At 37.6% G+C, this 57,671-nt stretch carries 38 protein-coding genes (1 of these 38 running past the window's edge); 20 read left to right on the forward strand and 18 right to left on the reverse strand.

Features of this window, described 5'->3' with window-relative positions; genetic code table 11:
• Positions 1-994: 994 nt before the first annotated feature.
• On the forward strand, positions 995-1,822 hold the full coding sequence (locus F6K23_RS28650) for a class I SAM-dependent methyltransferase (protein WP_293162089.1): 828 nt from the start codon (positions 995-997) through the stop codon (positions 1,820-1,822).
• Positions 1,823-2,924: 1,102 nt separating this feature from the next.
• On the opposite strand, the gene ppc is transcribed toward F6K23_RS28650, so the two are convergent.
• Both ppc and F6K23_RS28660 read right to left on the reverse strand, forming a co-directional pair.
• Positions 2,925-6,020, reverse strand: a complete 3,096-nt coding sequence (gene ppc / locus F6K23_RS28655) for a phosphoenolpyruvate carboxylase (RefSeq protein WP_293162090.1) — start codon at positions 6,018-6,020, stop codon at positions 2,925-2,927.
• Between the two features lie 1,190 nt (positions 6,021-7,210).
• Positions 7,211-7,441 (reverse strand): hypothetical protein, encoded by a 231-nt coding sequence (locus tag F6K23_RS28660; RefSeq protein WP_293162091.1) that lies wholly within the window; start codon positions 7,439-7,441, stop codon positions 7,211-7,213.
• Positions 7,442-8,292: 851 nt separating this feature from the next.
• Between F6K23_RS28660 and F6K23_RS28665 the strand changes: the two genes are divergently transcribed.
• The 4 genes from F6K23_RS28665 (at position 8,293) to F6K23_RS28680 (ending at position 16,812) form a co-directional block, all read left to right on the forward strand.
• Complete coding sequence (locus F6K23_RS28665) at positions 8,293-11,517, forward strand: DUF1574 family protein (RefSeq protein ID WP_293162093.1); 3,225 nt, start codon at positions 8,293-8,295, stop codon at positions 11,515-11,517.
• A gap of 1,377 nt (positions 11,518-12,894) precedes the next feature.
• The gene (locus F6K23_RS28670) at positions 12,895-15,681 is read left to right on the forward strand and encodes a zinc-dependent metalloprotease (protein ID WP_293162095.1); all 2,787 of its coding nucleotides are present in this window, start codon (positions 12,895-12,897) and stop codon (positions 15,679-15,681) included.
• A gap of 736 nt (positions 15,682-16,417) precedes the next feature.
• Positions 16,418-16,552, forward strand: a complete 135-nt coding sequence (locus F6K23_RS28675) for a hypothetical protein (protein ID WP_293162097.1) — start codon at positions 16,418-16,420, stop codon at positions 16,550-16,552.
• An 89-nt stretch (positions 16,553-16,641) separates the two neighbouring features.
• Entirely contained in the window at positions 16,642-16,812 is a 171-nt protein-coding gene (locus F6K23_RS28680; protein WP_293162099.1) for a hypothetical protein, read from the forward strand.
• Here F6K23_RS28680 and F6K23_RS42230 read toward each other — a convergent pair.
• Positions 16,774-16,920 (reverse strand): recombinase family protein, encoded by a 147-nt coding sequence (locus F6K23_RS42230; protein ID WP_367267851.1) that lies wholly within the window; start codon positions 16,918-16,920, stop codon positions 16,774-16,776. The genes F6K23_RS28680 and F6K23_RS42230 overlap by 39 nt on opposite strands.
• Before the next feature lie 672 nt (positions 16,921-17,592).
• On the opposite strand from F6K23_RS42230, the gene F6K23_RS28685 reads away from it, so the two are divergent.
• Together F6K23_RS28685 and F6K23_RS28690 are read left to right on the forward strand one after the other, a co-directional pair.
• Positions 17,593-17,886, forward strand: coding sequence for a hypothetical protein (locus F6K23_RS28685; RefSeq protein ID WP_293162100.1), 294 nt, complete (start codon positions 17,593-17,595; stop codon positions 17,884-17,886).
• Positions 17,873-19,168 carry a DUF6745 domain-containing protein gene (locus F6K23_RS28690; protein WP_293162102.1) on the forward strand — a complete coding sequence of 432 codons (1,296 nt, stop codon included), beginning with the start codon at positions 17,873-17,875 and terminating at the stop codon, positions 19,166-19,168. Before F6K23_RS28685 ends, F6K23_RS28690 begins: the two co-directional genes overlap by 14 nt.
• Positions 19,169-19,553: 385 nt before the next feature.
• On the opposite strand, the gene F6K23_RS28695 is transcribed toward F6K23_RS28690, so the two are convergent.
• The 4 genes from F6K23_RS28695 to F6K23_RS28710 all read right to left on the reverse strand — a co-directional run bounded on the left by F6K23_RS28695 (position 19,554) and on the right by F6K23_RS28710 (position 22,734).
• Positions 19,554-20,243 (reverse strand): ATP-dependent Zn protease, encoded by a 690-nt coding sequence (locus F6K23_RS28695; protein ID WP_293162104.1) that lies wholly within the window; start codon positions 20,241-20,243, stop codon positions 19,554-19,556.
• 330 nt (positions 20,244-20,573) lie between these two features.
• Positions 20,574-20,960: a DUF2272 domain-containing protein gene (locus F6K23_RS28700; RefSeq protein WP_293162106.1), complete on the reverse strand. Its 387-nt coding sequence runs from the start codon at positions 20,958-20,960 to the stop codon at positions 20,574-20,576.
• Between the two features lie 298 nt (positions 20,961-21,258).
• Positions 21,259-22,155, reverse strand: a complete 897-nt coding sequence (locus tag F6K23_RS28705) for a D-alanyl-D-alanine carboxypeptidase family protein (protein ID WP_293162108.1) — start codon at positions 22,153-22,155, stop codon at positions 21,259-21,261.
• Positions 22,156-22,431: 276 nt separating this feature from the next.
• Positions 22,432-22,734 carry a DNA-binding transcriptional regulator gene (locus tag F6K23_RS28710; RefSeq protein WP_124144248.1) on the reverse strand — a complete coding sequence of 101 codons (303 nt, stop codon included), beginning with the start codon at positions 22,732-22,734 and terminating at the stop codon, positions 22,432-22,434.
• Positions 22,735-23,152: 418 nt separating this feature from the next.
• On the opposite strand from F6K23_RS28710, the gene F6K23_RS28715 reads away from it, so the two are divergent.
• Both F6K23_RS28715 and F6K23_RS28720 read left to right on the forward strand, forming a co-directional pair.
• Complete coding sequence (locus F6K23_RS28715; RefSeq protein WP_367267850.1) at positions 23,153-24,274, forward strand: RNA-guided endonuclease InsQ/TnpB family protein; 1,122 nt, start codon at positions 23,153-23,155, stop codon at positions 24,272-24,274.
• Between the two features lie 8 nt (positions 24,275-24,282).
• Complete coding sequence (locus F6K23_RS28720; protein ID WP_293162110.1) at positions 24,283-24,417, forward strand: hypothetical protein; 135 nt, start codon at positions 24,283-24,285, stop codon at positions 24,415-24,417.
• A 306-nt stretch (positions 24,418-24,723) separates the two neighbouring features.
• Here F6K23_RS28720 and F6K23_RS28725 read toward each other — a convergent pair whose 3' ends face one another.
• The gene (locus F6K23_RS28725; protein ID WP_124144247.1) at positions 24,724-25,137 is read right to left on the reverse strand and encodes a SufE family protein; all 414 of its coding nucleotides are present in this window, start codon (positions 25,135-25,137) and stop codon (positions 24,724-24,726) included.
• Between the two features lie 408 nt (positions 25,138-25,545).
• Between F6K23_RS28725 and typA the strand changes: the two genes are divergently transcribed.
• Complete coding sequence (gene typA / locus F6K23_RS28730) at positions 25,546-27,336, forward strand: translational GTPase TypA (protein WP_293162111.1); 1,791 nt, start codon at positions 25,546-25,548, stop codon at positions 27,334-27,336.
• Positions 27,337-27,749: 413 nt separating this feature from the next.
• Here the strand turns inward: typA and F6K23_RS28735 are convergent, their stop codons facing one another.
• The 6 genes from F6K23_RS28735 to F6K23_RS28760 all read right to left on the reverse strand — a co-directional run bounded on the left by F6K23_RS28735 (position 27,750) and on the right by F6K23_RS28760 (position 33,811).
• A complete protein-coding gene (locus tag F6K23_RS28735; RefSeq protein ID WP_293162112.1) occupies positions 27,750-28,475 on the reverse strand; it encodes a choice-of-anchor K domain-containing protein in 726 nt (241 codons plus the stop codon).
• 239 nt (positions 28,476-28,714) lie between these two features.
• Entirely contained in the window at positions 28,715-30,028 is a 1,314-nt protein-coding gene (locus tag F6K23_RS28740) for a nucleotidyltransferase family protein (protein ID WP_293162113.1), read from the reverse strand.
• Between the two features lie 259 nt (positions 30,029-30,287).
• Entirely contained in the window at positions 30,288-31,202 is a 915-nt protein-coding gene (locus tag F6K23_RS28745) for a peroxiredoxin (RefSeq protein ID WP_293162114.1), read from the reverse strand.
• 172 nt (positions 31,203-31,374) lie between these two features.
• Complete coding sequence (locus tag F6K23_RS28750) at positions 31,375-32,040, reverse strand: PqqD family protein (protein ID WP_293162115.1); 666 nt, start codon at positions 32,038-32,040, stop codon at positions 31,375-31,377.
• Between the two features lie 308 nt (positions 32,041-32,348).
• On the reverse strand, positions 32,349-32,894 hold the full coding sequence (locus F6K23_RS28755) for a PqqD family protein (RefSeq protein WP_293162116.1): 546 nt from the start codon (positions 32,892-32,894) through the stop codon (positions 32,349-32,351).
• A 26-nt stretch (positions 32,895-32,920) separates the two neighbouring features.
• Positions 32,921-33,811: a hypothetical protein gene (locus F6K23_RS28760; protein ID WP_293162117.1), complete on the reverse strand. Its 891-nt coding sequence runs from the start codon at positions 33,809-33,811 to the stop codon at positions 32,921-32,923.
• 1,179 nt (positions 33,812-34,990) lie between these two features.
• On the opposite strand from F6K23_RS28760, the gene F6K23_RS28765 reads away from it, so the two are divergent.
• Together F6K23_RS28765 and F6K23_RS28770 are read left to right on the forward strand one after the other, a co-directional pair.
• Positions 34,991-35,290, forward strand: a complete 300-nt coding sequence (locus F6K23_RS28765; protein ID WP_202222249.1) for a DUF2103 domain-containing protein — start codon at positions 34,991-34,993, stop codon at positions 35,288-35,290.
• A gap of 30 nt (positions 35,291-35,320) precedes the next feature.
• Complete coding sequence (locus F6K23_RS28770) at positions 35,321-35,551, forward strand: hypothetical protein (RefSeq protein WP_293162118.1); 231 nt, start codon at positions 35,321-35,323, stop codon at positions 35,549-35,551.
• Positions 35,552-35,561: 10 nt separating this feature from the next.
• Here F6K23_RS28770 and F6K23_RS28775 read toward each other — a convergent pair whose 3' ends face one another.
• From F6K23_RS28775 to F6K23_RS28785, 3 genes are all read right to left on the reverse strand, one after another.
• Entirely contained in the window at positions 35,562-36,908 is a 1,347-nt protein-coding gene (locus tag F6K23_RS28775; protein ID WP_293162119.1) for a cytochrome P450, read from the reverse strand.
• 638 nt (positions 36,909-37,546) lie between these two features.
• Complete coding sequence (locus F6K23_RS28780; RefSeq protein ID WP_293162120.1) at positions 37,547-39,418, reverse strand: alpha-amylase family glycosyl hydrolase; 1,872 nt, start codon at positions 39,416-39,418, stop codon at positions 37,547-37,549.
• 259 nt (positions 39,419-39,677) lie between these two features.
• Positions 39,678-40,739 carry a vWA domain-containing protein gene (locus tag F6K23_RS28785; RefSeq protein WP_293162121.1) on the reverse strand — a complete coding sequence of 354 codons (1,062 nt, stop codon included), beginning with the start codon at positions 40,737-40,739 and terminating at the stop codon, positions 39,678-39,680.
• 1,112 nt (positions 40,740-41,851) lie between these two features.
• Here F6K23_RS28785 and dprA point away from each other — a divergent pair.
• Together dprA and F6K23_RS28795 are read left to right on the forward strand one after the other, a co-directional pair.
• Entirely contained in the window at positions 41,852-42,994 is a 1,143-nt protein-coding gene (gene dprA / locus F6K23_RS28790; RefSeq protein WP_293162122.1) for a DNA-processing protein DprA, read from the forward strand.
• Between the two features lie 1,647 nt (positions 42,995-44,641).
• Positions 44,642-45,166, forward strand: a complete 525-nt coding sequence (locus tag F6K23_RS28795) for a hypothetical protein (RefSeq protein WP_293162124.1) — start codon at positions 44,642-44,644, stop codon at positions 45,164-45,166.
• A 107-nt stretch (positions 45,167-45,273) separates the two neighbouring features.
• On the opposite strand, the gene F6K23_RS28800 is transcribed toward F6K23_RS28795, so the two are convergent.
• Entirely contained in the window at positions 45,274-45,402 is a 129-nt protein-coding gene (locus tag F6K23_RS28800) for a hypothetical protein (RefSeq protein ID WP_293162126.1), read from the reverse strand.
• A 150-nt stretch (positions 45,403-45,552) separates the two neighbouring features.
• Here F6K23_RS28800 and F6K23_RS28805 point away from each other — a divergent pair, with 150 nt between their 5' ends.
• The 6 genes from F6K23_RS28805 to F6K23_RS28830 all read left to right on the forward strand — a co-directional run.
• Positions 45,553-45,717 (forward strand): hypothetical protein, encoded by a 165-nt coding sequence (locus F6K23_RS28805; RefSeq protein ID WP_293162128.1) that lies wholly within the window; start codon positions 45,553-45,555, stop codon positions 45,715-45,717.
• Between the two features lie 759 nt (positions 45,718-46,476).
• Positions 46,477-48,270 carry a fatty acyl-AMP ligase gene (locus F6K23_RS28810; protein ID WP_293162130.1) on the forward strand — a complete coding sequence of 598 codons (1,794 nt, stop codon included), beginning with the start codon at positions 46,477-46,479 and terminating at the stop codon, positions 48,268-48,270.
• Between the two features lie 141 nt (positions 48,271-48,411).
• Positions 48,412-49,374 carry an acyl-CoA desaturase gene (locus tag F6K23_RS28815; RefSeq protein ID WP_293162132.1) on the forward strand — a complete coding sequence of 321 codons (963 nt, stop codon included), beginning with the start codon at positions 48,412-48,414 and terminating at the stop codon, positions 49,372-49,374.
• A gap of 174 nt (positions 49,375-49,548) precedes the next feature.
• Positions 49,549-49,851, forward strand: a complete 303-nt coding sequence (locus tag F6K23_RS28820) for an acyl carrier protein (protein ID WP_293162134.1) — start codon at positions 49,549-49,551, stop codon at positions 49,849-49,851.
• A 518-nt stretch (positions 49,852-50,369) separates the two neighbouring features.
• Positions 50,370-52,325 carry a hypothetical protein gene (locus F6K23_RS28825; RefSeq protein WP_293162136.1) on the forward strand — a complete coding sequence of 652 codons (1,956 nt, stop codon included), beginning with the start codon at positions 50,370-50,372 and terminating at the stop codon, positions 52,323-52,325.
• Between the two features lie 130 nt (positions 52,326-52,455).
• Positions 52,456-57,671, forward strand: partial view of a type I polyketide synthase gene (locus F6K23_RS28830; protein WP_293162138.1) — the 5' portion only. Its footprint extends 1,462 nt past the window's final position; the window shows 5,216 of its 6,678 coding nt (coding positions 1-5,216); the start codon lies at positions 52,456-52,458; its stop codon lies off the right edge, out of view.

Genomic DNA, 57,671 nt, shown 5'->3' on the forward strand with positions numbered 1-57,671 from the left:
CAAACAATAATCAAATTGATAATTTCCGGATTAAGTATCACAAGATGGGAAACAGAAATGGTAGATGCACCCTGATGGATAACCTCCCCCGTAATTGGTGGAGGTTTTTTTTTGCACTCAAACAATAATCAAATTGATAATTTCCGGATTAAGTATCACAAGATGGGAAACAGAAATGGTAGATGCACCCTGATGGATAACCTCCCCCGTAATTGGTGGAGGTTTTTTTTTGCACTCAAACAATAGACTTGTCGCTTTATAACTTAAAAAATCCCCAAAAACCTTGTTCTGTAAGAATTGTAGCTATTGGAAAGCAAAAATGCTTGGAATTATTGCTCTGTCTAGGTTAGAGTGATTTTTTCTCTTTATTTAGCGACAACTCTAATAATCAAATTGATAATTTCCGGATTAAGTATCACAAGATGGGAAACAGAAATAGTAGATGCACCCTGATGGATAACCTCCCCCGTAATTGGTGGAGGTTTTTTTTATTTAACAACTTTTCTTGATTTTGTCGTAATTTATGTAAAAATATAATTTTATAGATGCACCCTGATTAATAATTCCTGGCCAAAACTGGCTGGGTTTTTTTGTATGGAATTAGGACAACTAAGACAACAAAGTTTTGATCATTGTTAATATTTGACTAAACGGATTTGAGGTGTAGATAAAATGTTTATAAACAAATTATAAACAAGATATTTCACTAATATACATTAAACATCTCCAGAAAATAAATAAACCTTTTAATTAGATCGGTTTAGGAAAGAAAAAATCGCCCTAAAAAATCCTTTTTCGTGCCTTTTTTGTAAAAATATTTTACCTGTTGCCTGTTGCCTGTTGCCTGTTACCTATTGCCTACTCCTGGAAAAAATCTATATCTTTTTCACACCTAGGTCTATTAGCCAAACTTTTACAAAATCTTGACATTACTTACCGATTATTGTAAGGCTACCCTAAAATACAAATATTAATATTAATATTTCAAACAATTATGTCTGATTCCTCACCCAAAAATAACTGGTATCAAGACTTTAACCTGGAACAGAAATCCAATTGGTATGGCCAAATAGCAGATGCTTATGATCGAACTAGACCTCGTTATCCCCAACCATTAGTCAACCGTGTCGTAGAAATAGCTCAACTTTCTTTTAATGCCAAAATTTTAGAAATAGGTTGTGCTACAGGAACAGCAACAACTAGCTTTGCCGATCTTGCTTTTTCTATGGTCTGCGTAGAACCAAATTCAGAATCTTATAAAATAGCGGTGAGAAATTGCGATCGCTATGAAAAAGTTAAAATCATCAATACTACTTTTGAACAATGGGAATTAGAAAATAATCAGTTTGATGTAGTGCTTGCTGCTACTTCTTTTCACTGGGTATCATCTGAATTTCGTTATGCGAAAACTGCTGAAGCTTTAAAAACCAATGGCTTTTTAGTTTTACTCTGGAATACTCCACCCCAACCAAGTCAAGATATTTATCGGGAATTATTAGACTCAGTTTATCAGACCTATGCATCTGATTTAAAAGGGTATGAAGCGATCGCAACTCATCAAAAAAATATTAGTAGTATGGGAAATGCGGTTATTGACTCTGGTAAGTTTCAAAACTTAGTTTCTGAAGAGTTAATATGTGAAGTAACTTATGATATTGATGATTATCTAGCACTTTTAAGCACCTTATCACCTTATATCGCAATGGATGCAAAGCAACGTAATACTTTATTTGAAAATTTGAGTACAATTTTAAAAAAATATCATGGTAATATCATTAATCTTTCCTACTTATCTGTACTTCAGATTGCTCAGAAAGTATAATTTAACTTCCCTGGCGGGAAGTCCCGCGCTCTCCCGCACCTTTAGCGTCGTATGGTCAAGCCAGGGCCAAGATTCGGATACCTTCATCAGCTAAACGTTCATATGCCCTTGACAAGCTAGGTACATTTTGTTATGGTAAGGTCCAACACAGGGGGAGGACATCACCTCTGTCTAAACAGCGGTCAGGGTTTCCCAGACTGAAGAATCCCGCGTTGTCCCGTAAGGGCAACGTCGGGAGTATGTCAACTGATCTATAAGTAATATTATGCCAGCGCACATTGCTATAGTTAGGACATCGGGTCAATATGATGATTTACAGGAGTTTTCATTTGGGTAGACCATAGTAAGGACGTTCCATGGAACGTCCCTACAAGGTTTGATGCGTGAATATGTGGTTCATCCATTTGAAAAGCGCTGTATGACGCGAGCAAGATGTTCGCACTAATTGTCAAACACCAACCTGGGGGTTGCTATATATTTTATGGTCAGATCGATCTGTAGGCAAAATTATTTGGTGGTGGTGTCTTGTAATGTTTGTTAGCAGAGACGACAGTGGGAGCATCTTGCTCCCGTGCCTGATATTCCTTTTTGCTCCCGTGCACTGGTGTACCTCACTAATATGAAATACCCTGTAACTGTATAGCAGTCGCCATGATAGTTAGGACATCGGGTCAATATGATGATTTATGACGCGAGCAAGATGCTCGCACTAATTGTCAAACACCAACCTGGGGGTTGCTATATATTTTATGGTCAGATCAATCTGTAGGCAAAATTATTTGGTGGTGGTGTATTGTAATAGTCGTGCATTGTCCGGTAATGTTTGTTACCAGAGACGGCAGTGGGAGCATCTTGCTCCCGTGCCTGATATTCCTTTTTGCTCCCGTGCCTGATATTCCTTTTTTTTGCTGTATACCATTACGCTTTGCAGGACTACCAAAGAAAAAAAAGAGGATGTATTTCGGTTTCTTTTCTACTCACAGTTTTTTTTATACTCCAGCTCTCCCCTAGTCTTCCTACTTCTGTAAGGGCGACCGTTTGCCCCTACTCCCCTACTCCTGTATGGGCGAATGGCATTCGCCCCTACTGCGCACACTCTTCCTCAACCTGTATTGCGCATTCCAGCAGCAATACCATTGAGAGTTAACAAAGCACCTTGTAACAACTCACCCTTACTATAGCGAGAGTGAATCACTCCTGGCGTACCTGTATCATGCTGACGCAGGCGTTTCAACAAAGCTACCTGCAACATACCTAGAGGAACAATATTAGCATTCCGCAACTGCACAGAACGCTGTAAATCTGGCTCTCCATCTAAAGGTCGTTGATTGCCAGAAATTTGTAAAACTAAATCCCGCGTCAGGTTATATTCAGTAGAAATTTGCTCAAACAACGTCTCAAATCTTTCCCTATCTTCTGGGTTAGATAATTCTCGGACATAATAATGAGCCATTTGCAAATCTACTTTTGCTAGAGTCATCTCTACTTTAGAGATTACAGTAGTAAAAAATGGCCATTTTAGATAAAAGTACTGGAAAAGTTTCAGGTGTTCTTCTGGTTGCTTTTGCACAAACTCTTGTAAAGCTGTTCCTACCCCATACCAAGCAGGTAATAAGAAGCGACTTTGAGTCCAGCTAAATACCCAAGGAATTGCCCGTAAACCAGAAATTGTCTTCTTTTTATCATTTTTCCTCCGAGCTGGACGAGAACTAATTTGTAGTTGACTAATTTCTTGGATCGGGGTAACTTGATAGAAAAATTCTACTAAGTCCTCTTGTTCATAAATCAGATGTCGGTAATGAGTGCGCGATCGCACTGCCAACTCTTCCATAATGTCATTCCAGGTGTCAATTTCATCAAACCCTGTATGTAGCAAACTAGCTTGAATAACTGCAGTTGTGACATTTTCTAAGTTATACATTGCCAACTGAGGCAAAGAATATTTAGAAGCTAGCACCTCACCTTGTTCAGTAATCTTAATCCGCCCACTAATGCTCTTACCAGGTTGAGCCAAAATCGCTTTATAAGCAGGACCACCACCACGTCCTACCGAACCACCACGCCCATGAAATATCCGTAATGCGATACCATATTCCTGACCGATTTTATGTAAAGCTTTTTGAGCTTTATGAATTTCCCAGTTACTACTTAGGAACCCAGAATCTTTATTACTATCTGAGTAACCAAGCATCACTTCTTGCAAATAAAGAGTCTCTAACTCAGATTTAACTTGAGAGTCTGCTTGTTCTTGTAATTTATCATGTCCACCAGCAAGTGCTGCCCGATACAAAGGCAATTCAAATAAATTGCGCATCACCCTGGGAGCATTTCTTAAGTCTTCCACTGTCTCAAACAGAGGAACCACCTGAATCTCACTTTTTCCAGTTGCCGGGTCATAAAGTCCTGCTTCTTGCGCTAGCAACAACACTTCCAACATATCGCTGACATCACGACTCATACTAATAATGTAAGTTTGGCAAATTTCTGGGCCAAACTCTACCTGCAGCTGTCGCAGCATTCGGAAAGTGTTAATGATTTCGCAAGTCCTCTCAGAAAAAGGTAGTTCTGTAGGAATTAGTGGGCGACGAGTAGGCAATTCTGCTGATAGCCACTCAGTGCGTTCTGCCTCTGACATTTCAATATAGGGTTTAGGCAGAATTTGTAAATATTCAGTAACTTCATTAATCACAGCCTCATGGACAGAAGATTCCTGGCGGATATCTAGTCGTGCTAAATTGAAGCCAAAAATTTCTACCTGGCAAATGAGATTTTCCAAGTCACTACAGCTTAAACCAGTTTCGCTCAAGTTACGTTGAATTAGTTGTAACTCTTCTAGAAATTCGGCACCAGAACGATAAACTGCTGCTGTTTCTCGACGTTGGGAGAGAACTTCCATTTCTCTTTGGAGAGAATCACCATTATACAAGCGCCAGTTGCGATCGCGAGTATTTTCCAAACGCTTTCTCACATAAGACAACTTCAACCTATATGGTTCTCGCCGATAACGAATTGCCCATTGGTCATATACTTCGGGCATTTGCAATTGGTCGCGATCTAACGAGTCCAGCAGTTCTGGTAAAACATCACTCCAATGCAACGACAAACTTAAAAGTTCGATCAGGGAATCAATAATATCAATATACTTATCTAACGCTATCTTGCGTTGATAGCAAGCTGTTTGCCAAGTCACCTCTGGTGTACAAAAAGGATTACCATCCCGGTCAGCTCCCACCCAAGAGCCAAACTTACAGAAATTGAAAGTAGGTGGTTTTAAGTAAGGGAAAGAAACATGCAGAGCTTGCTTAAACCTTTGGTATAGTTTGGGAGTAGCTTCAAACAACACTTCTTCAAAGTAATGAAGAGTCGTTTCTACTTCATCAAGTACAGTAGGTTTAAATTGGTGTAGTTCGTCTGTACGCCACCACAAACGAATTTCTTCTGTTAACTGTTCCTTGAGAGATTCTGTTTCCCAGGATGAAACCACAGAATTTTCCTGTTCTCCATTTCCAGAAAATTCTGAAAAACTTTCTTCTACTAGATCGAGCTGTTGGAAAATTTTGGCAATGCGTCGCTGTTTTGTTCTAATTGTATGACGTACAATTTCTGTAGGATGTGCTGTAAATACTAGACGGATATCTAATTGATCGATTAATCGTTGAATTAATTGAGATGGCACGTTCAGAGTCCGCAGTAGGGGAAATAGATAATGAAATGTCCCCTCTCCTTGAGGTTTACTTCTGTTATCGCTCCAGATAGGAATACTTCCAACTCGCAATGAACAAGCTTCACCATCCTTAGCTTCATCGTCTTTAAAGATTAGTTTTCCCGGACTTTTTTTATTAGAGTACGCTAGTTGTTGAGTTCTTTGTTCATAATGTTGTTCAACAATATTGATTAGCTGAAAATATAATGCAAAAGCTCGGGCGGCCCGAATTGCATCTTTGAGTTCTAACTGTTCAATAAGTGGTACAATTTCTGAATCTAGAAAGTTAAAAGCTTGTCCTTCTGGAGAATTAACCGAGCGCATTTTCTGGAGTATACTTACCAATTCTTGGCCGCACTCTTGCCCTAGCACTAATTCCCATAAATCTTCAATTATTTTAATTCTATTACTCAGAAACAGACCTGAAACTTTAGTTGGGGCATTGTTAACCTCTTGTTCTAGTGTTGTCTGTTCTGACTTTAGTAGTGAACTCATATTACCTATTCCTTAGTAGCTGCCGATATCAAAATAAATGTATTGTTTGATACTGTTACACTCATTAAATGGGATTTAGTAGTACCAAATTCTCAAAATAGCTGTCGCTAATAGGGGATTTTTAAACTATTTTTCATCTATATATATCTGTATTCCTCATTAAGTACCTCTTTTTCCACCCTTTCTTTTAACAATAAATAACTTTTTGCTTCTCTCTATCACAAGGAAGCGAGAGTGATTAATCTTTCTGTATAAATTACGTGAGTCATTTGTCACCCACAGGTTCAACTACCTAGCTTCTTATCTACCAAAACTTTTGTAGGCTATTCAGTAGTTGACATTTAGTCATAGGTCTAGTGTTAAAATATTTCTAAGTTCTACATAACTAAACCAACTATCATGCCAAATATTCAACAAGCATCATGAAATAAATGTGCTTTTTTGACATATTACTTACTTCAAGGAGTAGAGATAATGTCTTCCGCGAGACCGCTTAACTATACTATAATTGCAGTAGTTTAGTCACAGGTGGGGCTTTCCCCTGTCGTTCAGGTGGTTAACCTTTGTTGGCGGATGCCCTTCACTACTGTTTTATTCACTTCACTAAATTTTATATTAGATATTTTGGTTTGCTTTAGTGCAGGATGGCGGAAATAACTGACCAGTTACAAAATCCTCAAACAATTACAAATCAATACTTTTGACTGTCAGATGTGCGTCTTACATTCTGAGGAGACCTCAAAATTACACACTCGCTTTTGTAGGGGCGAATACCATTCGCCCCTACGACTTTTTCAGCGTAGCGGCACTAGCTTTTTGCTGTTTGTTCGCCACTGTAGGTTCGCATATTTTGACCTTCTCAGAACACTTTACCTATATGTAGTAGGGGGTTGCATATTTCAACTAACATTACTGTATCATACACCTGGGAGTAAAGTAGCCCTTTGAGAGCTAGATTTTCAGCAATGTTTTTTGTTAATTAATCACATAGTAGTAGAGGCTTTGAGCTAACCTATTGAAAAGGATGGTAGTTATTGGACCCTTAATCTTAAGTTTAAAAAATCTTTGGAATCTGTTGAAACTATAAATAGTCAAATAAAAGGTAGTGGTGCATTGTAATTTTTTCGGTAACGGTATAGCAAGCATTTCAGCCACCATTCACCATTACTATACAGGACTACCAAATAAAATTAGGAATCTGATGAATTTTGGGGAAAATTAAGCATTGGTAGGCGATCGCCCCGAAATATTTCCTCGCTATATAGGCCAATTTCTGGTAATAGTTCATTAATGGCTTTATTACCCAATAATCCTAATAAAACAGGACCAGTGGCCAAGCTAAGTAAAATATCTGAGGAAATTTTCCAACTGGGAGTTTTTAGTGTAGGATTATCAGAGGAATTTTCTCGAAAGGATTGCATTGATTTTACCTCAGTAAGTGTATACGCTAGAATTTAATATAGTAAGCTTAACAAGACTCAAGCATCTTCAGCCACTCAACAAATATTCAATAATATTAATATTAAAGTTTGGTTGAATATTAATTTTTAAGATTGCAAGACAGCTAAAAGTGAGAAATAATTAATAAGTTTGATATGATGATATAGCATTTTCCATAATTCAAAGCTAAAATCAATAGAAATTTTTCTTAATTTATTAGTCCGTGGCTACTCAGAGACTGTTTGCCAACAAAAGTAAAAATAGGGCGTGTGACTAAACACTTACCATTTCTGGAATAATGGTCAGTTTTAAACCTCACGCACCGCGTGCTTGGGAAGCGTGCGTTACGTAACATGCTTTGCACCCTACGCGATTTAATATTTATCTTTTCTGTGGCTGATTTAATACCCCACCGTCAACGGGGGTGCTTAAAATTGTTTGGAGTTTAAATCCATAAGCAATTAGACCTTCTGCCTTCTGCCTTCTTCAATTGATAAATACTCTCTAATATCATGTCCGGTTGAATAGTGATAAATAAATAACTACGGAGGAGTCAGGAGTCAGGAGTCAGGAGTCAGGAGGGAAGAAAGAAGAAAGAAGAACTGGAGTTGAAGGAGAAAGTTTTTTTGATAACTAATTATCCGGACATGATATAAATTTTCGCTCAGATCATCATATAGTATAATAATATACGAATATACCCATGATTTTCAACTATATTATACTAATTTTAGCAATAGGCTTTCCTTTATATATGTTTATACGCTACAGTCCAAAATGTCACTAACGAATAGTTAAGCCGAGCAAGGGAGTCTCCCACAAAAAGGAGAAGATGAAAGGGAATAAAACTATATTGACGGAAAATCGATCTCCTTTAGGAGATTGGGCACAGGAAGCTTTGGGACTTCCAGAAGTGCAAGTACAGGTGAGATTGCGTGGCAATCATTTACATATTCTCTGTGAAGCCGAAAAATGTCCAGAAATGAACTTTGCACTAGCCCAGTTTTCTCAAGCACTGGGTCAGGTCGATCTAGAATCTCTACTACCTCCTAATCAACCTCGAATTTACCAGATGTTTCTATGTGGCCGAGCTTTAGGTCGTAGGAGACCTGACTGGACAGTAAAACTTGATGGTAATAAGGTAACAACTAAGGGCAAACAGGTAAATACTCCTTCTAGTTCCTCTGATTCAAAAGTTAATACTCTCTCAAGGTCTAATTATGTTGCTCCTGCAAAATACTCACAAAATCAAAATGATAGTCACATTTTACCGGAAGGACATCTGACAAAAGTCACTGCTGGACAATCTCCGAAACTAGATATTAATCACAATGCTTCTGAATTACTTTCAACTCCCCACAAAGCATCTGTGTTGACAAATGACATATTAGACCATTCAGAACTGGTTTCATCACCAAAATTAGACTCAGAAAATTCTTCTGTTACTGAATCACAACAGCTAAATGAATTAGAGATAGAGTCAGAGAATACAGAAGAATTAGATCGGTATTTAATTGATTCTCCCCTTACGGTTTCCTATCAAAGATTGGCCAAGTATGGCCATCCAGATGCAATTGCTAGCTATCTTAGTGAAGTTTTAGGTGAGTTAGGGGTTTCTGTAAATGTCAGTATTCGAGAAAGGCAACTTAAGGAAAAATTAACAGAAACTACCCCACAATCAGAAGATTCTGCCAAAAGTCCTGAATTGAAAACCCATAAAATTTTATGGGTCTCCTGTGAAGCAGCTTATAGTCCAGCTCCATCTCTGTTGGCAGAACCGATCGCCCAAAAGCTCCGAGACTTAAAGCTCAAAGATTTTCATGAAGCTTTAATTTCTCTGCTTGTTCAGGGTGAAACTGCACCGGACTGGATGCTGCGGGTGGACCTAACTCCACCAGACCTGATGCTACAAGAATGGGCAAGTTGGGGAGATGTGGCGGCAATTGAACGCTTGCTACAACAACAATTTACTACTCTTGAAATTAAGATTCGAGCTACTCTCAAAGAATCTACATTACATTTATTCTGTACTAATACTAATAATTCAGACCAACTAGCTCCAGATAAAAAGAAGACTAAAGAAGCGATCGCCTCTATATTATCTACTATTCTACCTAGAGGTATTCAAGCTGCTACTATCTATGGTTGTATTATTAATGAACCGGAACAAAAGTCAGAGTCACCTCTTTGGATCGACTGGTTGAATTTACCAGCATCGGAAAATCCGGAGATGGCAGCAAGTGCTAAGGTTTTGGCAAGTCAGGGAAACTATGAAGCTATTAGTTTTCTGTTAAACAAATTACTTAATCCAGACCTCGATCAAAAATTACAAACAGGTGGTATCCGGGTACTAATATTACCTAAACAGGAATTATTGCACGTGATGAGTGAAGCTCCTACTTGTCCTTCTCAATCTCAAGTAGGACCGCCCATAGCTCAGTTTTTGCGTCAACTTCAAGTTCCAGGAATTAGTGGGGTGAGGGTGTATGGACGTCGTGCTGGTCAAAAATTGCCTTTGTGGCGCTATGGTATTAATTTTACTGCCAGAAGTCGTCAGTATTCGGAACAACCTCCGGAGTTTGCTGCTTCTGCAGAAATGGATTTGTTATTAGGAAAAAGAGCGGATCGTGTTTTTCTCAAGTTAACGCCACAGAAAACTGAAAAATTTGACTCAAAGCTGTTAATTCCGAATAATAATTACACAGTTACAACACAACTTTTTACGGCTATTCAACAGTTACTTATTACTTCTCGTTTGTTCATTCCTAATGAAGAATACTCTACACAAATGGGTAATTCATTAACATACAATACTTTTAATTCTGGTAAATGGGTGACAGCTTTTGCCTGTGCTTTTATGGGTATTTTGTTTACAGTTCAAACCGATCTAAAATTAGGTGCAGTATTAGAGCAACTTCCAGATATTTCTCGGTCTGGAAATATTTGTCAGGGTCCGAATTGTCAAACTCCTACAGAAGTGAATGAAGATTCTGTGGAAGCTCCTGAATTTTCTACTTATCCTAGTTTCAATAGTCCGCAATTAGATGAACAGTTAGTTCGTTATCAACAATATTTACAAGTAGAAAATAAACTACCAGATATTTTGATAGTTGGTAGTTCTAGAGCATTGAGAGGAGTTAATCCTACAGTACTTGAGGAAAGTTTAGCAACAGCAGGATATCCAAATTTAAGAGTTTATAATTTTGGGATAAATGGGGCAACAGCTCAGGTAGTAGATTTAATTGTACGTCAGGTTTTACCAGCAGAACAACTGCCACCATTGATTATATTTGCTGATGGAGTTCGCGCTCTTAATAGTGGCAGAGAGGATCGAACTTTTGATATTATTGCGAGTTCTGAAGGTTATGAGGAAGTAGATGCTGGTACGTTTACTATTGAGACAAATACATCAGAAGCTTATGTTAATTTTGGCATTAAAAAATACAAACAAATATTCAAAGAATTACAGGAAAAAACTGAGGAAATATCGCTTACTTATCAACAGCGCGACCGCCTCAAAAGTTTAATAAGTTCAATCATAAATAATCCCCAAGAAAATTGGAATTTTTGGCAGCAAAAAGAGGGCGAAAATGTAGCAGTAGAAGAGGAAGATATTGACAAATTAGACGAATTTCAATCTAACGGTTTTCTCCCAATTTCGATTAAGTTTGAGCCAGAAAGTTACTATCAAAATTATGCTAAAGTTTCAGGTAAATATGATGCAGATTATGCTAACTTCCAGTTGCCAGGAAAACAGATAACCGCACTTAAAAACTTACTACAGTATACTCAGTCAATAGGGATTAATTTTGTATTTGTGAATATGCCTTTAACTACAGCATATTTAGATGAGGCGCGAACTAACTATGAACAAAAATTTCAAGAATATATGCAGCAGTTACCTCTAGAATATTCAAACTTTTTATTCCGAGATTTAGGTGCCGCATGGCCAGATGCTTATGATAAATTTTCTGACCCTAGTCATTTAAATCTTTATGGAGCGATCGCTGTTTCTCAACAGTTAGCTGAGGATAATATTATCCCTTGGTTAGATTGATAAATGTTTGCTACAAAAGAAGTCAGGATTCAGGAGTCAGGAGTCAGGAGTCAGAATGAAGGTGTTGCATAAATGCGGGATAATTTTAATAGTTTTGTGGAATGGGCATCTTGCCCGTTCCTGATTTTCACCGCAGGCAGGATACCAACCCCACTTATATCACACATTCCGCTTCTCAACAATACCTTAAAGTCTCTTAATCACACTTATTATTTTCAATTAAGCATAGCGACGATAAATTCTATTGCCAAATAGAAAATTTTTGCGACAGTACTAATATTCATTTTACTGATAATTAAGCTCAGATTTTTTGTCTAACTGACGGAATCAAATTCTCATCAATTTTCTCCTTTTTATTTTTGATAAATTGCTAATTCTTACTTGAGTTTATCAAAAATGTAGGATAACGCAATATATCTCAAGTCTTTGCCCAATCTACACTTATCCGCAATATTGGCAGTAGATAAATTTTCGGATTATCATAGAGAAAAAGAAACTTGAATTAATCAAACTAGGTAAAGTGGACAAAAATTACAAAAATTACTACAAAAATTACTATTAGACATCTCCAATAATCAAAAATCAAATCAATTATCGCACATAAATTATCAATTATTTCCCCCTACTCCCTACTCCCTCTTTTCTGGAGATGTCTATTAGTTATGAATAATATCAAATCCGTTTAATAACACGATCAAAAACTTTTTTCTCCTCTTACTTATTCTTGACTCCCGACTCCTGGGTTCTGACTCCTCCATCATTATTTATTAATATTAGACCGGACATGATATAACTAATATTTGCTCATCGTACTATACTTCGGGCTTGCTGATTAAATATCAAAGCACTGACAGATATTAGTAAGTGCCTTTTTTGGTCGAAAATTCGTGCAAGCTTTTCGCCCTAAAGAGCTGCATAAAGCTAGTATTTTGGGATGATTATGGCAGAACAATCTTGGGACAATTTTTACGACTACCTCCTCTATAATTTCCATTTATCCCCTCCTGGGAGGGGTTAGGGGTGGGTTGTCTCCTGTCTCCTACCCCTACCAAAAGACTTTCTATACGCAAACCCTACTTCTTCCTTATTCTTTAATTAATTATGTGGACTATCGGTCAAAATAAAACCCATAAACAGAAAAACTATATAGGCAAAATAATTTCGCAAAAAATCATTCAAATTACCGAAAAATTAAGGTATAAAGCCTCTCAATTCATGGAGAAAAAAGCGGTCGTCAGGGCAGATTCCCGAAGGGTGGGATGGATGAGTTTCCTAACCATATCCATGAGACCAAGAGAAGAAAAAAAATCCTTTGATCCAATCCTCTTATTTATAAGAAGAGGTAATTCTAAATTCTTAATTCTACATTCTAAATTCTTGAAGAGCATATTACTATTATTTGGTTTATCATTTCTACTGGTTATATTTATCCTTCCTACAACTAGAGCTTCAACAACTAATATTCCAGCCAACCCACAACAAATTATTAGTGCCACAGAAATAGATGATTCTTATGAAAAATTAATTGATGGATTGGAAAAACGAGAAGGGATCTTTACCATTTATAGGGATGAAGAAACAGGGAAAACATTAATGGAAGTTAAACCAGAACAACTTAATAAAAACTTCCTTTCTGTAATAACTTTAGAATCAGGTATTGGTGAGGCCGGTTTAATTAGTGGTTTACCAATGGGTGATTTTATCTTTCAGTTACGCCAACATCAAGAACAGATTCAATTTGTGGTGCCAAATATCAATTTTAGGACTAATGAATTAGACCCTCAAGCTCGTTCGATTAAACGTTCTTTTAGTGATTCAGTTTTATATTCTCTGCCTATTGAAGCAACTCATCCTCAAAGGAAAACATTGTTGATTGACTTAGATAATTTATTAATAGGAGAAATGAATTTACCATCACTAGAAGAAGCTTTACCTAATGACTACTCAATAGATAGAACAAAGTCTCATATTAGTGATGCTAAAGCATTTCCTTTAAACATAGAACTAGAGTCAGTTTATGGTATCTTAAATGAAGATAATACAGAATATTTAGAATCTGTACCAGATAGCCGTGCTTTTAACCTCAAAGTTCGCTACAGTTTTTCTGAATTGCCAATAAATAATGGTTATATTCCTCGATTAGCTGATGAAAGAGTAGGTTATTTTATTAGTGCTTATAAAGATGTTTCTGACAATAATCGTAGAGAAGCTTATGTTCGTTATATTAATAGATGGCATTTAGAAAAACAAATTCCTAGCGCGCCTTTATCTCCACCCCTAGAACCGATAACTTTCTGGATAGAAAATACAGTACCAATCGAATATCGCGATGCCATCAGAGAAGGAATTTTAATGTGGAATAAAGCTTTTGAAAAAGCGGGATTTATGAATGCTATTCAAGCCAAACAAATGCCTGATGATGCTACTTGGGACCCGGCTGATATTCGTTACAATACAATTCGTTGGTCTACTACTTTTGACTCTTGGTTTCGAGGCATAGGCCCTTCCCGTGTAAATCCATTAACAGGGCAAATTTTAGATGCAGATATTATTCTCAATGCAGGTATTATTAGAGATATTAAATATGGCGAAATAGGGAGCATAATTTTACAAAATCAATCTCTTGCTCAAGCTTTTCAAACCAAGGATGGAAAAAGTTACAATCCCTGTGTATTAAATATGTATTCCCGCTATTTAGGAAATTTAGAAAGTGAGACAGAAACTAATACTTCAAACAACAGTATAGAATCTATTATTCCTCAATCTCTACAAGCAAAATATCAATCTTCTCCGAAGTCGTCATTATCAAACTCTCACTCATCAGAACATATTTGTTTTGGTTGGGAGTCATCTCAACAGTTGGCAATAGGAGCAGTAGCAATGGATGCTTTGCAGAACATTGCACCCCAAAGCAGAGAAATGGAAAAATATGTAAATCAGTTCTTGAAACATCTCACTGCTCACGAAGTTGGACATACTCTTGGCCTGAGACATAATTTCCACGGTAGTACAATGCTTGAACCAGAACAGTTAAACGATACAACTATTACTCAAACAAAAGGGTTAGTAGCATCTGTAATGGATTATGTACCAGTTAATATAGCTCCACAAGGAACAATACAAGGAGACTATTTTCCCACTGTAGTCGGTCCTTATGATGATTGGGCAATTGAATATGGTTATAAACCCAGTGGCACGACTAGCTATATAAGTGAAAAAGGATTCTTACAAGAGATTGCTAGAAGAGCGTCTCAACCAGAATTATCTTATGCTACAGATGAAGATTCTTATGATATTCTCGATCCAGCAGCAAATAGGTTTGACCTCAGTAACGATATATTGATTTATTCTCAGTGGCAACTGGATAACGCCCGGAATATTTGGGAAAGTTTAGAAAAGCGCGTTCCTCAAAGTGATGAAAGTTACAGCGAAATCAGGGTAATGTTTGATACGGTATTTTCCTATTATATGCGGCAAATAATGGATGCTACTTTGTATGTAGGCGGTCAGTCATTTAATCGGGAGAGTACGAAAAATACTTATGGACGATTACCATTTGAACCTATATCTGTAGAGCAACAACGCCAAGCGTTAGAAATACTAGATAAATATGTTTTTGCTGAAGATGCGTTTCAGTTTGCACCAGATTTACTTAATAAGTTAGCTCCATCACGTTGGCGACATTGGGGAAGTTCTGTTTTAGTGTTTCCTTTAGATTATCCCATTCAAGATAATATTTTGTTTCTGCAAAGGATAGTTTTACGATCGCTCCTTTCTAATATTCGTTTGATTCGTCTACGAGATTTGGAGTTGAAGACAACGCCAGATAATGCTTTGAAACTACCGGAACTTTTTGAGACTCTACAAAATAGTATCTGGACTGAAGTTTTGGAGTCTAGTGGTGGAGAAGTTGAGATTTCTAGTATGCGTCGTTCTCTGCAACGGGAACATCTAAATCTGCTAATTTCAATGGTATTGCGTAATCGTACTGTGCCTGAAGATGCTCGGAGTTTAGCTTGGTATGAATTGCGACAACTGGATAAAGATTTGGAGAAGATAATTAAAAAGAGAGGCAAGAAAATGGATGACTATACGATAGCACATTTGGAGGAAATACGCGATCGAATTGTGAAAACTTTGAATGCACAATTACAGTCTAATTAGTAGGTGGCAACACATATGGTAGGGCTAATAACTGTTGGCTATAATCTGGTATAATCGCCTGATAATCTCCAATTATCTATATCTATGCTACTTGGATTCAAGACTGAACTACATCCAAATAATATCATGTCCGAAGGCAATCGTTTGTGTAAACCCAAGAGTGAATATCTACAGGAAATTTAGGTTTTTTTTGCTCAATAGTCTTCTTTTCTCTTCCCTCTTCCCTCTTCCCTCTTCCTTTTTCCTTACCTTCGCGCTTACCGAAAAATTGTGGTTTAAAGCCTCCCCTTTTAAGGGGATAACAAAGAAAAATTTTCATTATTATTCAATCCTCTCCTTGAAAATAAGAGGTAATTATTCATTATTCATTATTCATTATTAATTGTTGAAAATACCGATGCTACCGGACATGATATAACCAGCAAAAAACCCTGCTAGCTAAACACGCTGGTGCCGGTGTAGTTTCCTGGCGCAAAGCTCCGCTAACGTCACGCTTGGAATTGGGGATTATGGTTAATATCATGTCCGGATGATTAGGTATAATAAAACTTCAAAGAGCGATCGCTCTTTGAGTAGGAGGGAGTTATATAGAATCCGGGTAATTAGTTATCGTATTACTGAGGAGTAAGGAGTAACGAGTAACGAGTAACGAGTAACGAGTAACGAGTAACGAGTAACGAGTAAGGAGTAACGAGTAAGGAGTAACGAGTAATATCAAATCCAGTTGAATACTTAATTGTATTGTTGGGGGAGATGGGGAGATGGGGAGATGGGGAGATTGAATAATGAACATATATTAGACTTGTCGCTTTATAACTTAAAAAATCCCCAAAATCCTTGTTCTGTAAGGATTATAGCTATTAGTAACTAAAAATGCTGGTAATTATTGTCCTGTCTAGGTTTGAGCGATTTTTTGCCTCTATTTAGCGACAACTCTACTATATAACCGGATTCTATATTATGCCGAAGCTAGTCACAATTGAAAACCACTTCACAGTAGAACAGTTAGAGCAAAGGTATCGCAATGCCCACGAAGTAACTGAGAAAATTCACTATCAAACAATTTGGTTATTGGCCACTGGTAGGACTTGCTTAGAGGTCTCTAATGCCAATCTCTTTAACTATTTTTAAGATTTTATAGCCTCTTGCAACGGCATAATTTTTTAACAGTTCAGCTTGTCTATCTAGATTATCTTTGTTTTGTGCACTGGACACTCTTGCATAAATGCAAGCTATCACATCTGGTTTGGAATTGTAGTCATCCGTGATGATAATTGTACCAGAAGGCAATTAATAACCTGTTAAATTCCCTTGTTTCCAACACCTCCAGGCTGTTCGATAACTTATTCCTACTTTTTTCGCATAGTCTGAGAGTTTCATGCTGACTCCTCCCTACAGTTTCTCAGAAGCAATGAGAATTAACAGTGGTTTAATCAGACATGATATCAATCTATCTATCTCCTCAGCAATTCTTTCTTTACTATAAGTAAAAAATATTAAATAATTGTAAAAATTATAAAAATAATATAAAGACGCGATCTAAACTGCATTTATCAAAATTTTGCTTTAGTAAAGCGACAAATAAAATCACGGGAATCCATAATTACATATAAAAATGACTAGATAAATGTATATCATAATTTTTACAAAAATATATAAAGATAGAAATTAATAGATTAAGTAGGTAAGCACGAAAAAAACAAAGTATTTAACAAAAATTAAAGTAGCTCAGAAGCCTCTTTCCTTCGGCCTTCTGCTCTCTGCCTACTGCCTTTCTCTAAGGAAAAATTTTAACGCTTACCTACTCATATTAAAGTTGATTGACAAATGTGCCATGATGTATCATGTAAATTACAGGGTGGCATAAATATTTGTTGTGCAGTTAATATTTAGGGCTAAGGAAAAATAAGGATGCAGCCAATTCGACAAGGTGATGTAATATTACAATCAGTTAAGCTAGCTTCAGGTAAAAAACTATCTCACCTGACTTTAGCAGAAGGAGAGGTCACTGGACACTCTCATAGGATTACTCGTGGAGATGCAGAGCTATGCGAAAAAAATGGCACTCTGTACCTGAAAGTTTTGTCAGAAAAAGTAACTTTAACCCACGAAGAACATAAGGCCATCGAAATTCCTCAAGGAAATTGGATGGTACGCATTCAGCGAGAATATGAACCTCTTGGGTGGCGCTATGTGGCAGACTAAAATTGAAAACCTCACAGCAGAACAAAAAGCATTAATACCAATGTATCGGGAAAAGTGGCACAAGAATATGGTGTCAACTGACCCGATAGATAGGCAAAGGGCAACAAATGCAGTAAGAGCAGCTTATTCTGCTATGGGAAAACAAGAGCCAGAGATTCTATTTATCAGTAGTCCAGATGCGATGAAAGAGATAGTAGGATCGCGTTCGCCCCAACGTTTAGTGCAAATGTTGGGCACTCCCTTACTAACTTCCTTACAAATTCAACTGTCAGAAGAAATAGAAAGCCAAATTGATGAACAACTCTGGCTAAAACTGGAAAATGATTTGCCCAATGAAGAATTACTACAGCTAATGTTTATCTGGCAAGATGCCTTAGCTGAACACGCAGAATTATTAGAGGAGCTGTGGGTACAATGGCAAGGTGGCATTATTAGGCAAATCTGGGAACAGCAGCAAAAACAGTTGCGACAACAACTAATAGAGTTTCCTGGAGGAAATCCTTTAATTCGATTCGGAGATTTAATTTGGCAACAAGTTGGACAACCCCTATCACAACATATAGAAGTTAATATATGGCAGCATCTGTCTAGTCAACCCGTGATACGAGAGTGGGAGGAACAGATTAAGCAACCCCTGCAACAAATAGGCGATGCAATAGGGTTAGTCTCAAATATTAGCCAAAATTTGATGACAAGTTCCATTGAAATGATCGATTTCTGTATCTCTGTACTTGAGTGTAGTTGCAACCAAAAAAAATGGCAGGCACTTCAAGGGTTAGTTAAAGAATGTGGGTTTGTGTTACAACTAGAGAATATCTGTTTGGTATGTGATCGCCCAATCAAGCTATCTCTGGACGAGCAAAACCGTTTTCATTCTGAAGGGGGATCGGCAATTAGATTTATTGATGGTTATCGGATCTATGCTTATCATGGGGTAAAGCTGCCAGAAAAATATGGATTATTATATCCCGAACGATGGCAAGTACGGTGGTTACTGGAAGAAGAAAATGCCGAACTACGACGAGTATTAATTCAGGGAATAGGTTACAGTAGAATTTGTCAGGAATTGCAAGCATTAGAATTAGATAGTTGGCGAGAGTATACTCTGTTAAGAATAGATAATTATATTGATGTTGAACCCATTAATCTATTAAAAATGACTTGCCCTAGTACAAATTATATTCATGCCACAAGAGTGCCACCAGATATTAGTAAAGCGAGGGAGGCTATTGCTTGGATAAACTGGGGAGTAGATCCAGAAGAATTTATGGTGGAAACTTAATAGATGTAGATTTGATTTTTCCTAGGTACTAACTAAGGAGTCAGGAGGAAAAAAGAAGGAACAGAAGAAGAAAGTTTTTAATCGCGCTATTAAGCGGACATAATAAATATAGTTAGGACTTACGAACCTGCAACGTATTTTTGTCCTAATTAACCTACAGGGCAGCAATTTCAAATCATAGTTTTTCGTACATCATGGGTAACTCCTGATAGTGTTTTTATTTGAGATGTAAATCTAGATTGAGGTTTTTCTGATCAAAAAAACGCGCCGTTCAAGTACCCTATATCCTGATGTTTGCTACTATTTAATGATGTTTTCCCACCTTTACTATTCCCTAATTTAATAATACTTGGTTTCCACATCCCAGATAAAAAGGCTATAAGTGTCATGTCTGATCGGCAGAAATCTGTTGCTCAATTGCTTGATAACATTCAGAAACAGAAGCTCTTTGTGTCATGGTAGTCACTAATGCTTGATAAGCAGATTGATGATTTTCTATTAAACTACGTGCTTGCAAGGATGCCCAACTTTGTTTGAGTTTAGATTCTGTAGAGCGTTTTAATTGTGTCAAAATTACCGTAATTTTTGCCCGATCTTCAGCCCCACCCTCAGCGTTACCATAAACTAAATTTTCTGCGGCAATACCCGCCATCCAGACCGTAAAATATTGATCGATTGTCTGTTCAGAAACCATACCCCTCTGTAATTGGGCAGCCAACTTTTCGTCATTAAACCTAACCCCACCCTGAGCAGACTGACCTTGCCGAAATGCCTCCCATGCACTGAGAGCATACCCACTAACAGGGATATCTAATAAATAAGCTACCAAAAAATGTCCAGCTTCGTGACGAATAATCCGTTCGCGTCTTTCTGAAGATGTACCTTCCACTAAGTCTACAATAATCATACTTCCCTGACCTTGCCATCCTAATGTATCTATAGCAGCTAGTACCATCACAGAAAAAGTAGCGATCGCGGGTATTACGGGGGATATATTAAAAATTGGTCCAAGTAAAGCAGACATTGTCAGTATAAAAATACTAATAGCAATAATATTCAGGGAAGTTTGTCTCATATATTGAATTTATAGTAGTTATTTCTCATTATTATAAAACATTTAAGTTATATTCTATATTTTTGGGGTTGCAGTTATGGAATGATATTGCCAAAAATTAGTTTATACTTTGACTAAAAAAACTATTAATTAATCAATTGCTAGAATGATTAATCCAAAATTCAATTCAATCAAAAATCTAAAATCATTCGTCACTGTGCAACGCCATATTTTTTAAATACTATAGTAAGGAACGGGTTGGTGCTTGACATAGATTGATGATGAACCGTAAGACACCTTCATTCCTTGTTCCCTGTTCCCTGCTATATAAAATCAACAATAATTAGGTTTTCAGAGTAAATTTTTAATGACAACGAACCAAGGTCTTGATGTATCCTTTACTTGACGATTAGTGTCTAATTTTAAAGTTTTTAGAGTTACTGAATTACTGACATTCCCACCAATAATATCAATTTCATTTACTCTTTTTAATACAAGCAGATCGCAATGAGACTTGTAGTCAGTGGTGGTGTCATAATTAACCCAACTTTCATCCCCTGCTCGTGGTGCACAGACTAAATCTCCAACTGCAGGAGAAATTTCATCAATTTTATAGCCTTTAAAACCTGCGTCAGGCATATTGTTTTTGCGGTTTTTGATGGCCTCTCGGATATAAACAGAATGGCTAGAATTATATTTAAATTTATCACCTGCACCTGCTTTTTTGGGGTTGCACATTATGGAATGATATTGCCAAAAATTAGTTTAGACTTTGACTAAAAAAACCTAATAATAATGATTCTAGCAATTGATTAATCCACAATCCCATTCAATCAAAAATCTCAAATCATTCATCACCGTGCAACGCCCAAATAATTGTTGTAGGATTGACATCCTCCCGACGCTGCTCTGCGAGACAGCGCGGGATTCCCATCCATCAATAAATACAGTCTGTGCCATGTAAATTTAGATCATTGCTTGAGTTTAACTTTACAAGTTTTTTAAACAGCGTTCTGACAGGAAGTTTTGATATTACTTAATTCTCAAGATTACTTAAATCCTGATTCTCAGTTTGTCGATCTTCTTCAAGTGACCTAGCTTGTTCAAAAGTTTCTGAACTATGACTATCACCTACAAAGCGCCAATGCCAGGGTTCATAACTAATGCCTTGAGGATTATCTCTCGGAAACGATAACTCAAAACCATAATTACCTGCATTTTCTTGCAACCATTGGAAAGCTTTTGTATTTTCAAAACTAACTTTGAGATAACTATCTGGTACTCTAGCATCTCCAATGTCAATAGCATAGCCTGTATGATGTTCACTATAACCGGGAGGAGCACTAACTTCGGCTCGTTGATATGTTGCCTGTCCTCGCTTTGCCTTTAGCTCAAAAAACAAATACTCTTGATCTGCCAAAGTTCTAAACCCGGAAATAGGAACTAAATTAATATTTGTGGCCCAAGCTGCATCTGTCATAGCATTAAATCTTTCTGCTGCATTGGAGCGGAGTCTGATATTTTGATTGCCAAAAACTGGTGTTAGCTCCTGCCAAGTTGCTTCTTGATATGGCAAATGTCCAAGAATATTTTCTTTCTGCTGGATAGAAGGAGTCGGAGATGGTGAGGGGGTTACTACTGTAGGAGTTGGAGATGGTTCAACTAATTTTATGCCTAAATTTTGTTTGATTTGGCTGACAAAAGCTTTGTCTTGAGTTTGATGAAGTTGGAAGTGCAAACCAATACTAATTATCAGAGCGATCGCCCCTATACCTAATAATTTCCAAATCTGCCATTTTTTCTGAGGCTGAATAGGTTGCTGTTTTGAACTTTCGTATTCATCTCTTACGGCTTCAGGAATGTCATCTACTGGCAATTTCGGTTCATTTGGAGATTTTTTCTTAAATAGACCGAGCTTATTCAAAATTTTCACTCCTGCACTTTCACTGAAATCATCAATAATTAGAGTTTTGTTGATTGAGTTTTTGTCACCTTTGATACGGTTCCATCAGGCTTACTCTTTTTAGGACATCATCAAAAAATTGATACAAATTATCACAATGTGACATTTTCTGATCTTTTATTCCTGCTTCATCATATTTAGGTCTGATGAAGGTTTTGTTTATATATTCTCATGTTTTCATACTTTACTCAAGGCCAAAATTTTCATTTTTTCTATCACTTGCTGATTTTTCAATCACCAATTTCATTAATGGCCAGTTGCTGATTCTGCACTTTTTACCTCACTTGCTCCATTATTATTGTCGATCATTTTTCTTGGTCTACCTGGTTTGCGCTTGTGGCGTTGACTAATGGACTTGTCACTAGCTACTGCTAATTCTTCTGGAGTACATTTTAAAATATCCAGAATTTCTAGGTACTTTTGGGGAGTCATTGTTGGTTCTGTACGCCCCGTTTCCCAGTTACGAACACTGGTTTCGCTTATTCCTAGTCGATCTGCTACTTCTGCACGGGTAAGCCCCGCACGTTCTCTCAGGGCTTCCATATCCATATCTTTTATGTTTCCTCCAGCAATCATCTACAGTATAAGTTTTTTTGAAAACTAATTTAGAGAATTAATTAAACTACCTTATTCTAAACTTGTTAAAATAGAATTGTCTAGGTTTTTTTAAAAAAAGACTCAATTTATTATTTATAGTGTATATTGTCTGGTTAAGATCATCCCCGGCCATCAATCAAACAAACTAAGTTGTTTATTTGTTTAAAAGATTCAGGGCGGGTTGACCGAAAAATTGGGTTTCAAGCCTCGCCCTTCTAGGGCGACTTTTTGGTTGATTTTTGTCTATAAAAAATATGTTATCATATTGTTAATTTCTTTCCTCAGGTTATGAAATCTAGATTTAAGTACCGTATATATCCAACACGGGGACAAAAATACCGAGAGCGCCAAGCTATTTGGCTGTGTCCGTGTGGTTTGGAATGATAGTCTAGCTTGCTGTCAAGAAAAGTACAAAATAGGAGAGAAGAAACCTGTTAACTCACAGCTACAAAAACAGTTTATCACATCTGCTAAAAAGACTGAATACAGAGAGTGGTTGTCAGAGGTTTCTAACATACCATTACAGCAATCTTTAAATGATTTGAACCAGGCTTATCAAAACTTTTTTAAGTCAACCAGAGGCCAGAGAAAAGGCAAACCTATAAAACCTCCGCAATTCAAAAGAAGGAAATCAAGGCAGACTGCTAGGTTTACAAAGGGAGGATTTAAAGTTGGTCAACATAAAGTTTATTTGGCTAAGATTGGAAAGCTGAAAATAGTTTGGTCTAGAGAGTTACCTGCTGCTCCATCATCAGTAACAGTAATTAAAGATTCAGCTAATAGATATTTCTTAAGTTTTGTAGTAGAAATACAACCAGAAACCTTACCTCAAACTGATAATTCAGTAGGTATAGATTTAGGTATCAAAACCTTTGCTACATTTAGTGACGGTACAAAGGTTGATGCTCCTAAGCCACTGAAAAAACGAATTAAGAAATCAAGAAAGTTAAGTAAGTCATTATCTCGCAAAACTAAGGGGTCTAAAAGGTATGAAAAAGCACGAGCTAGAGTAGCTAAATTCCATGCCAAACTGAAAGATACAAGAACAGATTTTCTGCATAAATTATCTACTAAAATAATTCGTGAAAACCAAACAGTTGTTTTAGAAGATTTAAACGTTTCTGGTATGATTAAGAACCGTAAATTATCCAGAGCAATATCAGATTTAGGCTGGAGACAATTTAGAACACTCTTAGAGGGAAAAGCAGAAAAATACGGTCGTGATTTTAGAGTAATAAGTCGTTGGGAGCCAACATCTCAAACTTGTTCATGTTGTGGATTTAAAGGTGGAAAGTTAGACCTTTCAGTTAGGGAGTGGGAATGTTTGAATTGTGGTGCAAAGCACGACCGTGATGAAAATGCAGCAATAAATATATTAGTCGCGGGCGGGCAGTCCGAGACAAAAAACGGACGTGGAGACAAGCGTAAGACTAGCGCCAAGGTAGCAGCAGTCAATGAGACGTCAACTCGCCGAGGAGCTACGGCTCGGTAGGAATCCCCGTGCCTTTAGGCCGGGGAGGATGTCAAACATCTTTGGAGGACAAAAGTTTAACTCAAATTGTTGAAGAATGGATAGACTCTATACCAGAAACAGAAATTGAAAATGCTAAAAAATTCATAGAAAAGTCGTCCTAAAAGGGTAAGGCTTGAGACCCATTTTTTCGGTCAATGGGGATTACTCTCCCACCAATAGCATCCCATACAAAGTGCAGGTTTGTTTCATTCTCAGTTAATATATTGTGGGAACGGAGAGCATAAATACTATATTTTCAGAAAAAAGTCAATTATTTGTGTTTTCAATTATATATATTAGACCTCTCCAAAAATTAAAAATAAAATCTATTCTTATCCATAAATTATCAATTACTATTCCCTATTCCCTATTCCCTATTCCCTATTCCCTCTTTTCTGGAGATGTCTATTAGATAATCTTTAACTAGGTTATTTTGAATATACATTAGCTTGACTTTTCATCATTTGAAAAATATTATAAAAACCATTAGCACGGGAAGGAGTCAAACTTACTGCTAAACCTGTTTCTTGAATAAAATCTGGAGTTATTTGCTCAATTTCTTCAGGAGTTAATCCATTAATTCCTTCAATTAATAAAGCTACTAATCCCTTCACTAACTGAGCATCAGAATCGCCTTGATACCAAACTTTACCATCATTTAAATTCGCAGTAATATATACCTGAGATTGACAACCATAAACTTTGTTTTCTGGTATCTTTTCAGCTTCTGGAAAATCAGGTAATTTTTTGGCGTACCAAAGCAGTTGTTCATAGCGCAACTTATTAGAAGATGCCCGTTGGAATTTTTTAACAATACGTTCTAATGATGGTGGTAAAGCCATAGAGGGAATTTAGAATTTAGAATTTAGAATTTAGAATTTAGAATTTAGAATTTAGAATTTAGAATTGGGAACAAGCAAAAAATATTTATGCTAGGGCGTGTCATCATTTAAATCCCAGGCCCCTGTCACGGAGAGGTTTTGAGCGGTTGTGACTGCCGAGGCACTCACGGCATGAAATTCAGTCATAGCATGGCATCTAGAGCTAATTTATGACACGCCCTAGTAATTATACCATATTTACTAATTCTTACTAGGGAATTAGGAAATAGGGAACAAGCAAAAAATATTGACCCCGGCAATTATACGACATTCACTAATGCTTACTTTTGACTTTTGACTTTTGACTTGAAACTATCAGGTACAATAGTTAAATAAACTTAACACTAATAGTTGTAATAAAAACTTCTTATGTCTCTTCCTATTCGCAACGTAGCCATCATCGCCCACGTTGACCACGGCAAAACAACCCTAGTTGACTCACTCCTCAAACAATCCGGTATCTTCCGCGAAGGGGAAGAGGTTCCTGATTGTGTAATGGACTCTAACGACTTGGAAAGGGAACGTGGGATTACAATTCTTTCCAAAAATACTGCCGTAAGATACAAGGATACTCTGATAAATATTGTTGATACCCCCGGTCACGCTGACTTTGGAGGAGAAGTAGAACGAGTCCTCGGTATGGTTGATGGCTGTTTACTAATTGTTGATGCTAATGAAGGCCCAATGCCTCAAACTCGCTTCGTCCTTAAAAAAGCTCTGGAAAAAGGATTACGGCCTATAGTTATCGTCAACAAAATTGACCGTCCCCGAGCTGACCCCCACGCTGCTGTGGATAAAGTTCTAGACCTATTTATAGAACTGGGAGCAGATGATGACCAATGTGACTTTCCATATTTGTTTGCCTCTGGTTTGGCAGGTTACGCCAAAAAAGAACTGGATGTAGAGTCAACAGATATGCAGTGTCTCTTCGATGCTATTTTAGATCATGTCCCACCACCAGTGGGAGACCCTGAAAAACCTCTACAGTTACAGGTAACAACTCTCGACTATTCAGAATATTTGGGCAGAATAGTTGTAGGTAGGATTCACAATGGTGTGATTAGGTCTGGGCAACAAGCAGCTATTGTCAAGGAAGATGGGACTGTTGTCAAATCAAAAATTTCCAAACTAATGGGGTTTGAAGGTCTGGCACGTATTGACATTGAAGAAGCTGGTGCTGGTAATCTTGTAGCAGTTGCCGGATTTAATGATGCTAATATTGGTGAAACTATTACTTGTCCCAACGAACCTCAAGCACTACCTTTAATTAAAGTAGATGAACCTACTCTCCAAATGACTTTCTCTGTAAATGACTCTCCATTTGCTGGTAAGGAAGGAAAATTTGTAACTTCTCGACAAGTGCGCGATCGCTTGATGCGAGAGTTAGAAACTAATGTTGCATTGCGAGTGGAGGAAACTGACTCTCCAGAGAAATTTTCTGTTTCTGGTCGTGGGGAACTGCACTTAGGTATTTTGATTGAAACTATGCGTCGAGAGGGTTATGAGTTTCAAGTTTCCCAACCTCAAGTTATTTACCGGGAAGTCAATGGTCAACCATGCGAACCATTTGAACTTTTAGTAATGGATGTTCCTGAAGATGCTGTTGGTGGTTGTATTGAAAGAATAGGTCAGCGCAAAGGTGAAATGCAGAATATGCAGGTGGGTACAAATGGTCGTACTCAATTAGATTTTTCTGTTCCTGCTCGTGGTTTGATTGGTTTTCGGGGTGAGTTTATGCGTTTGACTCGCGGGGAAGGTATTATGAACCACAGTTTCTTAGATTATCGTCCGTTTATTGGTGAAATTGAAGCGCGACGCAATGGAGTGATTATTGTATTTGAGGAAGGTGTGGCAACTTTTTATGCGTTGAAAAATGCTGAAGACCGTGGAGTATTTTTTATTACTCCTGGTACAAAGGTTTATAAGGGTATGATTGTAGGAGAGCATAACCGTCCTCAAGATTTGGATTTGAATGTGTGTAAAACTAAGCAGTTGACTAACCATCGTTCTGCTACTGGAGATGAATTGGTGCAGTTGCAAACGCCTGTAGATATGAGTTTGGAGCGAGCGTTGGAATATATCGGACCAGATGAGTTGGTGGAGATTACTCCTGAGTCAGTTCGGTTGCGGAAGGTAAGTAAGAAGTTGGTGAAGCGATAATAGATTTAAGATGGGGAGATGGGGAGGTGGGGAGATAGAGACACCTAGAAATAAAAATCTATTGCACAGTTTTAGGTGTGCCACTCCACTGCAATAATACTTACCGAAAAATTGTGGTTTAAAGCCTCCCCCTTTTAACTATCCCTGATAAGGAACTCCTAAAACCCTTTTCTGATAGGGAGATGGGGAGATGGGGAGATGGGGGAGAAAAGACTCTAATTAAATAGGTTTACTCTCCTGAAATCTGCATTGAATGGCAAATACATAACTTTTCTATTTTGTCAAGTTTTATGTTAAGAAAGATGTTTATAAAGCACAGCCCTTTTAAGGGGATAATAAAGAAAAATTTTCGTGATTAGTCAATCCTATCCGTTTTAAAGGAGAGGTAATTATTAATTATTAATTATTAATTATTAATTATTGAACCCTACTCCCTCTTTTCTAGAGATATTTAATGAACCTGTTAAGAAAATACCAAATAAACCCAGAGCAATTATTGTTGTGGGTTCGGGAACATCAACCTTGATAATCTCAGCATATAATATTGCATTTGCTACTGAATCTTCTGGGGAATTAAACTCACTGAGAAAAGTATTACCACCGTCACTAGAAAAACCTGCTAATTTCAAGGTGTAATCTACTCCAGCAAAGTTAAAAGAATCATTTGTCAGACCATCAGCAGTAAAAAGAAGTATATCTCCATCTAAAACTGGGTCGTTATAAATATTAGGAGTATTGAAAATATTGAAGGTGTAGTTGAAGTTTTCTGCGTTGTTGAAAGGATTAGTAAAAGACAGTTCAACCTCTAGAGGAAAGTCTCCATTAAAACCATAGTAAGTAGCGCCATTACCATAGGTTAAATCACCAACAGCAAATAAAGTATTTACATCCGTGCTGAAACTTAAGCCATCATACTGAACATAATTTCTGAACGATGTAGTGGCAGCAATTCCCCAAGTTAATCTGTTATTTGTCCCACCGTTTTCATCTGAGAGAAATTCCACACCAGTAGATACAACGGGTAAACCCCAAGATCCAGATGATGTTCCAGAAAAAGTAATAGCTTGGGCGTTTTCTGTTGCTGCAAATAAGATAGTAGTAGTTGCTACTAAGGTTGTTAAAAGTTTAGGTATGTTCATTGCAAACTGTTCTGTTGATTTTTTATTTCTATTAGTCCGTTGTTTTAATAGACTTATCCGGAAAATAAAGATATAAGATCAATTTTATCACAGGAAAATCTAAGTAAATTTAACTACACATTCAGTTATTTAGTAATTAATATTACTTAAATAATAATTTTAAGTTTGCTAGTCCTAAACAGGTAAGGATATGAGTTGCTACATCCCTCTAATTGTCAGAAGGTAGACTAGAAAAATCATTACTTGTTTACCACTACCATTCTTTGTATAAACTTTTTTAACTTTGAAAATTCATCTTTCTGAGCAATAATTCTGATTGGACGCACAAAATAGTATAGAAAAGATAGTGATTTTGGTAATGGCAGAAATTCTTGATCTTTTGCACTAGGGACAACAGAAAAGTAAATGATATTACGAGCTTTTCGGATTCTTCGCCTGAAGCTTCTTGTATATAAAAGGAAAAAGTGTAGAATAGAATGGGGAGCACTGCTCAAAAAGCGAAAAAGAAAGTGCTCTAATTTTGTAGTTGGGGTACCTGGGGTAAATAAAAAACGTTTGCTTACTTGAGAAACAAGTAATTTAACAACTGGATCAGCTTTCTGGATTTTTTGCCCAATTGCTTCTGGAAAAGATACTCCCCAAAGTTCATTTATTAGTAAAAGAGCAAGGAATAGAAATTTCTTAATGCCGAGATTCTTTGAAGTTTCGATGACCATTTCCCAATCCATTTCTGGATAAACATAGATAAGTTGAGCCAAATCACATAGCCATTTTAGCTGTCTCCAACGATCCTTAGATCCATGTATACAGAGAATGACCATTAAATCCTCTGGGGGAAAGTGAAGTACTTTTTTGCCAGACAATTCCACTAATTCTAGTCGCTGCCAAAAAGGTTCAATATCAATGTCAAAAGGAATCATGCCACCACCTACATTGATATGCTTTGTAGCAATTTTCCAGTGCAGTTCTAGGAAAATATTTTTTTCATCATTAAATTTGTAAAATTTGTAGTTGTAATGAAACTTTAGTAATTTTGATTCTTTGGCAAGGGTTTGAGTTGGTGTTTCATATCCTTCAGCAAGAAGTAATGCTTTAGCTTTCAAAATATCCTGCTTGTGAATCAATATATCTAAATCACCCCATTGTCGAAATCCGAGATTACCATAGACTGAAGCAGCTAAAACAGCTCCTTTAAAAGGGATAGCTGGTATGTCATTAGTCTCAAATAGTTCAAGTAACTTAAGAAGTTCGCTAGTTAGGGTAAGATTGTAGCTAGTGGTAGCATAAAAATTATCTTTGAGTTTGCTTAAAGTTGCTTGGGGAACTGACTCTGGGCAAATTGTGTTGAGGTTCCAGTAAAGGAGTGGCATTACCCCCTCTAGATTTGCTATCTCGATCAAGTACTCCCAATCAATATCTTTTTGGAGTAAGTTTTTAAGCTTCTCAGAATTTTTTGCATCTAGGTAGGTTCTAGCACAGCAAAGTAATAACTCGTTTTCAGGACGATTATTTTTCATTGAAGACTGATTAAGGACTGGCGTTAAGGTAGTCACAAAGTTTTCATATATGATTATTGACTTGCGTTTCAAGCGTTGCTAAAGCGCGTGTATGATATGAATCTTAATTCTTTAGGAGTCAACCTACCCCTCGCCCCTCCCCCTCCCAGGAGGGGAAGTCAGGAGTCAGGAGGAAAGAAAGAAGAAGAAACCCCGAGTAGAAAGATAAAGTTTTTCGGGGAGTGTAAACAGAACGGAGTTCTATCGGGATCTTATCCGGACATGGTATCATACCTCAAATTACCAACGCCGCGTTTCAAGAGCTTATTTGTGTTTTGCTTTTGAAGATTGCTTTTTCGTAAATTTGTTTTATTCTGTCTAAATATTCTTCTGGTATTTCACCAATCCATTTTTCTGTGATAATTCCATCTTCAATTGATACAGCAGTAGGATAAGCATCTACCATATAGCCAAATAATAGTTTATCCATTGTGACTAAAGGAAAACGAACCATTTGTTCTTCCTTGAATTCGTCTAAATCTTCATTTTTAGCAGACATTATTCCTAATACTTGTGGTAAATCTTTTTGAGTATTCATCATATTCAAAAAAGGAATCCAACGTTTACAGTAAGGGCAATCTCGACTTAAGAAGACTACAAAATGAGAACCTTTTTGTAAATCATGAGGACTGTTTTTTAACCAACGGCGTTTCCAATGATTACCGATTTTCAGGCGAGAAAAATCTATTAATGGTTTCTCTTGAGATTTCCAAGCCATTATGCCAGTTATCAACATTACTATCAAGGTTAATATCCATTGCCAAGTTTGAGTTTGGTGATTGGGAATAGGATTTAACCAAGCAATTGTTAGTAATGTTAGATAAACTATGTTGAGTAAAATACTTTGCAGGGGAGTAACAATGACTATTCCTCCATAGCAACCACAATCTTCTGTTTTTCCTGTAGAAGTTGACCAAATAGTTAATATTGATAAAGCGATTAGTAAGACAATCGAACTAGGTATTAAAACTTGAGGAAATATATTGAGAATTAAACCTAATCCTAATGCAGATTCTATACCGATAAAGGCGATCGCTATTTGTGGAATAATGTTTGATGAGAATAAATTGTATCTGTAATTTTGTAAGATAAATTCTTCTGAGTTAATTGATTTAATTACTCCTGTAATCAAAAAGACTATACCAATAATGAATAAAAATAAATTTTTCATAATATATTATCCTCATATATTGAAAGTATGAATTATCGCTACTCCAGTTAAATAGGTGTTAGTAAATCAAGAGATGAAACCTTAAAGTATTGCCTTTATGAGTAAGAATTCAGGTCTAGGAATTTGGAATAGTGACTTTCCATCGTCTGATTAAATTAACAGCTTTTCACCGCTAGCGACAGGTTCCAGTAACGGTTTGTCCAGCCAATGGGGTAGCTGTACAAACACAACCCTGAGGACAATCTTTTATAATGGTAAAAAACATTGGATTACTGCCAAATTGAATTTCACACGAGCTACTCTCACAATTTTTGACACATCTTCTTTCTTTGTTATTAGGTGAAGATATATCACATTCTAGACCATCACAACAACTCCGATGTGAATTCGGTCGATCACATCTTTGCCCTTCTGTTAGACATTCTTGTGATAATGCCATCGCAGGTGCTGGTGCAACAATTGACTTAACAACAGGAAGCATAGTACCAACAGCAAACCCACCAACTAACACACCTGTCTTAACGACCTTCCGTCTTGAAAAACTTGCTATTCCTGTTGGTTGCTTTAGATACTCCTTAATCAGTTGATAACGCTCCAACTCTTCCAAAGTCAGCCAAACTAATCCTCTCATATCCACATCTTCAGTCTGTGAAACATCCAATTCTTTTTCTAACAATTGAGCAATATCTTTAACTGAATGCTGACCATCACAAAGCTCCCAAACTCTAGCTGCCATAGGATTTAAACAATGGGAACTATTATTGACTTCATCATAAACAATTACTTCGTTACCAACTGATTGAATTAGTAGTTTTTCGCTTCTTGCTACAGGTATCATTTTTATTTTTATTGCTTTATTTTTACTTGGTTCTTCCCAAGAATGCTCTAATCTTTACTCAGGTTAAATTACTCAAAGCTTTAAGATAAAGCTTTTTATAGCAGTGTATAAACTGGTTCACGTGGATTCGGCGGAGGCTAAAAGTCTTATTCTTTCGTAGAAAGCCTAACAATTTACGTTTTTATCGAACTGACGCTGGTTAAGTGTATTTCTAAGTCTTAATCTCTTAAAAAAACAACGCCAAGTGTACTTAAATAAACCTAAACACCGCTACATTTGACTTGTAGCCCCCGCTTTAGTCAATTAATTTACCCGCAAACACCATTACTACCATCTACTCCAGGATTTGGTGTATTACCTAAAGAACAATCTAATCCCTCTGCACAACCAGGATCTGCCAAATCAACATTGCAAGCTTCTCCTCTTTGTGCGCCAACCGCAACAGAAACGGCCATCGCAGGTGCTGGTGCAACAATCGACTTAACAACAGGAAGCATCGAACCAACAGCAAACCCACCAACTAACACACCTGTCTTAACGACCTTCCGTCTAGAAAGACTTGCTATTCCTGTTGGTTGCTTCAGATACTCTTTAATCAGTTGATAACGTTCCAACTCTTCCAAAGTCAGCCAAACTAATCCCCTCATATCCACATCTTCAGTCTGTGAAACATCCAATTCTTTTTCTAGTAATTGAGCAATATCTTTAACTGAATGCTGACCATCACAAAGCTCCCAAACTCTAGCCGCCATAGGATTCAAACAATGAGAACTATTATTTACTTGGTCATAAACAATTACTTCATTCCCAACTGATTGAATTAACAGTTTTTCACTTCTTGCTACAGGTATCATTTTTTTTATTTCTCCTTATTATGTAATTAATTCAACAAAGCTATAGCTATCTCATCCGCTTCACCACGCTTTCCTTCAACACATAAAGCATCAGCAACAGCACGAGACAAAATAGGTAAAGCAAACTCAGGACGAAGACGAGCAACAATAGTATTATCCAAAAGTGCTAATACCCCTTGACCAGCAGAAATAGAAGTCGGACTCCATTGAATTCCTGATCTATATTGAGTATGGACTACCATACCAATAGGTATTGGCTCAATTCCTGCCTTTCCACCTAATTCCTCCACAGAACATCTTTTAACTCCCTGACCCTCATCTTGCCTAATAGATAAAGGTCGAGCATAGGGGTGAACCAGTCCATTAGCATCCAACACAGCATATTCATCTGAATAATAAGTAGCTCCTGCCTTCACTAAAGCTGCGACTAGAGTTGTTTTACCACTAAAACTACGTCCAGGAATAACAATAGCTTTTCCTTGCCAACCAACAACCCCTGCATGAACGAACAATCTATCTTTAACTGCTATACCTATCTGCAAGCGTAAATCAGAGTCCAGAGTAGCCAAAGCTTCCCTTAGCTCAGTTGTCTCAGTTAGTTTTTCTTGATTACGATAAAGCTGATAATAACCATGGGTATCACAGCTATCAAGAGTTTTAGCCATAATCAGCGAATACAACTCATCTACAATAGGCGACGTAGATGACTCCCACCCAGGAGGTAGATAATTGGAAAGCTCTTTTAAAACTGTTGACTCATTGACCCGAATACCGATACGGATACCATAACTGACTAGAAACAATTGACCCTTCCACTGGATGTTATCTAATACCCCTAATTCAATATTGTCCTCAGCAGGACTTGTGAATTTATAAGTAGAAGTAGGGCAACCATAATGTAATTGAGCCTCACTCATCTTTGATTTTATTCCTGAGAATGTAATTTAATCATTTTGTCAAGCCTCAAAATATTTATAGATAATAGATATAAGTTAGTTTGGCATCCTAGTTATAATCCCACAAAAATCCCAATCTGATCGTTCACCTTTTTGTTCACTTTTCTGTTCACTTACCTATTCAAAGTGTTCACTTACCTGTTCAAAATGTTCATTACCTGTTCAAAACCTGTTCAAAATCAAAAAATAGGCCAAAAAAATTACGGGATAGCACAAAAAACCAGAATCAAGTAGATATGAGTTAGTCCCAGTGCAGGTCCAAGTGCAAATCCAAATTCTAGTAAAGAGTAAACAATTTGTCCAAATATAATGCTTCCTTGTTTGCCTAGCATTCCGTAAGAAAGTAAACAGGGAGTTTGACTTTTTGCTCAAGTCAAGTTGCGATCGCTCCTTTCTCTCTGTTCATCTTTAGCTGTGGTGAAATTTACTCAGGACTACCCATAACTATCAAATATAGTAGGGGTTAACGGCCGTTAACCCCTACAAATGGTGTATAGTTTCGTATGCGTGCGTAAGTCTTTTTACTGCTTCATAAAACTGATACAAAGCGTCACATAAAGTGACAAATTGATGTGTACGGACGTTGCATGCAACGTCCCTACCTGCTTCTTGTGAGGCCGTCGGCGGTTACTCATCCACAGACATTGACGGGTCTTGCCCAACCGCATATCTAAACTCTATACCTACATTTAAATCTTTGTCAATCAACATCAGAAAAAAGTCCTCAAACCCTGATTGCGTCGTTTTAGCGTAGGGAGCGGGATTTCTTCTGAGGTCTATGTCTATATAGATAGACTGCCAGAAATGTTTCAGCTGCGATTAGTGCAGAATATACAAATTTCACCCTCGTTACTACTTGAGGGTGATAACTAGCGTATTATATCTCTAAGTTACGCAAATTATTAACTAAGTCGAAACTCTCTATAAGTCAAAGAACAGGCAACAGTGAGAAAAATATTTCCCTCTATATCCTCAGCATCTTTCTCGATCTCCCCCATCTCCTCATCTCCCCATCTCCCCACACTCTATCTGCCATTACTATGCACCAGCACCAGCACCAAATTATGCACCGGGCCATTTTTTTTTGCCTCTAGTCTCTCCCTTTCAGTAGACTGAGGATATACAGATGGAGAAAGTCCTATGAAAAAATCATCAAAATCTAAAGGTCGTCTGGTTTGGAATCATTCCACCCATATTGAAGGTTTGATTCCTATTTTAGAGAAACTAACCCAACGTCAGGGTATTGAAACTGTTACTCCAGGAGTCATCAGCAGATCCAGAAGTCATATTCCCCACATGAAATTAAAAGTTTCAGTGCCTATTCGAGGTGGTTTTAAACTTATTGCTAGACAAGGAAAGACTGTTCAAGAAGTGTTTATGTTAACTAGCTTAACTCAAGAAGATTTAGAAGAGGCGATCGCTTATGTTTTAGCTAAATAGGGTTTGCTTTTCAGGAGCGGGGAGGGGGAAGTGTGGGAAGTGTGGGGAGTGTGGGGAGTGTGGGGAGGGTGGGGAGTGTGGGGAGTGTGGGGAGTGTTCACCGATGCGGGGTCGCACCAATGTTACCTGTTCCCTACTACACAAAGGTTAAATCCTATAGCGCAAGGCAACAAGCAACAGGCAATAGGGAAATATAAAAGGGTTTTCCTACGGAATGCTGCGCAAACAGCTTATATTCATGTCAAACACCTGAATGCGTAGCGCTATAGTTTCAATCTTTTTCTCGTCTATCCAAATGCCATAATTTTATTTTTAAACCATCACGGGGATTAGGTGTTGGTAATGCAACTAGACTTAAATCTTGTTCTGGTAGCAGCTCCCATTCATAACTTCGTAACAACTTTGCTGCAAAAATTTTCATTTCTAAGCGAGCAAATTCTTTACCCAAACATTCGCGCATTCCACCACCAAAGGGAATATAACCAAATATTTTTTGTTTATCTACAGCATTTTCTGGGGAAAAACGGTCGGGGTCAAAATTGTTATGTTCTGGGTAGAGAGTTTCATCCTGTTGAGTCTTACCAATTTGATACTGAATTAACCAACCTTTTGGAATAGAATATCCACCAAATTCACAGTCTTGAATTACTTGTCGGAACCCACCCCCCACAGGTGGAATTAATCTCAATACTTCTTTGAGAACTTGTTCTAGATAAGTCATCTGTTTCAGACTTTCTGTAGTTAGCGGTTCCGTGGGAGGAAATTGTTTTTGTTCTTCACGGATACGGTTAAGTACATTTGGGTTTTGACTTACTAATAGACAGAAAGAAGCGATCGCTGAAGTTAGTGTCTCGTGACCAGCAAACAGCAATAATAATATTTGGTCTTTCAATTCATCTAAAGGTAAAGCATTTCCATCTTCATCCCGCGCTTGCAAGAGTATTCCCAATGCATCTTCACCGAAATTTTGTTGTTGCTGTCGTTGCAAAACAATTTCTTCAATGTGTTGCAGTAATTTTTGCCGACAACGGAGTGATTTTCCAAATTTTGTCCAAGGAAGTGATACAGGAATGGAAAATAAACCTTTGACCCACTCTTCAAATAAACTAGCTAATTTTGTTTCGGAACCTCCATCACTACCCATAAATAAACGACTAGCAATATCAAAGGTATAATCACGAATTTCAGGATACCAAGTTAACGTACCCATTTTTGCCCATTTCTCCAGATAGCTAGCAGTTATAGTTTCCATTGTGGGAGCATAATTTGCCAAAGCTCTTGGTTGAAAAGCTTGTGCCAAAAGTCTACGCCGTTGTTGATGAAGGCTACCTTGTTGGACAGCTAAAGAGTTAGGACCTAATAAAATCCTGGTACTTTTTGGCCAAGTAGCAGTAAAGTATTTATTTTCATTGGAAAACAGAAATTTATTAGCTTCTGCTCCGGCTAAAAATACTGTGGGACTGCCAAAAATATGACTTTTGTAGATTCGTCCGTACTTTTTTTCTCTTGTTTGGGCGAATGTATTATCTGTTAAGAAACTGATAGTTTCACCAACAAAAGGTAGACCCAAATTTCCTGGTGGTAGAGGTAATGATGATTTGGTATTTGTGATAGTCATTTCAGTTATCAATCATATAAATTTTATTCTCACTTGTACTTTGTCTAACATACTTCCACAAAATTGAATTAGAGGTTGTCTGAGAAGTCTCATTTGCTACATCACTCGCCCCCGCGCATCCCTCAATTTTGGGGAACTTTTACCAGCTAATGGATTCTTGTTCCCCCCAGAATTGGGGGGCTAGGGGGGCAAAATTCAGTATTAAACAACTTTTGATATATCCTCTTAATTGATATTAAAAAAAATTGAATTAGAGGTTGTCTGAGAAGTGTCATTTGCTACATCACGCGCCCCCGCGCATCCCTCAATTTTGGGGAACTTTTACCAGCTAATGGATTCTTGTTCCCCCCAGAATTGGGGGGCTAGGGGGGCAAAATTCAGTATTAAACAACTTTTGATATATCCTCTTAATTAAGATTCAAAAACACTCATACTTTCAATTTCTCTTTTTCATTAAATTTAACTTCTAACTTCTTCAATAATCACCACCTAAAAATTAAACTTCTTCCTTCTTCTCTCTTCTTTCTAACTTCTTCAATAATCACTACCTAAAAATTAAACTTCTTCCTTCTTCCCTCTTCTTTCTAACTTCTTCAATAATCACCACCTAAAAATTAAACTTCTTCCTTCTTCCTTCTTCAATAAGCCCAATTATCTTGCCACTTAACCGTACCCTCTTCAGCTAATAACCATTGCCTAGAAACTAAATTTTCTCGCTGTGGAATTTCTGTTTCATTTCCATTTTCATCCCGGTAAACAATTGCATATTTATAAGCAATTACTTTTCCTGCACTTTCATTAAAGGGAATTTCATTAAACCAAGTATTAGAATTTATATACTCTAACTGGTAAGCTTTACTAATATCCCAATTTCCTAATTCTGGACAATCTCCTGTTACTACTATTGCCTCTCCAGGATTAGTTGAAACTCCATTTAATTGCGCTCGGACAATTACTTTTCCTTTGACGCGATCGCCTAAATAATTAATCACTATCATCTCTTGTACGCCCAGTTCTAAATCATGTAATGCGCCATCTTTTACCTCAAAAAAGCGCTTCGTTAAAATACAAATATATTCTCCATCTTCCAAATCAGTTTCTACCCGTTCTATTGTTACTGGATTACCTCGATTAATGGCTACAAAACAACGATAATCTCGGTAACATCGCACATAACAATAAACATCCTCACTAATATATTTTTGCCATTGACTTCCTAGAGAAACGGCAGGATTAACTCGACGTACTTTTGATAATAATTGAACATCCCGATAAATTGGTGTATCTGTATCCCACTTTTCCATCATCGGGCGATTATAAGGTTCTTCCCCACCATCTTTATCATTATAAAGATATTGCTCAGTACCATAATAAATGCAGGGAATACCACGAGAAGTCATAATTAAATTAATAGCTAATCTCAAAATTCCTGGGTCTGGATTCAAATTTTGAAACCTGGGAATATCATGATTATCAATAAAAGTTACCAGCTCACTAGCGCTATTATAAACATTATCTTTGTCTAATACTTCTTGAATAATATGAAATCCTCCAGGTTCGCATTTTCCTAAAGCGCGTCGAATTGCCACACAAAAACCAAAGTCTAACATTGACATTCCAGACTTATTGGCAAATTCCTGAGATGCAGCATCATAAGGTCCGCTAAAAATCCATTCCCCAAACACAAATACTGAAGGTTTATGACTTTTAATATCAGCATAAAATTCTTGCCAAAACCATAATGGCATATGTTTAATTGTATCTATTCGTAGCGCATCTACTCCACGGTCTAACCATAATTTAATTGCTGATTTAATATAATCTCTATAGTCAGAATTATTTTCATTAAAATCTGCTAATCCTCCCAATTCTCTATTTTCAACTTGCCATTGATCATCCCAATCTTCTACTTCACCATAATGGTGATACCAGTCGTTAACATCGTTATGAAAATCAGCAATTAAAACTCCATCATCAAATAACTGACCTTTCTTACCACCTGCATCTGGACTACTATGATTACACACAATATCCAAGATTATTTTTATCCCTAAATTATGAGCTGCTGCTACTAATTTATCAAAAACTGTTTCCTGATTTTTTACTAAAGAAATCTCATCATCTTTGTCTACTAAACGAGGATTAAGTCGTTTAAAATCTTTCGCCCAATAGCCATGAATAGGAGCCATTTCAAATAATTCTTCTTCTATTTGTTCAAATAAAGGAGTCATCCAAATAGCTGTAATTCCCATATTTTTGAGATAGTCAAGTTTATCAATTATTCCCTGTAAATCTCCACCCCAATATAAACCCCATTTTTCTTGATTTGGGTCATATAATCTAGGATTTGGACCTTCATTATTTCTGGGGTCTCCATCAAAAAAGCGGTCTACAATAATGAAATATATTGTTTCTTGACGAAACTCTATAGAACGAGTGAAAAGAAATTCAAAGTCGTTGTTGGTATTATTTTGGTTGTTAAATGTTTTATTTGTAGAATCTTTTGGCATTTTTGAGTTCTGCTGTGGTGGAGATTATTTTGGTTTATTATTGAAATACCAATTTTATAGCATTTGATACTGAATTTTGCCCCCCTAGCCCCCCAAGTTTGGGGGGAACAAGAGTCAATTTCCTTCTAAAAGTCCCCCAAAATTGGGGGATTTAGGGGGCTTTAATGTAGCAAATGGGACTTCTCAGACAACCTCTTAGGCATTACCCTGTTACCAATAGCTTCTTCCTTCTTCCTTCTTCCCTCTTACTTCTTCCTTCTTACCGACTCCAATCTTCAACTTCATACAAAAAACGAGTTCCACCAATTAATTTCCGATTCACTGATGTACTCTGAACAAACACTACATATTTCTCTAAATTATTAGGTTTAATTCGCACCGTTGTACCATGAGGCAAATCTAAAATTTCCCGTGCAGCTTCTCCCTCAAATAAATCTCCTGTTGCTCGATCCATTAAAATAATTTCTTTTTTCCCTTGAATAGTTTCGGTCTTAGTAAATTCATAAAAACCACGCCCTTTGTTAAAAGTTAAACCATTTTCTAACACAAAATTTTTAATCGGTTTATTCTCATCCACTTCTAAAACTTGGAACCTTCCCGGCGTAACAACTCGCAAATCTGCTGACTCATAAATACTGCTTTCTTCTCGATTTAACATGGTATTAAAAATTTGATTTAAACCACGATTCATTCGCCCCATATCTAAAATTTCTTGTTCATAAATTTGCAGCTCTTCATCTGAAGATTGTTGATAACAAACTGCTAAAAATAAATCATTAATATAAGCAAATTGGTCTAACTTGATATGAAAACCACCCGATTTTTCTGCCACTTCTTGATAAAACATCGTGGCATGGCGACGATTTAATGCTTGTACGCCATAAATTGTAATTCCCATATCTGATAATTTATTAACTTCCTCTCGCCAATTTAACTTCTGAGGATTTTGACTAGGTGGATGAGGAATATCGTCTCCAATTAATACTAAAGATTTGGTAGCTTTCCGAGTCCAAGCAAAAGATTGGGCTTGATGTAATACTAATTCATAACATTCTGGCGCGTCTCCACCACCTGTCTTTCCTACCCTTTCTACAAAGTTACAAATAGCATCGATATTTTGGGATAATTCTAATCGTTTTGTTACATAAGTAGAGTTGCGATCGCAATAATCTCCATGAGCAATTATTCCAATCCGAATACCAGGAATTTCTGAAATTAATCGAGTTACTGTATTTTGAATTTTTCGGCGTACTTGAGTTAGGCAAGGATACATACTGCCAGTTGTGTCAAAGCTGAATACTACTTCTATATTATTAGTCATATTTTTTCTCCAATTTTTGACAAAATTTCCACAGAAAATCCCTCGGTTTCAGCTTAGAAATTAGCTGCTACCAATTAGATAAATTACTCAGGTTTGAAAGCTTTCTTTTATAGCTATCAGCTATCAGCATTCAGCTATCAGCATTCAGCTAGATCCAAAACTACTACCTTTCATTAATTGATAATTACCTCTGGTTAAAACCGTTCTTGATTGAATATAAGGAAACATTATTTGTAAGCAAACAGCGGTCAGCTATCAGCTATCAGCTATGAGTTATTAAGTCACTATCACACCAGAGGAGGAATTACTCTCCAAAGAGAATTAAAACTTATGTTTGCGTAGCATTCCGCAGGAAATAAAAAGGCTATGAGCTAACTTTAGTAAGTTTTGTACCTTTAAAAGCTGAATGCTTACCATTATTTCTTTTTTTTTCCCTTAAAAGGGGAGGCTTTAAACCATAATTATTTAATTATTAATTATTAATTATTAATTATTAATTATTCGGTAAGCTTTTGAAGTTTGAGAGGCGTTCTAAATCTTTGCTTCGACTGCTATAACAGGGAATAGGGATAGGGAACAGGGGAAAAACATTTCCCTGTCTGAGGTTCATCATCAGTCTATCTCCTATAGCAACTTGTTTCTTGCTCTATATTTATATTTTAATCAATGTTGAAAAAAACGTCAATGCTTAATTGAAGAAAAAATCAATAAATTAAATTTTAGATTTTGGATAAATGCCGGAAGAGCCAGAACCCATAAAATATAGCAGTACCTTCTTTGGTATTTGACAATAAAGTAGGGACGTTGTACGCAACGTCCGTAGGTCTTAGGGAATAAGAAATAGACGAATGTCCGCACTCTATTTGCGTAGTGCTATAAGTTTAACTAGCTATTAGCTATTAGCTTTTCCGTTCCGGAATGCTGCGCAAACAGCATTTAGCTATCAGCTCAAAATCCAAGGATTTAAGTCCCCCACGCTTAGAGTGAAAAAGCGCGTGGTGCGCCTTTTATGGGGGTTTTAATCCATTATTATACACCTTGAGAAGCTGATAGCTGACCGCTGACCGCTGACTGCTATTTCAAAAACAACCATTGCTCAAGAGGAGAAATAATTGATAGAAGAACGTGCCTACTGGTTGGCATGGGCAAAAATCAGTGGTATAGGTCCAATTGCTCTACAAAGACTCAAACAACAATTCGAGACTTTGGCAAGAGCTTGGACGGCCAGCCCCAAAGAATTAGGCCAAGTACCAGGATTTGGCCGTCAGAAGATAGAGAAAGTAATGGAAGAGCGATCGCGCCTGGACCCAAAACAACTGATAGAAGAACACACGGCCAAAAATCCTGATTTCTGGACTCCGGCAGATCCAGACTATCCACGTCTGTTGCAAGAAATTCCGACACCCCCTGCTCTGCTGTATTATCGAGGTATAGTTGAACCTCAAGAAATTCTAGGTATTACTCCGACGGTAGGAATAGTCGGCACTCGCTACCCCACTGAATATGGTCGTCGTTGGACTCGAAAAATAAGTTCGACCCTGGCAAAAAGTGGATTTACTATTGTTTCTGGACTAGCTATGGGAATTGATACTGAGGCACATCAAGCTTGTTTAGAAGCAGGGGGGCGAACAATTGCTGTTTTTGGTAATGGGGTTGATACAGTTTACCCAAAGGAAAATAAAACTCTTGCTGAAAAAGTGATAAAACAGGGGTTGGTGGTGAGTGAATATCCGGCAGGTACGAAACCAAACTCTAAACATTTTCCCCAACGTAATAGAATTATTGCAGGATTAAGTAGGGCAGTTTTAGTGATGGAAGCTCCCCAAAGATCGGGTGCTTTAATTACTGCAGATATGGCAAATGAATTTTGTCGAGATGTGTATGTTTTACCTGCTCGTTTAGATGACGAAAAATCTCATGGTTGTTTGCAGTTAATTAATCATGGTGCAGAGGTAATTCCGATTACTATGGATAAGTTATTAGAAATGTTAGGAGCAATACCACCATTAGATATTGATGTGGTAGAACCTCCCGAAAATTTATCTTTATTTGAGGATAAAAAACGGGATTATATTCCAGATTTAGAACCTCTTTTAGCCAAGGTTTTTCAACATATTTCTAGTGAAGCTATTCCTGTAGATTTAGTTGTGCAAAAAACAGGTTTATCACCAGGAGATGTTTCTAGTTCTTTATTACAGTTGGAGTTATTAGGGTTAGTTACTCAGTTACCAGGAATGCGTTATCAAAAAAATTAATATAGCAGGGAACAGGGAATTGGGAATTGGGGTAAGCATTTCCTCCGGAATGCTGCGCAAACAGCCGTCAGCCATCAGCTATCAGCTATTGTTTTTAGTTGACGATAAAAGCTTTATTAATTGTATTACTACAAAAGTTAGTTCCCTTATCCTTAAAGTCAGTTGTTAATTTAAACACTGTTCTTAAAGAGAAAGTCTTTTGGATGTAAGCATTCAGCCGTCAGCAATCAGCAATCAGCTATTACTTTTAGTTTACTATCAAAGCTTTATTAATTGTCTTACTAGAAAAGTAGACTCCCTTGACCTTAAAGTCTATTTTAATTTAAACACTTTCCTATATGAGAAAGTCTTGTTGCTGTTAACGCAGTTCCTCCGGAGGAGGCTAGCTGACAGCTAATAGCTGTTTGCGCAGCATTCCGCAGGAAATGCTTACTTTTGGCTGATAGCTGATAGCTGACTGCTAATAGCTGAATACTTACGAATAGGGAATAGGGAATAGAGAGATAAAATTGTTGATTTGATAGTCTTAAATTGATTTAATTAACACTTTTGCAAGAGGTCTAATATAGTAGGGAATATGGTATAGAGAAAAGTGGAAAAAATCGGACTGTATTTGATTAATTATTGTAGGGGCGATCTTCGGAGCTATGCGTCAGCAAACGGCCGTTCGCCCTAGATTTTTTGGTGATGCGTAAGCCCTAATTTATATTGCTTGCTATATATTTATTTTCATAAGTAAAGCTGATATAAATTTTTCTGAAATAACCATGAAAAGCAGAGAATAGTCTGTAGTATTAATCATGGTATTTCGTATTATTTATTATTATTTATAGCAACCGATAAATAGGTTATATAAAGTCTCATTAATTAGGCATAATAAAAATTTTCGGCGTTGCTGATATGAAGTATGAATGCGCGATTGTTTGGTTCTCCCCTTCGCCCCCGCGCATCCCCCATTCAACAAAAAGCACAGCATCCTCAGGCTTCCCCCGCAGGATCGGGGGACAGGAGGGGGATTAAAAAAGGGGGACTTTTAGAGTTTTATTCCCCCCAATTTTGGGGGGCTAGGGGGGCTTGCATCATACCCAGAATCAGCAACGCCATATTAGGAAATAGACTGATATAGCGCTACGCTTACAACCCAAATTTATTGTCCTAACCAAAAGATGTAGTGTTATACAGCAGATTCCATCTTTGTGAAATACACCCATAGCGAGCAAGATGTTCGCACTAGAAATATTTAATTGTTAATATCTGTAATTCTTATGCGAGAAATTTTCTGTAACGATCTTTAGACACTTTTCACTGTTGCCTATTCCCTGTTCCCTTTTCCCTGCTATATTTTGTGCAACTTCTGCCTTTTTTACTCAAGCTTGATGTCGAATATCAAATGATTACTAATTTTTTCCCTATTCCTCCTTCCTTCTTATTTCTTCCTTCTTAGGGCAAATGATGACTAAATTTTTACCGAAATATTGTGGTTGAAAGCCGACCCTTTTAAAAGGATAATAAATAAAAATTTTCCTGTTCGTCAATCCTCTTATTTTCAAGGAGAGGTAATTCTAAATTCTTAATTCTTAATTCTAAATAATTGAATTTTTCCTTCTTCCCTCTTCCTTCTACCTTCTTCCCTCTTCCTTCTGAATAATGACTAAATTTTTACCTCTTCCTTCTTCCCTGTTCTTGATGATTTATACCTTCTTCCTTCTACCTTCTTCCCTCTTCCTTCTGAGTGCCACTGCCGCCCCGAAAATTATTTTTCCCACCTGTCCTAGAAATGAAATTTCTCAACTACCTCAACCTCCTTTATCTCAAACTCAACCAAGTATACCTAGTCTGTGGTTAACTCAAGATTTCTTTGGCGAAGAACTTATTTATACTTGGTTTGTTGACTCAGATGATACTTGGGTAATTTTGGTAGTTAGAAAATTAAATTGGGATAAAAAAGGCTACCTAGAACGTTATAAATTTATTAATCATTTTGGTAATGTAGCTAGACAATATGGCTATAACTTACAAGTATGCGAACCTCGTAATAAAAAACCAATTGCTGCCTATTTTTGTGACTTTCAAACTGCTCCATTAAATTGTAATGTAGAAATTGATTATAGATTTGGTAGAAGTTTATTTCGTTCACCTAAAGGCTTGACATTTCCTCCCACAGTAGAGTGAATATTTATCATAACTAGATTTATTTATTACCAATTTTTCAAACAATATTGGGAATAATTACTATCAATTATTAGTACAGTACAAGTACGCTATTATGTACAGATAAATTAGAGAAATATATTTATAAATAGCCAAGATGCCTGTTGATTTTTGTCGTTAAAATTATCAGATATAAACAAGCGATCGCGCCTCAGAGATAGCATATCTACATCCTTGGACAACGGCAAGACTTTCATGTTATTTCCATGTAACAGAATGTACTTTGATGGTGCGACTCGTTGGCTAGTAAAGACTGCCTAAAGGCAGGTATAGCAAGCCTTCCAGGTAACTACATGAAGTAAACTTTCCCTATGGGATAACTTCGTTAACGACCTGTGAAAACTCTTATGTCCTTGGTGGTGAAATTCCATCCGCTCTGTTGTTGGGTAGACAGCATAGGCCACACTGGTGAGACTGAACATCAAACTGGTGAAGCTGGCCTAAATGGGGTCAAAGCTTTAACTACCAAAAAAGAAATAATATCTCCTGATATTCAATTCCGTAGCGGTTAAAACCCGAGGTAATTATCAATTATCCATTATCAATTAATGAACCCTACTGCCTATTCCCTACTCCCTTGTTATAATTACGATTTTCCACACCAACCTACTTAAGTGGTTTAAATGCACAACAGCTTAGCGAGACGACATCCTCACAAATCATAGAAGTTGGCTAAGAAAAAAAAATCGGCCAGCTATTTCTTCCGATTTTTTTAATTGTTTGAAGAACAATATTGATGTATGTGACTATCTTGACATCCTCCCGACGCTGCACTTGCGTGACAGCGCGCGATTCCTAATCATCGCGCTCTTAGATCTTTATGCTGCCTCTTGCAGAGGAGCTACGCTAACAATGCACCAGCCTCCAAGGCCCTCGCCTCTTTTCGGTCTAAAGGCGCGCTCCACAGACGCTCCACTGCTAGGCCAGCAGCCAAATTTTAAGTCTAACAAACTATTGGCATGGGTCGCAAAATTAATTGGTTTTCCCATCTCTCCGGTCCCCTTCGGGAGCTCGCGGGTCTTCGACCAACTTTGAGATCAAGAGAGTTTGGACTATATTAAAGCTCTAAAAATTGTTTAATATTATGTTCGATAAAACAGTTATAATTAGGCTCGTGGTTTTGCTGTAGCCCTAAGACAAGTATTTAAAGGGCTACAGCAAAACTACAAACAAAAATTTGGCGTTGACTTACCTGAATACTTAATCTCAGCTTAGTCTAATTTTCATTAGTATTGGTAAACATAAAACTAAAAGTAATAGCTGCACATTATATGAAAAATGAGCAAGAATTTTCTACATTAATCGACCTTCTACAGTATCGCTCCCTAAATCAGTCAGATCGAAGAGCTTACACCTTCCTTCAGAATGGTGAAAAAGAAATAGATAGCTTGAGCTACAAAGAACTAGATGAAAAAGCACGGGCGATCGCTGTTGAACTTCAAAAGCAACAAGTAGGTAACAAAGAAAGAGCTTTGCTGCTATATCCACAAGGACTAGAATTTATTGCAGCCTTATTTGGGTGTCTTTATGCAGGAGTAGTTGCTATTCCAGCACCACCACCAGACCCAATTAGACTAAAGCGAACTCTACCAAGACTAGAAGCAATAGTCAAAGATGCAGAAGCTTCAATAATACTTACTGATTTTTCCAAGTATTCCCAACTCCAAGAAACAACCTCCCAGTTGTCCTCAGAATTCCGCAATATAAAATGGATAGTCAGCGACAAGATTTCTCACCAACTAGCCCAAGAATGGCAAAAACCAACAGATATAAATAGTGAGACCCTAGCCTATCTTCAATATACATCAGGCTCCACCTCAACACCAAAGGGTGTAATGCTCACCCATCAGAACTTAATACACCACAGTAGTTATATCAAAGAAGCTTGGGGTTACACATCAGACAGTATCGCCACAACTTGGGTCCCCCATTTTCATGACTATGGACTGGTTGACGGACTAATTCAACCTTTATATTCTGGTATTCCCTGTTATGTGATGTCCCCCATAGCCTTCTATATGCGACCCATTCGATGGCTACAGACGATTTCGCGTTACCGAGTCACTCATACTCAAGGACCAAATTTTGCCTATGAACATTGCCTGAGAAGAACAACCTCAGAACAAAGGGCAAATTTAGACCTCAGTAGTTTGCGGACAGCTAGCAACGGAGCTGAACCAATTCGCAAAGAAACATTGGAAAACTTTATTGCAACTTTTGAACCTTATGGTTTCCGTAGGGATGCTCTTTATCCAGCTTATGGACTAGCAGAAGCAACTCTTTTGGTTTCTACTAAAAAACATGGACAAGAACTAAATATCTATACAGTAGAGGCAGAAGCATTAGAGAAAAACAAAGTTGTCAAAATTTCACAACAGGAGAAAGACAAAGTAGTACGAACAGTAGTAAGCTGTGGACCGCCAATTTGTGGCATGACAGTAGCGATCGTCAACCCAAATACCTTGACAAAATGTCAACCAGATGAAGTGGGGGAAATTTGGGTCTGCGATCCTAGTATGGCAGTAGGTTACTGGAATAGATTAGAAGAAACAGAAAAGACTTTCCATGCTTACCTAGCTGAAAGTGGAGAGGGTCCATTTATGCGAACGGGAGATTTAGGATTTTTGCAAGAAGGCGAACTATTGATTACAGGGCGAATTAAAGATGTGATTATTATCCGTGGCCGAAATCATTATCCCCAAGATATTGAATTGACAGTCGAACAAAGTCACCAATCACTGAGATATAGTCATGGAGCAGCATTTGGAGTTGAGGTTAAGGGAGAAGAACGTTTAATAGTAGTTCAGGAAGTGGAGCGGAGTTATCAGAAACATCTAGACATAGATGAAGTAGTGGGAAATATTCGAGAGGCCGTTAGAGACGAACATGATATACAGGTATATTCTGTAGTTTTAATCAAAGCAGGAAGTATTCCTAAGACTTCTAGTGGCAAAATTCAGCGCTCTGCTTGCCGAGTCAAATTTTGGGAAGGAACGCTAGAGATACTCGAAGCAGGGGAGGGTGCAGGAAATAAAAGTAGTGCAGCGATCGCCACCGGAAATTAGTATGAATTTACGATCAAAGGTTGGAATTTCCCAAAATTGATGATAGAATCTGACAGTGATCAATAAGCGTACAGAAAAATCCTAGAGACGCAACTATTAACCAAAAACCTTGTTAAACCTATCCATAAAGGAAAAAGTTTGATGTCAACTCAAATAGACGTGACCCAAAAATCTGTCCAGACAGCTAAGGCTCAAAAGTCAAAAACCATATCAAATGACTATATAAAAGGTCTACAAAAGAAACACTTTCTACTATACAATGTAATACCAGCTATAGGCACAGTAATAGCGATCGCCTCACTATGGTGGCATCCGATCAGTAGTGTAGAAATAGGATTACTAATCGGGATGTGGGCATTAAGTATGGTCGGAATGAGTATCGGTCTGCATCGCTACTTTGCCCATCGCGCCTTCAAAACCAGCGAACCAATCAGAGCAATCTTAGCAATATTAGGGTGTATGGGTGCTCAAGGTCCAGTAGTATCATGGGTAGCAGTACATCGTCGCCACCACGAATGCAGCGATCTACCAGGAGACCCCCATTCACCAAACCTAGAGGAAGGAGAAGGAATATTAGGAACCTTACTAGGTCTATGGCACGCCCATGTAGGTTGGCTCACAAACCACGAGTATCCTAACCCTATGTTTTATGCACCAGAATTGATGCGAGACAAAACTATTAGCAAAATTAATCGCTACTATATGCTGTGGATAGTATTAGGTCTGCTGATACCAACAATATTAGGATCAGTAATTCATGGCTCCTGGATAGGAGCTGTAGAAGGATTTCTGTGGGGTGGACTGGTAAGGATGTTTGTAGTAGATAACTCAATCCTGAGCATTAACTCATTTTCTCATGCCTTTGGCACCCATCCATTCGATAGTAAAGACAAGAGCAAAAACAACATTTGGGTAGCAATTCCCACCTTCGGAGAATCTTGGCAAAATAATCACCACACATTTGAAACCTCAGCAGCTCTGGGCTTAAAATGGTGGCAAATAGATTTGGGTTACTGCCTATTATGGGTAATGGAAAAATTAGGCTTAGTATGGGATGTGAAACTACCAACAGAAAAAATGCTCCAAGCAAAAAAACTAGCTTAAATAATCAGAGCCAATATCAAGCTATAATTATCTGATATTGCAGGTAAATCATCAAAAAAAAAGCAATGAAAAAAGATATTTCTAGCAAAGGCTCTGAATAATTTTTCATGTTTGATTAAAGGTTCAAAAAACACCAAAAACATTATAAAGATAGGAATTTCCCATCTATAAAATATGGAAAACGTAACAGTAGAAAACAAAAACCTAACTTTAGCCGTAACTCAGGGCAGTACAGAAAAAAAGAAACCCACAGTAGATGAAGTTCAAGAGTGGTTGATTTCTTATTTATCACAACTATTAGATATAGAACTAGAAGAAATATCAACCAGCACTTCCTTTGCTCGTTACGGTTTAGATTCCTCCGCATCAATCCTTTTAACCAACGATTTAGGTGATTGGTTAGGAAAAGAAATAGACCCAACAATTGTCTATAGTTATCCAACAATTGAGGTTATGGCCGAACATTTTGGGGCATAGACATTGTAGAAGGCTACCAGTTAGTGTAGAGGAGTATCTAAATATTATCCCTCCCTAAAATCAGCAAAGGATATGTGTAGTTGATGGCTGAAGGGTAATAGCTTTTCGGGAAGTCTGACTGGGAAAAAACATATAGAGAAATTACAGTGCTTTTCGGCGTTGGTAATTGATGGTATAATTTATTGTTTGGGGCTAGTAACGGTAGCACCCCTTTACCTACCCTGACAACTGCTAGCGGGCAACTACGGAGGAATTCCCTCTACAAGTTTCATCTTTATGCCCGCTTTTCATTTAAGTAGACTACAAAATTATTTTTGTTAAGGGAGCAGGGAATAGGTAGTAGGAGAATGATTAGGAGCCATGTAAAAATAAGTTGTACGAATTTTATCTGGGATAAATTGTGAAATATAACTTGCATCAAAAAAAACTGTTGAGGTTATTTTTACATGAGTCCTTAAGTCACTGCAGTTATCTATTTGAAAACAAATATAAATTAAGAGGCAGTAAAGCTAAATATTATGATATTCGAAGTAGAAGTATGTATAATCGGTTTAGGATTTAGTGCAGTACCACTGATTAGAGAATTACAGCGCACAGGCACAGAGTTTAAAATCATTTCCGATGAAACAAATAGTGTATGGGATGGTTTGAGTAAAAGTAACCGTTTAGATTTCGATTTAGTATCCAGTTATCTAACTAGCTTTTATTCATTTGATTTGGTAAAGAATTTTGTAGAAGACTATTATCCTACATCAAAGCAATTTTATGGAATGCACCAGAGATGGCGAAAGGTATATGAAAATCAAATAATAAGGGATAGGGTGACGAGAATAGATAATTTCAAAGATCACAGTTTGATTTTTACAAAATCTGGCCAAACACTGAAAGCCAAACACACGATCTGTTCCACAGGGTTTAGTCGCGCTGTACACGCCACTATTAATGAAATTGATTACAGTGTATCGAACAAAACTTTTGTGTTTGATACGATGGGAGACTCAGTTAATCTAATCATCTCAAAATTGATACCCAATAACAATAAAATTATCATTAGAACGAATGGGTTTAATGCTCGGGATAAAGTAGTACCAGGAGTGGGAACAATATATACATTAGACCAGCTAGAAGGTCATAATTTTAGGTATATGTCCCACGAGCATTACGGATCTGTTATCTATGGTCTACCTTTAGGCTCAAAGAAACCAATTCTAATGGGAGATCAATTTCCTGTGACTGTGCGTGACGATAGTTATATTACAAGTAAATCACGCCCTGCAAGCGGTACAATTGCGATTAAGTACTGGCCAATAGATCAATATGCGGATAAATTTGCTAATAACCTTGAAGAATCTATTTCTGCAGGTTACGTATTGAATGATATCGCAATGTGGCTGCATACAGGTAAGGTTATTGTTGTTCCTAAAGATACCCCAATTAATTTTGAAAATCAAACCATCACTTACGCAGGGATTGAAAGAACTTTCCATCAGTATATAAAAGGGGATGTGGAACAGCCAAGGCTACCAGAAATCATGATGGATGGAAATACTCCCTATAGATATCATTACAGAGATAATTTTATGGGTGTAATCCCCAGAAAACTAAATAATGTCTACTTGATTGGATATACACGTCCTTATACAGGTGGTCTGGCAAATATAATTGAAATGCAAGGGTTGTTAGTTCATAAAATGATAACTCAATCAGAATTTCATCAGAAGATAAACCATAACCTGGACGAGCGTATTGTCGCCTACAATAATCATTATTACGGCACAACTAAACCTCGTAGCTCAGATCACCTGGTATATTTTGGATTTTATACAGATGACCTAGCGAGGTTAATCGGAATTGATTATCAACCTAGCGAAATTACTTCAATAAAAGATCTTATATTTTATTATGCTTTTCCTAATAATGCATTGAAATATCGTATGAAAGGGGAATATGCTGTTGACGGGGTTGAAAACCTGATTGAAAAAATTAATCAAATATATAGTAATTTTATTGGTGTATTTGCATTCTACTGGAAAACGAGCATGATGAATTCAGTTGAGTTGAATGAAATACTAGAACAATTGAGTAGGCAGAATTTCAATGATATGAGGTATAAGGAACCATATACGAAATTCCTGGAAAATTATATTCAAGTCTATCGTAGGGTTAAAAATACAACAGTCGATCAAACTGATGATGGTGAGTGGGGTTTGATGGTAAAGAAGGCTAGTGAAACGAGAGATAGAATTGTGCAAGATTTCAAGGAATCAGGTGACGATCGGCCTGACAAAGATTTGGTTGATTTTCTGATTGATAAGATACTTTTAATCAAGTCTTTAATGAGTTATGAGGGTGAATCAGTTAACGATAGTAGCAAATTAAAAATCCCTTCTGGAAAAGTTGAGGCTGAAGATTTGCAATTTTTATTATCTTTGAGTAGGCCAAAAGATTATGAACTAATGTATTTGAAGCCCTAGAAGATTTTGTAAGTAGTTAGAAAAAAATAATTACACATCACCATAGCTGCCTATAATTCTTGTGTAGTGCTACCAGCAGCTAATGTAATTAACTTTGTAGTGTTACTTCAATTATAAAATTAGTCAAATTATGGATAAAGAACCAATTGCAATTATAGGCATGGGATGCCGTCTTCCAGGAGCCAAAAATCCAGAAGCATTTTGGGAATTATTATGCAATGGTGTAGATGCCATAACAGAAGTACCACCTTCACGATGGAACAAAGAATTATTTTATGACCAAGATGCCACCAAACCAGGGAAAATGAACACAAAGTGGGGTGGCTTTTTAGAACAAGTAGAAGAGTTTGACCCACAGTTTTTTGGTATTTCTCCCCGTGAAACCCAAACAATGGACCCCCAGCAAAGGCTACTGCTAGAGCTAGCTTGGGAAGCATTAGAAGATGCAGGACAACCACCAGCAGAATTAGCAGGTACAGCCACAGGGGTATTCATGGGAGTATCAAGCTTCGACTACTACGAACTCATAGCCCAGAATACCAGTAACTTTACTACCTACACAGGCACTGGTAACTTAAATTGTATCAACGCTAATCGCCTCTCGTACTATTTCGACCTCCAAGGGCCGAGCATGGCAATAGATACCGCCTGTTCCTCATCCCTAGTAGCAGTGCATTTAGCCTGTCAAAGCCTATGGAGCGGAGAATCAACCCTAGCCTTGGTTGGAGGTGTACACATAATGACATCTCCCTGGATGTCAGTGGCCTATTCCCAAGGAGGATTCATGGCTGCTGACGGTAGATGTAAGACTTTCGATGCTAAGGCCGATGGTTATGTGCGTAGTGAGGGTGCAGGGTTAGTAGTACTTAAACCCCTATCTCAAGCTGTAGCAAATGGAGACCAAATATATGCCCTAGTAAAAGGAAGTGCCACTAACCAAGATGGATATAGCAACGGACTAACAGCTCCCAACCCATTAGCACAAGAAGCATTGTTAAAAGCAGCATATAAAAATGCAGGAGTTTCACCAGGAAATGTGCAGTATATAGAAGCCCACGGTACAGGGACAAAACTGGGAGACCCCATGGAGATGAAAGCATTAGGATCAGTGCTATCTACTGACCGTGTTCCTGGGGACTATTGTGCAGTGGGTTCAGCCAAAACTAATATCGGACACTTAGAAGCAGCAGCAGGTATTGCCGGATTAATTAAAGTAGCTCTGTCACTCCACTATCGCCAGATTCCACCAAGTCTGCATTTCACTGAGCCAAATCCTTATATTAAGTTTGATGAAATACCATTACGGGTACAGGAAACTCTGACACCTTGGCCAGAAAAGTCAATGCCCGCAATAGCTGGTGTGAGTTCCTTTGGTTTTGGTGGTAGCAACTCCCATGTAGTTTTGGCAGAAGCGCCTTCTGAAGTTAAAAGTCAAAAGCGAGTGCGTAATTCTGAGGTTTCCTCAGAATGTAAGACGCACTCAAGACAGTCAAAAGTCAAAAGTGAAGAAGAGCTGATCAAACGTCCGCTTCATCTGCTAACCTTGTCAGCTCAAACAGAAACAGCTCTGGAGCAGTTAGTAACAAGTTATGCCCAGCACTTGAATAAACATCCAGAATTAGCAATAGAAGATATTTGTTATACAGCTAATGTGGGGCGATCGCATTTCTCACATCGCTTGGCCATTGTCACTAGCTCTACAAAGCATTTAGAGGAACAATTAAAAGGTGCGGAAATAGGACAAGAAATAACAGGAGTAGTAACAGGTGAAAAGATTGGTCGTAAGCGTCCTAAATTAGCCTTCCTCTTCACAGGTCAAGGGTCCCAGTATGTGAATATGGGAAGAGAACTATATGAAACTCAACCAACTTTCCGTAAAGCCTTAGATCAGTGTGACCAAATTTTACAGCCCCATCTAGAAAGGTCATTATTAGAAGTAATATATCCTCAAGATACACAAAAGTCAAGTTCTTCTTTGTTATTATTAGACCAAACAGGTTCTACTCAACCAGCTCTGTTTGCGATTGAATATGCTTTGGCTAAGTTATGGTCTTCATGGGGGATTAAACCCAGTGTGGTGATGGGTCATAGTGTAGGAGAATATGTAGCAGCTTGTGTAGCAGGAGTATTCAGTTTAGAAGATGGTCTGAAATTAATCGCCATGCGGGGACGGTTAATGCAACAGTTGCCCCCCGGTGGTGAAATGGTATCTGTAATGGCATCAGAATCTCAGGTGAAAGAGGCCATAGGAGAATATAGTTCTAGGGTGGCGATCGCAGCGATAAATGGACCAGAAAGTATAGTAATTTCAGGAGAGAGTGGAGCGATCGCAAATATTTGTAGTAAATTAGAATCCCAAGGAATTAAGACCAAGCAGTTAAAGGTATCCCATGCTTTCCATTCACCATTAATGGAGCCAATGTTGGCAGAATTTGAAGCAGTAGCTAAAGAAATAACTTATAGCCAACCTAAAATACCATTAATATCAAATGTCACTGGTGAAAAGGTGGGTGCAGAAATTACAACTGCTGAATATTGGGTTAGTCATGTGCGACAACCAGTGAGATTTGCCCAGAGTATGAAAACTCTAAATGAGCAAGGATATGAATTATTCTTAGAAATCGGACCAAAACCAATATTGTTAGGTATGGGGCGTCAATGTCTACCAGAAAATATGGGAGAATGGTTGCCATCATTACGACCGGGAGTAGAAGAATGGCAACAGATACTGGAGAGTTTAGGCCAGTTGTATGTCAAAGGGATGAAGGTAAATTGGTCAGAATTTGATCAAGATTATACTGGCCAGAAAGTAGCATTACCCACTTATCCCTTTCAAAGAGAACGACATTGGATAGAAATAGATAACACACAACATAAAAGCAGATATTTGTCAAGAAATACAGGTTCTCATCCATTACTAGGTGAACGCTTCTACTCTGCAATTCAACAGCAACAAATCCAGTTTGAATCCCAACTGAGTGCTTCTGAACCAGTCTACTTGAAGTACCATCGGGTATTTGATCAAGTGATATTTACTGCGGCTGATTATATAGAGATGGTATTAGCTGCTGGTGCGACTCTATTCAAGTCCCCAAAACTGGTGCTAGAAGACTTAGTAATTCAAAGCGCATTAGTTTTAGATGAAGAGAAACTCAAGGGGGTTCAAACAGTTTTAACCCCATTGGAAAATCAAACGTACCAATTTCAGATTTTCAGTACAGATCAAGAAGACAATCAGCAACAGCCTAGTTGGACACTCCACACAGAAGGAAAGCTTAGAGAGCAGCAAATAGATAGTGAACCTACTGTCGCGAACTTAGAAGCCTTGAAAGAAACTTTTCCTCAACAGATAGAGGTAAAAGACCTTTACCAAAAATTTCACACTCGCGGCATTGACTACGGTGTCAGTTTCCAATGTCTTAAGCAGTTGTGGTGTGGGGAAGGCCAAGCTATCGGCGAAATTCAATTGCCAGCAGAACTCGTAAGAGATTTGACCAACTACCAACTACATCCAGTATTTTTAGATGTTGGTATGCAGGTGATTGCTGCTGCTATCGGGGAAGACGAAAGTCAGAATACCTATATGCCAGTAGTAATCGAACGCTTGACAGTATACCGTCGTCCTGATACCAGTCTATGGGCCATGGCATCTGTAGCAATACCACGAAAAGACAACAAAGACAGTTTAAGTGGTCAAATTACCCTCTTGAGTAGCAAAGGAGAGACAATTGCTATAATTGAAGGCTTGCAACTAAAACAAGTCACAAGGGAAGCTTTGCTGGGAAGCAAAGCAGATGAACTCAGCAATTGGTTATATGAAATAGAATGGCGATCGCAACCTCGTTTTGGTCAGCAATTACCACCAGAATACATATTGAGTCCAGGAGAAATATCTCGGAAACTCAACCCTTTAGTATCTAAATTAGTTTCAGAGATTGACTTAAATAGCTACAGTCAATTCTTAAGTCAGTTAGAAGCTTTGAGTATTGATTATATTGTCCAGGCATTTGTAGAAATGAACTGGTTATTCCCAGAGGGAGAAAGTTTTTCTAGTCAATATTTAGCCGAAAAACTAGAAGTTATATCCCAACATAGACGACTGTTTAACCGTCTGTTAGAGATACTGGCAGAAGTAGAAATTATCAAAGGTACAACAGAGGGTTGGGAAGTAATTAAAACTCCAGGGAAAACTAATCCCCAGGAGAAAAATCAGGCATTGCAGAGTCAATACCCTCAAGGCAAGGTGGAACTTACCTTACTAGAGCGTTGTGGCTCTCAACTGAGTGCCGTGTTAAGAGGAACAGCAGACCCACTACAGCTAGTTTTCCCAGAAGGAGATTTAACCACAGCTACCCAACTCTATGAGGAATCATCTGAAGCGCAAGTAATGAATACCCTAGTCCAGCAAGGGATATCCACTGCCTTAGAAAAGTTACCAAAAGACAGAGGAGTAAGGTTATTAGAAATTGGTGCTGGTACTGGAGGAACGACAAGCTTTATTCTACCTCACCTAAATACCCAGCAAACAGAATATGTATTCACCGACCTGGGTAGTTTGTTCACCAGCAAGGCGCAGGAAAAATTCCGGGATTACCCGTTTGTACGCTATCAAGAGCTAGATATAGAAAAAGACCCAACAGCTCAGGGGTTTGAATCTCATCAGTATGATGTGATTGTGGCAGCGAATGTACTGCACGCCACCAGATCTTTGCGTCAGACGTTAGAAAATGTCCGACAACTGCTAGCCCCAGGAGGAATATTAGTATTGTTGGAAAGCACAGCTAATCAACGATGGCTAGATTTGGTATTCGGACTATTAGAAGGATGGTGGAGGTTTGAAGATTTTGATTTACGACTTAAGCATCCTCTACTAGAGAGCTATCAATGGCAGCAACTCCTAAAAGAAAGTAATTTTTCAGAAGTAGTTGTTTTGCCAGGAGTAGAGGGAAATAACCAGGAAGTATTTCCCCAAAGTGTAATTATTGCTCAAGCTTCACCAACCCCATCATCCTTAGCTTTATCCAAACCCGAAGGTTGGTTAATTTTGGCAGATAGACAAGGAGTTGGTGAAAATCTGGCAACTAAAATGCGAAGGCAAGGACAAATCTGCACTTTGGTTAAACCAGGGCAAGAATATCAACAGGTAGAGGCAGAAGAATTTACGATTAATCCTGAAAACCCCGAAGATTTCCAAAAGCTGATTTCCCATGTAATACAGTCAGGGAACTTGCATAGAGTGATTCAATGCTGGAGCTTAGAAACACCAAAAGGTGATTTTACTACAGAAGAACTAACCTCAGCATCCCAGATTGGATGCGGTAGTACCTTGTCCTTAGTGCAGGCATT

Origin of the sequence: Okeania sp. SIO2C9 (genome assembly GCF_010672455.1) — a bacterium.
Taxonomy (GTDB): Bacteria; Cyanobacteriota; Cyanobacteriia; order Cyanobacteriales; family Microcoleaceae; genus Okeania.

Coding starts and splice junctions, on each gene's coding strand:
- F6K23_RS28700 (WP_293162106.1), bottom strand. CDS start 20,960: ATGTGCAACCCCAAAAAAGCAGGTGCAGGTGATAAATTTAAATATAAT.
- F6K23_RS28665 (WP_293162093.1), top strand. CDS start 8,293: ATGAAAGGGAATAAAACTATATTGACGGAAAATCGATCTCCTTTAGGA.
- F6K23_RS28680 (WP_293162099.1), top strand. CDS start 16,642: ATGCCGAAGCTAGTCACAATTGAAAACCACTTCACAGTAGAACAGTTA.
- F6K23_RS28690 (WP_293162102.1), top strand. CDS start 17,873: ATGTGGCAGACTAAAATTGAAAACCTCACAGCAGAACAAAAAGCATTA.
- F6K23_RS28660 (WP_293162091.1), bottom strand. CDS start 7,441: ATGCAATCCTTTCGAGAAAATTCCTCTGATAATCCTACACTAAAAACT.
- F6K23_RS28760 (WP_293162117.1), bottom strand. CDS start 33,811: ATGAGTGAGGCTCAATTACATTATGGTTGCCCTACTTCTACTTATAAA.
- F6K23_RS28785 (WP_293162121.1), bottom strand. CDS start 40,739: ATGACTAATAATATAGAAGTAGTATTCAGCTTTGACACAACTGGCAGT.
- F6K23_RS28750 (WP_293162115.1), bottom strand. CDS start 32,040: ATGATACCTGTAGCAAGAAGCGAAAAACTACTAATTCAATCAGTTGGT.
- F6K23_RS28825 (WP_293162136.1), top strand. CDS start 50,370: ATGATATTCGAAGTAGAAGTATGTATAATCGGTTTAGGATTTAGTGCA.
- typA (WP_293162111.1), top strand. CDS start 25,546: ATGTCTCTTCCTATTCGCAACGTAGCCATCATCGCCCACGTTGACCAC.
- F6K23_RS28725 (WP_124144247.1), bottom strand. CDS start 25,137: ATGGCTTTACCACCATCATTAGAACGTATTGTTAAAAAATTCCAACGG.
- F6K23_RS28735 (WP_293162112.1), bottom strand. CDS start 28,475: ATGAACATACCTAAACTTTTAACAACCTTAGTAGCAACTACTACTATC.
- F6K23_RS28685 (WP_293162100.1), top strand. CDS start 17,593: ATGCAGCCAATTCGACAAGGTGATGTAATATTACAATCAGTTAAGCTA.
- F6K23_RS28780 (WP_293162120.1), bottom strand. CDS start 39,418: ATGCCAAAAGATTCTACAAATAAAACATTTAACAACCAAAATAATACC.
- F6K23_RS28805 (WP_293162128.1), top strand. CDS start 45,553: ATGTCCTTGGTGGTGAAATTCCATCCGCTCTGTTGTTGGGTAGACAGC.
- ppc (WP_293162090.1), bottom strand. CDS start 6,020: ATGAGTTCACTACTAAAGTCAGAACAGACAACACTAGAACAAGAGGTT.
- F6K23_RS28815 (WP_293162132.1), top strand. CDS start 48,412: ATGTCAACTCAAATAGACGTGACCCAAAAATCTGTCCAGACAGCTAAG.
- F6K23_RS28755 (WP_293162116.1), bottom strand. CDS start 32,894: ATGATACCTGTAGCAAGAAGTGAAAAACTGTTAATTCAATCAGTTGGG.
- F6K23_RS28810 (WP_293162130.1), top strand. CDS start 46,477: ATGAAAAATGAGCAAGAATTTTCTACATTAATCGACCTTCTACAGTAT.
- F6K23_RS28695 (WP_293162104.1), bottom strand. CDS start 20,243: ATGAGACAAACTTCCCTGAATATTATTGCTATTAGTATTTTTATACTG.
- F6K23_RS28800 (WP_293162126.1), bottom strand. CDS start 45,402: ATGAAAGTCTTGCCGTTGTCCAAGGATGTAGATATGCTATCTCTGAGG.
- F6K23_RS28745 (WP_293162114.1), bottom strand. CDS start 31,202: ATGAAAAATTTATTTTTATTCATTATTGGTATAGTCTTTTTGATTACA.
- F6K23_RS28710 (WP_124144248.1), bottom strand. CDS start 22,734: ATGGATATGGAAGCCCTGAGAGAACGTGCGGGGCTTACCCGTGCAGAA.
- F6K23_RS28765 (WP_202222249.1), top strand. CDS start 34,991: ATGAAAAAATCATCAAAATCTAAAGGTCGTCTGGTTTGGAATCATTCC.
- F6K23_RS28820 (WP_293162134.1), top strand. CDS start 49,549: ATGGAAAACGTAACAGTAGAAAACAAAAACCTAACTTTAGCCGTAACT.
- F6K23_RS28650 (WP_293162089.1), top strand. CDS start 995: ATGTCTGATTCCTCACCCAAAAATAACTGGTATCAAGACTTTAACCTG.
- F6K23_RS28795 (WP_293162124.1), top strand. CDS start 44,642: ATGACTAAATTTTTACCTCTTCCTTCTTCCCTGTTCTTGATGATTTAT.
- F6K23_RS28775 (WP_293162119.1), bottom strand. CDS start 36,908: ATGACTATCACAAATACCAAATCATCATTACCTCTACCACCAGGAAAT.